Source organism: Vibrio sp. D173a (assembly GCF_030248475.1).
The window spans coordinates 1-57,671 of sequence record NZ_JAHGAH010000118.1 but is presented as its reverse complement, the minus strand read 5'-3'; the positions used below and the strand labels follow the sequence as shown (position 1 = coordinate 57,671).

47 protein-coding genes and 1 pseudogene (1 of these 48 running past the window's edge) are annotated in these 57,671 nt (G+C 44.9%); 25 read left to right on the top strand and 23 right to left on the bottom strand.

From position 1 onward, the window contains the following. The 3 genes from glgA to topA form a co-directional block, all read right to left on the bottom strand. On the bottom strand, window positions 1-641 hold the 5' end (the start) of the coding sequence (gene glgA / locus KIV40_RS13375; protein WP_285349647.1) for a glycogen synthase GlgA. 817 nt of this gene lie to the left of the window's left edge; the window shows 641 of its 1,458 coding nt (coding positions 1-641); the start codon lies at window positions 639-641; its stop codon lies beyond the left edge, outside the window. After that, a complete protein-coding gene (gene glgC, locus KIV40_RS13370; protein ID WP_005426320.1) occupies window positions 631-1,848 on the bottom strand; it encodes a glucose-1-phosphate adenylyltransferase in 1,218 nt (405 codons plus the stop codon). Before glgC ends, glgA begins: the two co-directional genes overlap by 11 nt. A 534-nt stretch (window positions 1,849-2,382) precedes the next feature. Continuing rightward, window positions 2,383-5,013 carry a type I DNA topoisomerase gene (gene topA, locus KIV40_RS13365; protein WP_012127429.1) on the bottom strand — a complete coding sequence of 877 codons (2,631 nt, stop codon included), beginning with the start codon at window positions 5,011-5,013 and terminating at the stop codon, window positions 2,383-2,385. 475 nt (window positions 5,014-5,488) lie between these two features. On the opposite strand from topA, the gene KIV40_RS13360 reads away from it, so the two are divergent. Beyond that, a complete protein-coding gene (locus KIV40_RS13360; protein WP_285349645.1) occupies window positions 5,489-5,737 on the top strand; it encodes a YciN family protein in 249 nt (82 codons plus the stop codon). A gap of 65 nt (window positions 5,738-5,802) precedes the next feature. Here KIV40_RS13360 and aroA read toward each other — a convergent pair whose 3' ends face one another. Together aroA and KIV40_RS13350 are read right to left on the bottom strand one after the other, a co-directional pair. Beyond that, window positions 5,803-7,083: a 3-phosphoshikimate 1-carboxyvinyltransferase gene (aroA, locus tag KIV40_RS13355; RefSeq protein ID WP_103413407.1), complete on the bottom strand. Its 1,281-nt coding sequence runs from the start codon at window positions 7,081-7,083 to the stop codon at window positions 5,803-5,805. Between the two features lie 160 nt (window positions 7,084-7,243). Then, on the bottom strand, window positions 7,244-7,720 hold the full coding sequence (locus tag KIV40_RS13350; protein WP_012127427.1) for a glycine zipper 2TM domain-containing protein: 477 nt from the start codon (window positions 7,718-7,720) through the stop codon (window positions 7,244-7,246). Between the two features lie 41 nt (window positions 7,721-7,761). Here KIV40_RS13350 and aat point away from each other — a divergent pair, with 41 nt between their 5' ends. The 3 genes from aat to infA all read left to right on the top strand — a co-directional run bounded on the left by aat (window position 7,762) and on the right by infA (window position 9,469). After that, complete coding sequence (gene aat, locus KIV40_RS13345) at window positions 7,762-8,472, top strand: leucyl/phenylalanyl-tRNA--protein transferase (RefSeq protein ID WP_012127426.1); 711 nt, start codon at window positions 7,762-7,764, stop codon at window positions 8,470-8,472. Beyond that, on the top strand, window positions 8,469-9,170 hold the full coding sequence (locus KIV40_RS13340) for an arginyltransferase (RefSeq protein ID WP_005532832.1): 702 nt from the start codon (window positions 8,469-8,471) through the stop codon (window positions 9,168-9,170). The genes aat and KIV40_RS13340 overlap by 4 nt, the downstream gene beginning before the upstream one ends. Before the next feature lie 80 nt (window positions 9,171-9,250). Beyond that, window positions 9,251-9,469 (top strand): translation initiation factor IF-1, encoded by a 219-nt coding sequence (infA, locus tag KIV40_RS13335; RefSeq protein WP_001040192.1) that lies wholly within the window; start codon window positions 9,251-9,253, stop codon window positions 9,467-9,469. Between the two features lie 190 nt (window positions 9,470-9,659). Here the strand turns inward: infA and clpA are convergent, their stop codons facing one another. Together clpA and clpS are read right to left on the bottom strand one after the other, a co-directional pair. After that, on the bottom strand, window positions 9,660-11,930 hold the full coding sequence (clpA, locus tag KIV40_RS13330) for an ATP-dependent Clp protease ATP-binding subunit ClpA (RefSeq protein ID WP_012127424.1): 2,271 nt from the start codon (window positions 11,928-11,930) through the stop codon (window positions 9,660-9,662). A 48-nt stretch (window positions 11,931-11,978) separates the two neighbouring features. Continuing rightward, window positions 11,979-12,299, bottom strand: coding sequence for an ATP-dependent Clp protease adapter ClpS (gene clpS, locus KIV40_RS13325; RefSeq protein WP_005427554.1), 321 nt, complete (start codon window positions 12,297-12,299; stop codon window positions 11,979-11,981). 710 nt (window positions 12,300-13,009) lie between these two features. Here clpS and cspD point away from each other — a divergent pair. Continuing rightward, window positions 13,010-13,228: a cold shock domain-containing protein CspD gene (gene cspD / locus KIV40_RS13320; protein WP_005427548.1), complete on the top strand. Its 219-nt coding sequence runs from the start codon at window positions 13,010-13,012 to the stop codon at window positions 13,226-13,228. A 146-nt stretch (window positions 13,229-13,374) separates the two neighbouring features. On the opposite strand, the gene KIV40_RS13315 is transcribed toward cspD, so the two are convergent. Then, the gene (locus KIV40_RS13315) at window positions 13,375-15,600 is read right to left on the bottom strand and encodes an NADP-dependent isocitrate dehydrogenase (RefSeq protein WP_285349638.1); all 2,226 of its coding nucleotides are present in this window, start codon (window positions 15,598-15,600) and stop codon (window positions 13,375-13,377) included. Window positions 15,601-15,971: 371 nt separating this feature from the next. On the opposite strand from KIV40_RS13315, the gene KIV40_RS13310 reads away from it, so the two are divergent. Next, window positions 15,972-16,676 carry a pseudouridine synthase gene (locus tag KIV40_RS13310; protein ID WP_045377869.1) on the top strand — a complete coding sequence of 235 codons (705 nt, stop codon included), beginning with the start codon at window positions 15,972-15,974 and terminating at the stop codon, window positions 16,674-16,676. Between the two features lie 70 nt (window positions 16,677-16,746). On the opposite strand, the gene KIV40_RS13305 is transcribed toward KIV40_RS13310, so the two are convergent. Together KIV40_RS13305 and KIV40_RS13300 are read right to left on the bottom strand one after the other, a co-directional pair. Further along, the gene (locus KIV40_RS13305) at window positions 16,747-17,412 is read right to left on the bottom strand and encodes a DUF2057 domain-containing protein (protein ID WP_285349636.1); all 666 of its coding nucleotides are present in this window, start codon (window positions 17,410-17,412) and stop codon (window positions 16,747-16,749) included. A 264-nt stretch (window positions 17,413-17,676) separates the two neighbouring features. Then, window positions 17,677-18,660, bottom strand: a complete 984-nt coding sequence (locus KIV40_RS13300; RefSeq protein ID WP_134977994.1) for a porin — start codon at window positions 18,658-18,660, stop codon at window positions 17,677-17,679. Between the two features lie 516 nt (window positions 18,661-19,176). Here KIV40_RS13300 and dinG point away from each other — a divergent pair. From dinG to xthA, 5 genes are all read left to right on the top strand, one after another. After that, window positions 19,177-21,252 carry an ATP-dependent DNA helicase DinG gene (gene dinG, locus KIV40_RS13295; RefSeq protein ID WP_081233788.1) on the top strand — a complete coding sequence of 692 codons (2,076 nt, stop codon included), beginning with the start codon at window positions 19,177-19,179 and terminating at the stop codon, window positions 21,250-21,252. 14 nt (window positions 21,253-21,266) lie between these two features. Then, window positions 21,267-22,052, top strand: coding sequence for a TSUP family transporter (locus tag KIV40_RS13290; protein ID WP_038889197.1), 786 nt, complete (start codon window positions 21,267-21,269; stop codon window positions 22,050-22,052). Further along, a complete protein-coding gene (locus KIV40_RS13285) occupies window positions 22,049-22,594 on the top strand; it encodes a primosomal replication protein (protein ID WP_285349635.1) in 546 nt (181 codons plus the stop codon). Before KIV40_RS13290 ends, KIV40_RS13285 begins: the two co-directional genes overlap by 4 nt. Beyond that, complete coding sequence (rsmS, locus tag KIV40_RS13280; protein WP_005431885.1) at window positions 22,594-22,758, top strand: pleiotropic regulatory protein RsmS; 165 nt, start codon at window positions 22,594-22,596, stop codon at window positions 22,756-22,758. Before KIV40_RS13285 ends, rsmS begins: the two co-directional genes overlap by 1 nt. Before the next feature lie 118 nt (window positions 22,759-22,876). Next, entirely contained in the window at window positions 22,877-23,683 is an 807-nt protein-coding gene (gene xthA / locus KIV40_RS13275) for an exodeoxyribonuclease III (protein WP_285349633.1), read from the top strand. A gap of 79 nt (window positions 23,684-23,762) precedes the next feature. Here xthA and KIV40_RS13270 read toward each other — a convergent pair whose 3' ends face one another. The 5 genes from KIV40_RS13270 to KIV40_RS13250 all read right to left on the bottom strand — a co-directional run bounded on the left by KIV40_RS13270 (window position 23,763) and on the right by KIV40_RS13250 (window position 28,615). Continuing rightward, window positions 23,763-24,440 carry an ABC transporter permease gene (locus KIV40_RS13270; protein WP_285349632.1) on the bottom strand — a complete coding sequence of 226 codons (678 nt, stop codon included), beginning with the start codon at window positions 24,438-24,440 and terminating at the stop codon, window positions 23,763-23,765. 3 nt (window positions 24,441-24,443) lie between these two features. Further along, entirely contained in the window at window positions 24,444-25,184 is a 741-nt protein-coding gene (locus KIV40_RS13265) for an ABC transporter permease (RefSeq protein WP_012127410.1), read from the bottom strand. An 81-nt stretch (window positions 25,185-25,265) separates the two neighbouring features. Next, window positions 25,266-26,036 carry an ABC transporter substrate-binding protein gene (locus tag KIV40_RS13260; protein WP_285349628.1) on the bottom strand — a complete coding sequence of 257 codons (771 nt, stop codon included), beginning with the start codon at window positions 26,034-26,036 and terminating at the stop codon, window positions 25,266-25,268. 80 nt (window positions 26,037-26,116) lie between these two features. Next, complete coding sequence (locus tag KIV40_RS13255) at window positions 26,117-26,887, bottom strand: ABC transporter ATP-binding protein (RefSeq protein ID WP_285349627.1); 771 nt, start codon at window positions 26,885-26,887, stop codon at window positions 26,117-26,119. Window positions 26,888-27,133: 246 nt separating this feature from the next. Continuing rightward, on the bottom strand, window positions 27,134-28,615 hold the full coding sequence (locus KIV40_RS13250) for a hypothetical protein (protein WP_285349626.1): 1,482 nt from the start codon (window positions 28,613-28,615) through the stop codon (window positions 27,134-27,136). Window positions 28,616-29,072: 457 nt separating this feature from the next. Between KIV40_RS13250 and KIV40_RS13245 the strand changes: the two genes are divergently transcribed. From KIV40_RS13245 to KIV40_RS13205, 9 genes are all read left to right on the top strand, one after another. Beyond that, window positions 29,073-30,620 (top strand): DUF3360 family protein, encoded by a 1,548-nt coding sequence (locus KIV40_RS13245; RefSeq protein WP_134977794.1) that lies wholly within the window; start codon window positions 29,073-29,075, stop codon window positions 30,618-30,620. A gap of 306 nt (window positions 30,621-30,926) precedes the next feature. Continuing rightward, entirely contained in the window at window positions 30,927-33,203 is a 2,277-nt protein-coding gene (gene pflB, locus KIV40_RS13240) for a formate C-acetyltransferase (protein ID WP_047478660.1), read from the top strand. A 152-nt stretch (window positions 33,204-33,355) separates the two neighbouring features. Continuing rightward, window positions 33,356-34,333 (top strand): lipid A deacylase LpxR family protein, encoded by a 978-nt coding sequence (locus KIV40_RS13235; protein ID WP_285349623.1) that lies wholly within the window; start codon window positions 33,356-33,358, stop codon window positions 34,331-34,333. A gap of 143 nt (window positions 34,334-34,476) precedes the next feature. Further along, window positions 34,477-35,217: a pyruvate formate lyase 1-activating protein gene (gene pflA, locus KIV40_RS13230; protein WP_005431703.1), complete on the top strand. Its 741-nt coding sequence runs from the start codon at window positions 34,477-34,479 to the stop codon at window positions 35,215-35,217. 191 nt (window positions 35,218-35,408) lie between these two features. Continuing rightward, the gene (locus KIV40_RS13225) at window positions 35,409-36,074 is read left to right on the top strand and encodes an energy-coupling factor ABC transporter permease (protein ID WP_285349621.1); all 666 of its coding nucleotides are present in this window, start codon (window positions 35,409-35,411) and stop codon (window positions 36,072-36,074) included. A 158-nt stretch (window positions 36,075-36,232) separates the two neighbouring features. Then, complete coding sequence (locus KIV40_RS13220) at window positions 36,233-36,733, top strand: YfbU family protein (protein ID WP_005534010.1); 501 nt, start codon at window positions 36,233-36,235, stop codon at window positions 36,731-36,733. A 489-nt stretch (window positions 36,734-37,222) separates the two neighbouring features. Continuing rightward, on the top strand, window positions 37,223-39,157 hold the full coding sequence (locus KIV40_RS13215; RefSeq protein WP_285349619.1) for a PrkA family serine protein kinase: 1,935 nt from the start codon (window positions 37,223-37,225) through the stop codon (window positions 39,155-39,157). 45 nt (window positions 39,158-39,202) lie between these two features. Further along, window positions 39,203-40,474: a YeaH/YhbH family protein gene (locus KIV40_RS13210; RefSeq protein ID WP_285349618.1), complete on the top strand. Its 1,272-nt coding sequence runs from the start codon at window positions 39,203-39,205 to the stop codon at window positions 40,472-40,474. Between the two features lie 11 nt (window positions 40,475-40,485). After that, window positions 40,486-42,045 carry a SpoVR family protein gene (locus tag KIV40_RS13205; RefSeq protein WP_285349616.1) on the top strand — a complete coding sequence of 520 codons (1,560 nt, stop codon included), beginning with the start codon at window positions 40,486-40,488 and terminating at the stop codon, window positions 42,043-42,045. Window positions 42,046-42,126: 81 nt separating this feature from the next. Here KIV40_RS13205 and kdsB read toward each other — a convergent pair whose 3' ends face one another. Genes kdsB through KIV40_RS13180 form a run of 5 tightly spaced genes read right to left on the bottom strand, consistent with a single transcriptional unit; the run spans window position 42,127 to window position 48,099 of the window. Further along, window positions 42,127-42,885 (bottom strand): 3-deoxy-manno-octulosonate cytidylyltransferase, encoded by a 759-nt coding sequence (gene kdsB / locus KIV40_RS13200; RefSeq protein WP_012127398.1) that lies wholly within the window; start codon window positions 42,883-42,885, stop codon window positions 42,127-42,129. Beyond that, a complete protein-coding gene (locus KIV40_RS13195; protein ID WP_023585387.1) occupies window positions 42,885-43,064 on the bottom strand; it encodes a Trm112 family protein in 180 nt (59 codons plus the stop codon). Before KIV40_RS13195 ends, kdsB begins: the two co-directional genes overlap by 1 nt. Beyond that, the gene (gene lpxK / locus KIV40_RS13190) at window positions 43,045-44,052 is read right to left on the bottom strand and encodes a tetraacyldisaccharide 4'-kinase (protein WP_285349614.1); all 1,008 of its coding nucleotides are present in this window, start codon (window positions 44,050-44,052) and stop codon (window positions 43,045-43,047) included. Before lpxK ends, KIV40_RS13195 begins: the two co-directional genes overlap by 20 nt. Window positions 44,053-44,057: 5 nt before the next feature. Next, entirely contained in the window at window positions 44,058-45,809 is a 1,752-nt protein-coding gene (msbA, locus tag KIV40_RS13185; RefSeq protein WP_285349612.1) for a lipid A ABC transporter ATP-binding protein/permease MsbA, read from the bottom strand. A 31-nt stretch (window positions 45,810-45,840) separates the two neighbouring features. Further along, complete coding sequence (locus tag KIV40_RS13180) at window positions 45,841-48,099, bottom strand: DNA internalization-related competence protein ComEC/Rec2 (protein WP_285349611.1); 2,259 nt, start codon at window positions 48,097-48,099, stop codon at window positions 45,841-45,843. 8 nt (window positions 48,100-48,107) lie between these two features. Here KIV40_RS13180 and KIV40_RS13175 point away from each other — a divergent pair, with 8 nt between their 5' ends. Continuing rightward, complete coding sequence (locus KIV40_RS13175; protein WP_005431694.1) at window positions 48,108-48,617, top strand: DUF2062 domain-containing protein; 510 nt, start codon at window positions 48,108-48,110, stop codon at window positions 48,615-48,617. Window positions 48,618-48,813: 196 nt separating this feature from the next. On the opposite strand, the gene lolE is transcribed toward KIV40_RS13175, so the two are convergent. From lolE to lolC, 3 genes are read right to left on the bottom strand one after another with little or no spacing between them, the layout of a single operon-like run. Continuing rightward, a complete protein-coding gene (gene lolE / locus KIV40_RS13170) occupies window positions 48,814-50,058 on the bottom strand; it encodes a lipoprotein-releasing ABC transporter permease subunit LolE (protein ID WP_285349610.1) in 1,245 nt (414 codons plus the stop codon). A 2-nt stretch (window positions 50,059-50,060) separates the two neighbouring features. Further along, window positions 50,061-50,768, bottom strand: coding sequence for a lipoprotein-releasing ABC transporter ATP-binding protein LolD (gene lolD / locus KIV40_RS13165; protein ID WP_285349609.1), 708 nt, complete (start codon window positions 50,766-50,768; stop codon window positions 50,061-50,063). Then, a complete protein-coding gene (gene lolC, locus KIV40_RS13160) occupies window positions 50,761-51,969 on the bottom strand; it encodes a lipoprotein-releasing ABC transporter permease subunit LolC (RefSeq protein WP_285349608.1) in 1,209 nt (402 codons plus the stop codon). Before lolC ends, lolD begins: the two co-directional genes overlap by 8 nt. A 264-nt stretch (window positions 51,970-52,233) precedes the next feature. On the opposite strand from lolC, the gene KIV40_RS13155 reads away from it, so the two are divergent. From KIV40_RS13155 to KIV40_RS13140, 4 genes and pseudogenes are all read left to right on the top strand, one after another. Next, window positions 52,234-52,803, top strand: coding sequence for a PilZ domain-containing protein (locus tag KIV40_RS13155; RefSeq protein WP_045453453.1), 570 nt, complete (start codon window positions 52,234-52,236; stop codon window positions 52,801-52,803). 25 nt (window positions 52,804-52,828) lie between these two features. Further along, on the top strand, window positions 52,829-56,290 hold the full coding sequence (gene mfd / locus KIV40_RS13150) for a transcription-repair coupling factor (protein WP_285349606.1): 3,462 nt from the start codon (window positions 52,829-52,831) through the stop codon (window positions 56,288-56,290). A gap of 7 nt (window positions 56,291-56,297) precedes the next feature. Next, a complete protein-coding gene (locus tag KIV40_RS13145; RefSeq protein ID WP_285349605.1) occupies window positions 56,298-57,065 on the top strand; it encodes a peptidoglycan binding protein CsiV in 768 nt (255 codons plus the stop codon). Window positions 57,066-57,143: 78 nt separating this feature from the next. Then, window positions 57,144-57,669, top strand: a pseudogene (locus KIV40_RS13140) (GNAT family N-acetyltransferase). Window positions 57,670-57,671: the final 2 nt, after the last annotated feature.

Sequence of the window (57,671 nt, the reverse complement as noted above, 5' to 3'; positions counted from 1 at the left end):
GCGTTCATCACCCCCGCTTTAAGCATGGTGATGTGCGTAGCGCTTACCGCTGCGTCTGGTACATTTCGGGAATGAAACTCAGGAAGACACTGAACATCGTCATAGCTAAATACCCCTTTGAATACCGCATTATGGATAGAGATAACGCTGCGAGTATTAGCAAAGAAAGCGTCGTGACCGTAACGATGTTTTAGCAAGAATGGAACTAACCCAGTATGCCAGTCATTGGCATGTACAATATCTGGTTGAAAACCAAGCTTAGGTAACATATCAAGGCAAGCAGCGCTGAAAAAAGCAAAGCGCTCGCCGTTGTCGGTATAAGCCTGGTTATTTTCCGCATACATGGAAGGACGATTGAAATACGGAGGGCAATCAATCAGGTAAACTGGATTGTCGCCGAGCGTTAGCTTTAGGACACGGTAAGCGGTATGAGGCCAACTCGTTAGCTCTGTCTCAAGAACGGTTTCCGCCTCTGATAACTGCTCAATGCCGGTATAGGCTGGTATAGAAATTCGTACATCTTGCTGAAGATTTTGAAGGGCTTCCGGCAGTGCCTTGGCTACATCAGCCAAGCCACCACTCTTGATCAGTCCTTCGACTTCAGACGCTACAAACAGAACAGACAAATTGTTAGTAGCCAACACGTGCTCCTTTTGGAATTACAACAATGCCATCATCTGACACATGGTAGTGTTTCTTATCTTCTTGTAGATTTACACCAATTTGCGTGCCCGGTGCAATATCCGCATCTTTATCTACAATCACGCGGCGAAGTACACAACCTTCTCCAACTTTCACGTCACCAAGCAAAATACATTGGCTAATGTCACACGCAGAAGCGATGTTGCTGCGGAAGCCAAGTACCGATTTTTCGATACGGGAGCCGCGCACGTAGCTACCGTTACACACTAAGCTGTCGATGATCTGAACTCGACCATTGTCAGAGTCCGTAAATGTCGCAGGTGGCAATGGTGGGTAGTAAGTGTGCAGTGGCCATTTGCGGTTGTATAGCGAGAACGCTGCGTCTTTCTCAAGCAGGTCCATATGAGCTTGCCAGTACGCGTCAATCGTACCTACATCGCGCCAGTAAACTTCTTCTTTCTCACCTGTAATGCGGTTAGTACTGAAGTCGTAAACAAACACATCACCACGTGGGAACATCTTTGGAATGATGTCTTTACCGAAGTCGTGAGAAGAAGCTTCATTGTCCGCATCTTCAATCAGCTCAGCAAACAGCGTCTGAGCTTCAAATACGTAGTTCCCCATCGAAACCAGCGCATGTTCTGGGTCGCCAGGAATAGATTTCGGGTTTGCAGGTTTCTCTTCAAAGCCGATCATACGACCTTCGTTATCGACTTCAATAACACCAAATTGAGAAGCTTCAGATAACGGCATTCTAAGCGCTGAAACCGTTAGTGACGCCTCTTTCTCTTGGTGGAAAGCCAACATCTGTTTGATGTCCATTTTATAAATATGGTCTGAACCAAAGATACAAACTTGATCCGGTTCCGCCAATTCCATAAAACGTAGGTTTTGGTAAATAGCATCCGCTGTACCTTCATACCAACGCTTACCTGTACGCATTTGCGCAGGAATTGGGTCGATAAAACGGTCGGTAATACCGTTGATGTTCCAACCCTTTTTCAAGTGGTGGAATAGAGATTGAGATTTGAATTGAGTAAGAACGTAAATGCGCATGAGATCCGCATTCACAAAGTTATTCAGAGCGAAATCAATAAGTCGGTAGCTCCCGCCAAAAGGGACCGAAGGTTTACTGCGGGATTCCGTTAAAGGTCTCAAGCGAGAGCCTTCACCGCCAGCAAGAATCATTCCCAAAACACCAGCCATTCGTTGTTCTCCATATATAGTTATAGCTTGGAACTGGTACTCGCTTGATATGAGCAGAACTCGGGGAGTCAAGCGAATAGGTTAATACATTCGCACTGACAAGTTTCTTTGAACCCTCACAGCACGAACTAAAAAAGCTATTGCACATCCTCGTACGCCAGCACCTTAGTTATTCTTTATTTTTGGCGCTAAATAACAGCATACAGTTGCATTATTTGTGTAATAAGTTATCGGACTGGAACTAAATTACAATTTAAAATATGCCATTCCGTGTCATATACAGATGTTGCTTACTCAATACGGTATCTTGATCACACATCAGAGCGCAAACGATTACATTGTGAAAACAATTTACAAACCGATTAACTACACAAGTGCAGTTTTGCGACAGGATACGATGAAACTATGACCGTTCGATGAAAACAAAATGGAGAAAACTTGAAGGAAAAAGCATTGATGAAATGAATGATTTACAAAATAGCAGATAAAAAATAAGGCAGCGAATTCGCTGCCTTATCCATTTAAACCTGATGTTTAAGCTTTTGCTTTTTTGCGCTTATCTGTGATTTCCCACTTACCGTCAACAAACAACGCAGTCCAACCACTTGGTTTGCCATTGTCTTCAGTACGCACGTAGTTTTCTTTGCTCTTACGGCTAAAGCGAACCACTGCAGGGCGACCATCTGGATCCGCTGCTGGCGCTGTCGTTAGGTACTTAAACTTCTCCGGAAGACGTTCTTCGAAGCGAGCCAGTTCAGACACCAACGGAGCACGAGTTTCACGTGATTTAGGGAAGTTGCTTGCTGCCATAAATAGGCCAGAAGCACCATCACGCAGAACAAAGTAAGCGTCCGAGTTTTCACATGGCAGTTCAGGGAAATGAACTGGGTCTTCCTTCGGTGGCGCAACTTCGCCATTCTTCAGAATCTTACGAGTGTTCTTACACGTCTCACTCGTACAGTCCATGTATTTACCGAAGCGACCGTTTTTAAGCACCATGTCAGAACCACACTTGTCACACTCAACAACTGGGCCATCGTAGCCTTTCACTTTGAACTCGCCGTGTTCAACGATGTAGCCTTCACAGTTCGGGTTGTTACCACAAACGTGCATCTTACGCTTATCGTCGATCAGGTATGCATCCATCGCTGTTTCACAGATAGGACAACGCTTCTTCGCACGCAGTGCTGCAGTTTCCACATCTTCTTCTAGAACATTGATAATGCCATCTTCGTCACCTAAGTTAATCGTTGTCTTACAACGCTCTTTAGGTGGCAATGCGTAACCAGAACAGCCAAGGAACACACCGGTAGACGCAGTACGAATACCCATTGGACGACCACAAGTTGGACACTCAATATCTGTCATCACAATGTGATTCAGTTTCATGCCGCCTTCGTTTTCGTCCTGTTCCGCTTTCTCAAGATCGCCAGTGAAGTCTGTGAAGAAGTTGTCTAGAACATCTTTCCACATCACATCGCCTTCTGCGATTTGGTCAAGCTTCTGTTCCATACGAGCCGTGAAGTCGTAGTTCATTAGGTCGTTAAAGCTGTCATCTAGGCGGTCAGTAACGATCTCGCCCATCTTTTCTGCATAGAAACGACGCTGTTCAACTTTCACGTAACCGCGATCTTGGATCGTAGAGATGATTGAAGCGTAAGTTGAAGGACGGCCAATGCCGCGCTTCTCAAGCTCTTTAACCAATGCCGCTTCTGTAAAACGTGCAGGTGGCTTAGTAAAGTGCTGTTTAGGCTCTAATGACTCTAAGTCTAGCTTTTCGCCTAGCTGAACAGCTGGAAGAATCGTATCTTCGTTTTTACCCATTGGGCGTTGTACGCGAGTCCAACCGTCAAACTTAAGGATACGGCCTTTCGCTTTTAGCGTGTATTCTGCCGCTTTCACACTGATTGTTGTTGAATCGTATTCTGCTGGCGTCATTTGACAAGCAACGAACTGATTCCAGATCAATGAGTAAAGTTTGTGTGCGTCCGCATCAACACCTTGTAGATCTTCTGATTTCACAGAAACATCGGAAGGACGAATCGCTTCGTGCGCTTCTTGTGCGCCCTCTTTGCTACCGTATGTTAGCGGTTTAGCAGGAAGATACTTGTCACCATACTCAGAGCCGATGAATCCACGAACCGCATCTACAGCTTCCGCACTCAAGTTGGTAGAGTCGGTACGCATATAGGTGATGTAACCCGCTTCATACAAACGTTGAGCGAGCATCATTGTCTTCTTAACGCCGTAGCCAAGACGAGTGCTTGCCGCTTGTTGCAGTGTTGAAGTGATGTACGGTGCAGAAGGCTTACTCTTTGTTGGGCGGTCTTCACGCTTACAAACTTCGTAGCTCGCTTTTTCCAGTACCGAAAGCGCTGCTTTGGTCTCTGCCTCGTTGACTGGCTTAAACGCAACGCCATCTTTTTGTGCAACAAGCAATTTGAATGCGGTCTTGTCTTTGGTGTGCGTATTCGCGTTGATATCCCAGAACTCTTCTGGAATGAAAGCGTTGATTTCACGCTCACGCTCAACCAATAGCTTCACCGCTACTGATTGTACGCGACCTGCTGAAAGACCACGCGCAACTTTCTTCCATAGCAATGGAGAAACCATGAAACCTACTACTCGGTCCATGAATCGACGTGCTTGCTGTGCGTTAACACCGTCCATGTTTAGCTCGCCAGGTGTCTGGAAAGCTTGTTGGATAGCATTCTTAGTGATCTCGTTAAACACTACGCGCTTGTATCGCTCTTCATCGCCACCGATGATCTCACGAAGGTGCCATGCGATTGCTTCCCCCTCGCGGTCCAAATCGGTTGCGAGGTAAACGTAATCAGCGTCTTTGGCTAATTTTTGCAGTTCGCTTACGACTTTTTCTTTGCCTGGAAGGATTTGGTAATTCGCATCCCAGTCATGATATGGGTTAATCCCCATTTTTTTGATTAGCGCTTTGCGGTCTTTTTCTTTTTTGACACGCGCTTTCTCTTCAGGGCTCATTCCTTTTGTAGAAATGGCAGCGGCTTTTTTCTCACCAGTGCTTTGACCGGCCGTAGGCAGATCACGCACGTGACCAACACTAGACTTAACAATAAAGTCTTTACCAAGATATTTATTTATCGTCTTAGCCTTGGCTGGTGACTCCACTATAACGAGCGATTTACCCATAACTGACTCTAACGTCCTTCATAATAATGCGGGTAACTGCCCCCTAAGGAAGCTACCCGCATAATGTTCTATTTCATTGCTTCTTTTTTTACTATTGTGCGAGATGAAAAGAAGATCAACTGCTTTTTTGAAATTCAGATCCGATTGGTTGACAATTCATCGCCTTTGCACTTTGATGAGGCAGGGTTCTGAAAAAGGTCTTGAGCGGCATATACTAAGCAGGCAAAGATTCCTCTCGCTAGTCGAATTCAATAAATTTTGTCTCACATCACAAAATATTTTTTCTTTCGCGATCAGAACTTAACCTTAGATTAGACCGTAAAATAGCCACTGCACGTATATACCAATAACGCCTCTATATAAATGTATACCGGTATAAAAGCGTAAACACGCAATCAGAGATTTAGGCATGCAAACCCATGACAATTGTGGGTATACTGCGCTCACTTAAGTTTCATTGAATGACGAGAGCGTTATGTCTGATAGAAAATACATTGAAGAATTCGACCTTCTTTTAATCGCAAACCAAATCATCCAAGAGCACGATGACTACATCGATGGTATGCGTGCGACGAGCGTAGAAGAAAAAGACGATGTATTGGTATTTAAAGGTGAGTACTTCCTCGATGAGAAAGGTCTACCGACCACTAATACAACAGCAGTATTCAATATGTTCAAATACCTAGCGCAACACCTTTCAAAAGAGTTCACATTGAACAAGTAAGCGCTTCAAATTCAATAAAAAAGCCAGAGTTCTCACTCTGGCTTTTCTCTTTCATACAAGACGAATTAACAGCTCAACGCTTTCAACTTATCGAAGTAATCCGGGAACGTCTTCGACGTACACTTGGGATCGTTAATCGTCACAGGCGTGTCGCTTAGCGCTACCAGCGAGAAACACATCGCCATTCGGTGATCGTCGTAGGTATCAATCGCAGCGTGCGTAAGCTGTGGTACAGGCTTCACAATGATGTAATCTTCGCCCTCTTCCACCTCTGCGCCAACTTTGCGTAGCTCAGTCGCCATAGCGGATAGACGGTCAGTCTCTTTTACACGCCAGTTGTACACGTTGCGAATCGCCGTTGTGCCTTCGGCAAACAGTGCTGTTGTCGCAATGGTCATTGCCGCATCTGGAATATGGTTGTAGTCCATATCGATGCCTTTCAGCTGGCCGACACGAGAGATAACGTAATCATCACCCCATTCGATATCTGCACCCATTTTTTCAAGCGCATCAGCGAATTGGATATCACCTTGGATACTGTTTTTACCAATACCAGTGACTTTCACTTCACCACCTTTGATGGCTGCTGCCGCCAAGAAGTAAGAAGCAGATGATGCATCACCTTCAACCAAGAAGTCACCCGGAGCGACGTACTGTTGACCCGCAGGAATCACAAATTCTTGGTAATCGTTGTTGATCACATCCACACCAAACTGTTTCATGATGTGCAGCGTGATATCAATGTATGGTTTTGAAACCAGTTCACCTTCGATGTTGATGCGAATGTCACCTTCTGCCAACGGTGCTGACATCAAAAATGCCGTCAGGAATTGGCTAGAAATCGAACCATCAATCGATACAGAGCCCGACTTAAGTCCAGTACCTACGATTTTTAGTGGTGGGTAGTTTTCATTTTCCAGATACGTTACGTCCGCGCCAGCCGCTTTTAGGGCCGTGACTAAGTGACCAATTGGGCGTTCCTTCATTCTAGGTTCGCCAGTCAGAACGTATTCACCTTCGCCTAAGCATAGGGCTGCAGCAAGTGGACGCATTGCTGTACCTGCATTGCCTAAAAAGAGCTCTACAGGTTCAGAGACAGAAAATGGGCGACCAAGACCTTCTACGACACATTCCGTTTTGTCCTCAGACAATTGGTACTGAACACCGAGTTTAGTCAGAGCGTTCAACATGTGGCGAATATCATCACTGTCGAGAAGGTTGGTCAAACGAGTCGTACCTTTTGCTAGTGCAGCAAGCAGTAACGCTCGATTGGAAACGCTTTTTGATCCAGGAAGGTTCACTTCCCCTTGAATTTTATTGATAGGTTGTAACGTTAGGCTTTCCATTAAAAGTTGATAATCCTTTGTGCCCTCACTTCAAGGTTTTTGAGAGCTAAACAATTCTTCGTGAATTCAGACTAACGAAAAAACCACCACAAAACCAGAGTAAATCCATGCTAATTTTTGAATAATTAGTCAGCTTAGGTTTTGCAGTGCAAACGTTGGCTTAATAAGCGATATCAACCCTTACACCATCATCAAAATACAGGATGCGCACCTCATCACCTCGATTAAATAACATGCTGTTATCAACATCTTGAATGACGTTGATCAGTTTGTTGCCATCAACCTTGATCAATAGTTCAACGAGTTTGTATTCAACCGTGTATTCATAATTGCTGCGATTTCTCACCACCGCCGCACCAGCCAATGCACCAACAGCCGTCGCCACTTCTTTACCCGTGCCACCACCAAATTGATTGCCGACTAAACCACCGATCGTCGCCCCTAGTAAGGTCTCCCATCCGTTGCTTTGAGATTGCTTCACCTCTTGCTGTGTAATGTATCGCACCGAATCGACTTTGCCATACACCACTTGGTTAACTGGCTTTGCTACATTTCTTTCATAGGCTGCATTGGCGAAAAATGGCAAAAACAGTATGATCCATGCCCATCGTTTTATATTAAGTTTTACTCCGCTCATAATAAGCTCCTATAGGCTCTGATGTTGGTAAAGTTTTCTTTATGGCTATCTATTTAACTGAACTTGGTGATTCACATTCTTTTCCGTCGCCATACGACGCATTGAATGACCCAAATGGCTTGCTGGCTTTTGGCGGCGATCTTAACCCTGATCGCATTCTAAACGGCTATCATCAGGGCATTTTCCCTTGGTATGGGCCGGGAGAGCCGATTCTATGGTGGAGCCCATCTCCACGAGCCGTTTTTGACCCTTTGGCATTTAAGCCTTCCAAAAGCTTGAAAAAGTTTCAACGTAAACAACAGTATAAAGTAACGCTAAACAATGCAACCGAACGCGTAATTCAATTATGCTCTTCAACTCGCTCAGCAGAAGAAACTTGGCTCAATGAAGAGATGCAGACATCATACATTGAGCTTGCGAGACGCGGACACTGCCACTCAGTAGAAGTATGGCACGATGAGAAGTTAATTGGCGGCTTGTACGGCATTAGCGTCGGCCAACTTTTTTGTGGTGAGTCGATGTTTAGCCTTAAAGACAACGCGTCGAAAATCGCATTGTGGTATCTATGCGAGCACTTGGCGTCAAACCAAGGTCAATTAATTGATTGCCAAGTAATGAATCCGCATCTGGCCTCACTTGGCGCGTTTGAGCTGGAGCGTGACGACTTTGTACAAAAACTACTATCTTTAAGAGACAGGAACATTAATTTGGGTACGTTTGAACCACAGGTTTTGCAAGGCGCAGTATCATGAGCACAGATCTCCAGCACATTCGTATCGGATTAACTAATAACCATCCATGCAGTTACCTACCTGAACGTGAAGAGCGAGTGGCTGTCGCGCTAGACGAAAACTTACATACAGAAGACAACTATCAAGTTTTGATGGCCAACGGTTTTCGACGCAGCGGCGATACTATTTATAAGCCTCATTGTCAGCACTGCAACGCATGTCAACCTATACGAATTGCGGTACCTGACTTCATCCCTTCAAAAAGCCAAAAGCGTTTGCAGAGCAAAGGAAAGGCGTTACATTGGGAGATGAAACCTGAGCTCGATCCAGATTGGTTTGACCTTTACAGCCGCTATATCTGTGAACGACACAAAGACGGCACTATGTTTCCACCAAGAGAGGATGAGTTTGCTCGGTTCGCTCAAACAACTTGGTTGACCACTGGATTTCTCCATATTTATGACGAGAGTGATCGACTTCTCGCGGTTGCCGTTACCGATATAATGGATAAATGTGCAAGTGCGTTTTATACCTTCTTCGATCCGGACTATCCTTTATCTCTCGGGACGTTAGGGGTACTTTTCCAGCTCGAATATTGCCAACGAGAGAATAAACATTGGCTATATTTGGGTTATCAGATCGATGAATGTCCAGCGATGAACTACAAAACTCGTTTTCAACGACACCAAAGGCTAGTAAATCAGCGTTGGCAAGGGTAGAATACGCCCCAAGTTTACATAATTACTGTTTAGCGGCAGAATAAGCGCGCTAATACCGCCTAATTTCTAAAGAGGATTAAATGGCTAAAGAAGACGTAATTGAGATGCAAGGCACTGTGCTTGACACTCTACCAAACACTATGTTCCGCGTTGAACTTGAAAACGGTCACGTTGTGACTGCACACATCTCTGGCAAGATGCGTAAGAACTACATCCGTATCCTTACTGGTGATAAAGTAACTGTAGAGATGACTCCATACGACCTTTCTAAAGGCCGCATCGTCTTCCGTGCTCGTTAATCTCTGATTTTCGAATACAATAAAAAACGGAGCTCAAGGCTCCGTTTTTTATTGTCTGTTTTTGCTCTCAATACTAAGCTTATTTTTGGGAGTTTCAATACACTCCACAGGCTCAGGCTTGCTCCATTCTTGCAGACACAAAAAAGCGCACGCCTAAGCGCACGCTTTTAACATAGATTTCAACAAAGAATTAGTGAAGTGCTGCTTCTTTCTCGCTTAGGTATTCAAACTTAAGCTCGTCTTTCACTAGCGTTACCTTCACTGTACCACCGTCAACCAATGAGCCGAACAGAAGTTCATTCGCCAAAGGTTTCTTAAGCTGCTCTTGGATAACACGTCCCATTGGACGCGCGCCCATCGCTTTGTCATAACCTTTGTGTGCCAACCAATGACGAGCATCCTGCGACACTTCCATTGATACGCCTCGAGCATCCAATTGAACTTGAAGCTCCACGATGAACTTATCAACCACTTGGTGGATCACCGCTTCATCTAGGCTATTGAACCAAATGATATTATCTAGACGGTTACGGAATTCTGGTGTGAACACCTTCTTGATTTCCGCCATCGCGTCATGACTATTATCTTGTTGGATAAGACCGATAGATTTCTTCTCTGTCTCTGCCACACCCGCGTTGGTTGTCATAACAAGAATGACATTTCGGAAGTCAGCTTTACGACCATTGTTATCTGTTAGCGTACCGTTATCCATCACTTGCAGTAGCAAGTTAAAGATATCTGGGTGTGCTTTCTCGATTTCATCAAGCAGAACCACTGAGTGTGGATGCTTAAGCACAGCGTCAGTCAACAGACCACCTTGGTCATAGCCCACGTAGCCAGGAGGCGCACCGATTAGGCGGCTGACTGAATGACGTTCGCCGTACTCAGACATATCGAAGCGAAGAAGTTCGATACCAAGCAACTTAGAAAGCTGAACAGTAACTTCTGTTTTACCAACCCCTGTAGGGCCCGCAAACAAGAATGAACCAACAGGTTTGTTATCCACGCCAAGACCAGCACGAGATAACTTAATGGCTTCAGACAGCGCATCAATCGCCGTATCTTGACCGAATACAAGCATCTTCATCTTATCATCCAGATTCTTCAGAATGTCTTTGTCTGAAGACGACACTGATTTCTCTGGAATACGAGCCATTTTCGCAACCATCGCTTCGATGTCTGCTACGCCGACCGTTTTCTTACGACGACTTGCTGGTGCTAGACGGCTACGTGCACCCGCCTCATCAATCACATCAATGGCTTTATCTGGTAGATGACGTTCGTTAATGTACTTCGCTGATAGCTCTACAGCAGCACGCAATGCTTTGTTGGTGTAACGCACTTCGTGGTGAGCTTCGTACTTAGGCTTAAGGCCAATCAAAATCTTCGTCGTATCATCCAAAGAAGGCTCTACTACATCGATCTTTTGGAAACGGCGAGATAGCGCGCGTTCTTTCTCAAAGATGTTGCTGTACTCTTGGTACGTCGTTGAACCGATACAACGCAACTTACCGCTACTCAGTAGAGGTTTGATCAGGTTAGCAGCGTCAACTTGACCGCCAGAAGCTGCACCCGCACCGATGATGGTATGAATTTCATCAATGAACAGAATCGCATCTTCTTCTTTCTCAAGCTGCTTCAAAACTGACTTAAAGCGTTTCTCAAAATCACCACGGTATTTAGTGCCAGCCAATAGAGAACCGATATCTAAGGAATAAATCACACTATTTTGAATCACTTCAGGCACTTGGCCTTCTACAATTCTCCACGCAAGACCTTCCGCGATAGCCGTTTTACCTACGCCAGCTTCACCCACAAGTAATGGGTTGTTCTTACGACGACGGCACAGCACTTGAATCGTGCGCTCAAGCTCTTTGTCACGACCAATCAATGGGTCGATATTACCCGCTTTCGCAACTTGGTTTAGGTTCGTTGCAAAGCTTTCCAGACGCTCTTCTGGGTTGGTTTCTTCAGGTGCTTCTGAGCCAAACGAATCAGATGAAGAGGAATCTTCACTTGAACCCGATGCTTTAGTGATGCCGTGAGAAATAAAGTTAACAATGTCCAAACGAGAGATATCGTTCTTTTTAAGTAGGTAAGCAGCGTGAGACTCTTGCTCACTGAAAATAGCAACGAGGACGTTTGCCCCAGTCACTTCACTGCGACCAGACGACTGAACATGGAAGACGGCGCGTTGAAGTACACGCTGGAAACTCAATGTCGGCTGGGTTTCGCGCGTCTCATCACTTTCCGGGATGAGCGGCGTTGTTTGGTCGATAAAAATATCGAGTTCATTTCGCAAAGCATCAAGGTCCGCTTTGCAGGCTAGAAGGGCTTCCTTAGCTGCATCATTTTCTAATAATGCAAGTAGGAGGTGTTCGACAGTCATGAACTCGTGGCGTTTATCACGTGCACGAGCGAATGCACCGTTAAGGCTTGACTCTAGTTCTTTATTTAGCATAAGTACCTCCCGAAAGAACAACTTGGGTTGCTCGAGCAAGTCTTCTTATTACGCTTGCTCCATAGTACATAGTAGCGGATGCTCATTTTCCCTTGAGTACATCGTCACTTGCGCTACTTTTGTTTCAGCAATTTCTGCACTGTATGTGCCACAAATTGCCTTTCCTTCATAGTGAATCTTGAGCATGATTTGCGTTGCTTTATCAATATCGTGTGAAAAGAATCGCTCAAGTACCTCTATGACGAAATCCATAGGTGTGTAGTCATCATTGTTGAGTACAACGTTATATAGCTTTGGTGGCTGAACTTTTGTACTTTCTCTCTCCAGAAGATCAGAGTCTGGAGTCACCCATTCAAAATTTTTACTCATGGCAATTCAAAGATATCGTATCAAAGGGTTGATGTTTTCGACCTATAAAAACAATCTACCATAAGCATACCATGCGGTGTAGTGAGATATGGCACCTAATTCGAATTTGATAGATAAAATTTGCGTCCTCATATAGAGACTAATGCACCTCCGGCAGGCGCGCAAATAAAAGATTTTTATCACTGAGGCGCGATATTTTTGCCGTTAGATTCACAAATATTCGACACACTTCATCTTCTGTCATTACCCTCTCTTATTCTGCCAAGATCACAGTTACAGGGAAAAAACACTAAATATCACGAAAACCGTACTTTTCATTCATTCAGTAGAATCTTCTAATGTAACCTTCACATCTAGTATTCATCTTCCTTATATCAGAACCTTACAGAGATTTTCACTAAACTTCGGCAAACAGCCATAAATAACTTTGCAAAGTTGTTAATCTCAAAAGTGATTTGTTTTCAAATATGTTTCTGATTGTTGTCTTTCACTATTGACTGTCGAGATTCATTGACTACAGTGGAATGTGTTGATGCATAAATCCTCATTCTGGGTTTGTTGGTTTTCTAACACCCTGATGAATATGGATATGCTCACTCGACGTGTGTTAGCAATTACCAACAAAGCAACGGCTAACAATGAGGTCAAGCTAAAGGGATAGCTTGGAGAAGTAACAACATCAGTAAAAAATGCATGAGGGATGTAAAAGCATGGCTACAGGTACAGTAAAGTGGTTTAACAATGCCAAGGGATTTGGGTTTATTTGTTCAGACGAAGAGGAAGGAGACATTTTCGCCCACTACTCAACTATCCAAATGGACGGTTATCGTACACTGAAAGCAGGCCAACAAGTCTCATACGAGATTGAAAAAGGGCCAAAAGGTTCACACGCAAGTAGCGTAGTGCCAATAGAAGGCCAAGCCAAATAAATCGAGCGCTGTCGGAAAGACAAACCATTTGCTCTCGTGAAAGCACAAATTATCTGGTTTCATGAAGAGAAAAATAAACCCGCGTAAAGCGGGTTTATTGTTTTTATAAGTCTTAACTACGCGCTACCGAAATAGCGCGTACAAGGTTATTTATTGATGATTGCGTTCAGCGTTGCGCTCGGGCGCATCAATTTAGAAGCTAGCGCATCATCCAGTGAATAGTAACCGCCTAGCTCACCTTTCACACCCTGTGCATTGTTTAGCTCGGAAACAATCGCTTCTTCTTGCTGCGCAAGCGCGGCTGCTACTGGCACAAACTCAGCCGCTAGATCAGCATCTGCCGTTTGCTCAGCGAGTGCTTTCGCCCAGTAAGACGCAAGGTAGTAGTGGCTACCACGGTTATCCAACTCACCAACTTTACGTGATGGTGACTTGTTGTTGTCTAGGAACTCACCCGTTGCTTTATCAAGTGCATCGGCAAGTACCTGTGCTTTTGCATTGCCAGCAACCGTGCTTAGGTGCTCAAGAGATGCCGCAAGTGCAAGGAACTCACCCAAAGAATCCCAACGTAAGTGGTTTTCTTTTTCTACCTGTTGAACGTGTTTAGGAGCTGAACCGCCTGCACCCGTTTCAAATAAACCACCACCATTCATTAGTGGCACAATAGATAGCATCTTCGCAGAAGTACCAAGCTCCAGAATTGGGAACAAATCAGTTAAGTAGTCACGAAGTACGTTACCTGTTACCGAAATGGTGTCTAGACCTTCTTTGATACGCTCTAGAGAGAATTTACATGCGTCGATTGGTGCCAGGATCTTGATCTCTAAACCTGAAGTGTCGTGCTCAGGGAGGTACGCATTTACTTTCTTGATAAGTTCAGCATCGTGAGCACGAGCTTCGTCTAGCCAGAATACTGCTGGAGCACCTGAAGCACGAGCACGAGTAACAGCAAGTTTCACCCAATCTTGAATTGGCGCGTCTTTCACCTGACACATACGGAAGATGTCACCTTCTTCTACCGCTTGTTCAAGAAGAACCGCACCAGAAGCATCTACAACACGCACACTGCCTGCTGCATCTAAGATGAAGGTCTTGTCGTGAGAACCGTACTCTTCAGCTTTTTGGGCCATTAGACCGACGTTTGGAACGCTACCCATTGTTGTTGGGTCAAACGCACCGTGCTCTTTACAGAAGTCGATCACCGCTTGGTAAATACCCGCGTAGCTACGATCTGGAATCATTGCTTTCGTATCTTTCTGCTTGCCGTCTGGTCCCCACATTTGGCCAGAAGCACGTAGCATTGCAGGCATAGAAGCATCAACAATGATATCGCTTGGTACGTTTAGGTTAGTAATACCGCGATCTGAATCCACCATAGCTAGTGCTGGTTGCGTTTCGTATACCGCAAGAATAGCTGCTTCGATTTCTGCTTTTTGTTCTGCAGGTAGCGCTTCAATCTTCGCATATACGTCACCGATACCGTTGTTTACATCAACGCCTAGCTCTTCAAACAGCTTACCGTATTTCGCAAATACGTCTTTGTAGTAAACCTTAACTGCGTGACCGAAGATAACTGGGTCCGATACCTTCATCATGGTTGCTTTCATATGTAGAGAGAGCAGTACATCTTGCTGTTTTGCTTCTGCAATTTCTTTCTCGAAGAACTCAACAAGCGCTTTCTTGTTCATTACTGAACAATCGATCACTTCTTTATCTTGCAGAGGGAATGCTGATTTAAGTTCTTTTACCGAACCATCAGCAGCAACAAATTCGATTTTAACGTCGGTAGCACCTGAGATAGTCGTCGATTTTTCACTACCGAAGAAATCGTTGTCAGCCATGCTTGAAACGTGAGATTGGGAGTCTGCTGACCACGCGCCCATTGAATGCGGGTTTTTCTTTGCGTAGTTCTTCACTGAAAGTGGTGCACGACGGTCTGAGTTACCTTCACGCAAAACTGGGTTAACCGCACTACCTTTGATTTTGTCGTAAGTCGCTTTGATCGCTTCTTCTTCGTAAGTGCCTGGCTCTTCTGGGTAGTTTGGTAGCTCGTAGCCTTTCGCTTGCAACTCTTTAATAGCAGCTTTTAACTGCGGGATAGATGCAGAAATGTTTGGAAGTTTGATGATGTTTGCTTCTGGCGTTTTCGCCAACTCGCCAAGTTCTGCTAGCGCGTCACCGATGCGCTGCTCTTCTTTCAAATGCTCTGGGAAGTTAGCGATGATACGACCTGCTAACGAAATATCACGAGTATCTACATTAATGCCAGACGATGCAGTAAACGATTGAATGATTGGTAGTAATGAATAGGTTGCTAACGCCGGGGCTTCATCAGTGATTGTGTAGATAATTGTAGGTTTTTCTGTAGGCATGAAATTTCCCTATTTTTTACTCAACTAAGCTGAACAACTCAGCAACTGAGTTCGTTGAATTTACGCAGTGCTTAACGTTAGTAGTGCATTCCTCCTCACCAACGCGACATGCGGTTTGCACTCTTTCTTATAGTTTGAAGCTCTATGGCTCTCTATCCATGAGTGCACTTTGTGCCAAGTTTGCTTTCATGAAGTTCTTTTGCAAAAACACCTCACTAAAAGCAACTTGGCTATATCATTAAACAAATAACACGAAATAGTCTATTATTCTGTGCGCTTTTGTTAGTTTTAGGCGCGCAAATGATAGCCGATAAGAAGAAAACATAAAACTTTCAAACACAGTTCATTTACATTTTTGCAAGGTAGTTAACATGTCATCTCGCACGGGTCATGAAAAAGGTCGCCGTAGTAACCATTCCAAACCGAGCCATTTTAAACGCTCTGGTAAGCCAAATCATTCAAATGGACAGGCTAAAAATCGACCTAGTCGCCCTACCCGTTCTTCAAAATCCGCTAAACCGCGTATTGCACCCGAAGATCGTAAGGTGGTCATTTTCAATAAGCCCTATGACACGTTAAGCCAATTTACTGATGGCGATGGCCGTAAAACGCTAGCTGATTATATTCCTGTAAAAGATGTTTATGCGGCAGGCCGATTAGACAGAGACAGCGAAGGTTTGATGGTGCTCACTAACGACGGTATTCTGCAGGCTAAGTTGACCCAACCTCAATCAAAGTCACCAAAAACCTATTGGGTGCAAGTAGACGGTGCTCCGACTGAAGAGGACTTAGAGAAACTACGTAAAGGCGTTGAATTGAAAGATGGCATGACATTACCAGCAAAAGTAGAAGTGATGCCTGAGCCAGAGATCTGGGAAAGAACTCCGCCTGTCCGCTTTCGAGCAAACATTCCGACTACTTGGTTAGCTATCACTATTATAGAAGGGAGAAACCGTCAGGTAAGACGTATGACCGCGCACATTGGCTTCCCAACACTGCGTTTAGTTCGTTACTCGATGGGTGGTATTGCTCTTGACGATTTAAAACCTGGGGAGTGGCGAGAAGTAAAGCTCTAGGCTTAAACCTCAAAAAACATAAAAGCAGGCTATCACCTGCTTTTTTAGTTTTTGTCGTTACCAATAACGATTATTGTTGAGCAACCCACTTCATGAATGCTTGACGTTCTTCGTCTGTCATTTCTAGGTAGGCAATCTTCGCTTTTGTTACGGGTGATTTTACTCTTTGCGCGCTTTTGCTGGTTGCTGTTACAGCCGTCGCTGCTTGTAGCTCAGACAGTTCGACTCTCTTACCGTTTGCAAAGAAAACGCCATTAGCTTCATTGTACACCGCTAGTTGCTCATCAAGGTTTGAATAAGGGAACGCGCCTTTCTCACCTGGCATTTTATATTGCGAGTAATCAATAGACTTCTCGTTGAAACTTACTTTCCAGTCCATTTTATCTTGCTCAAACAGCTTGTATGCCTGACGTTTTTCTCTAAAAGATGGCGCATCAATATAAAGCTCACCCGCGCCAGAACTAAAACCAAGAATGTATGGTGCAGAGTAAACTTGAGTACGTTTATCGCCACGCCCAATCGCTTTGTTTACTTTTACAACTACTTGGTTAGAGCCATCAACAAGACCAAACGGTTCACTCAAATCATCCGCGCTAACGCCATTTACAAACAGCACTTGAACGCCTTGAGCGGTGGTTAGGGTTGCTGAAGTATCAGCTCTATTTGTTGTGTCTGCGTTCGCTGTTGTACCAAACAACCCAAGTACAAATGCTACAGTCCAAGCTTTCAGTCTCATATCCTAATAACCTTAAAATTCAATTAATTACATCAAAAGAGTTAAATATCGCTTACCATTCATCACAGTTTGAGGAAATCATTGCTGAAAAGCCAACCATTTCTACATCCTTGACTGTAGATAATTGGTAAACGCATTCAAGTCTCATAAATCTTCATGTACTCACTTGGTTCATGCTTTCAGGTACCTAAGGAGATACAAGCTTTTAATATAAAAAAGGCCGCAATAAATGCGACCTTTACTATATCTACTTAAGTTCTGAGATTAGAACGTGTAGTAAACACCAGCAACAACTAGGTCAGCTTCTTTCTTAGAAACGTTTTTCTCGTCGTTTTCGCTTGCAGTGTATTCGATGAACGTTAGAACATTGCCAGTTACAGCGTAGTCAGCACCAAACGTGTAGTAAGACTGGTCGTGGTCACCTTCGTAATCAGTGAAACCAAATGAAGTGTAAACGCGTGCTTCGTTCATTTGGTAAGCAGCTACTGCAGACCATGTATCTTGGTCAGCTTTGTTTAGTTCTTCAGCAACGTAGTTAACTGCAGCAGAGAAGTTGTCCATGTTGAAACGAACAGCTGCACCCATTACTTGGTAATCAGTACCAGCAACGTCACGGTTCTCTTGATCTTGGTAAGAAGCACCAACAGTGAACATTTCGTTGATTGCGTATTGTGCAGATAGACCGAATGCAGTGTCAATTTTCTCGTTTTGATCTAGGTATGCATCAGCGATAACAGTTAGCTTGTCGAAGCTACCTTTAACTGAAACAGCGTGACCAGCACTTTCTTTTGATTTTACGAAATCATCAACGTAACCAAGACCTTCGTTGGTGTTGTCGATAGTGATTGCGTCTAGAGAGTCACCGAAGTCACCAACTTCACCTAGAGCCACACCCCAGTTGTCACCGAAGTAAGCACCGAAGTATAGGTCATCTGTACGTACGCGAGCGTGGTCAGAGCTGCTGTCTTTATCGAAGAACTCACCGTTTTCTAGCTCAAATGAGCCGAATAGAGTTACGTCTTCGTTTAGTTTGTGCTCAGAATCGATTTGAATCTTAGCCCAAAGATCAACGTCTACATCACGTTTAGTTGTAGTTGCGCCGTTTTCCTTGCCTTCTACAGTACTTACGTAAGTATCGATCTCACCTTTAAGGTTGAAAGAAGTCGTACCGTTGTCGTAGATGTTGCCTGCTGCTAGTGCAGACGTAGAGATGCCTGCTACTGCTAGAGCTACTAGAGTCTTTTTCATAATTAATCCACTGCCTTTTCTTAGTTCGGGATATCCTTGTCCGATTCCCTTTTTTTATATTTTTGAAACCGCTTGTTATCGAAACGTAACAATGATTGGTCTGCAAAATCTGGGCACTAGAGTGCAAAAGATTATTCTGCCTGTCAAATTTTCTAAATATAAATATCAAAGAACAAAAATATACTTTAAAAACAATAGTTTAAAAATTTACATTTAAATTATTCGATGAAGTTCTAAACTACAAACTTGATTTTTCTTAATTTAGTGATTCATAAATAACAAACACAAAACACCCTTAAATCGCAAAATAACATAACAAAACAGAATATCTAACTACATTAATGGCATTTTTGAAGCTTTATATTTTTTACCTAATGAAATTATTTTCATTTAGTTTGAGTTCAATATTTTTTTGTGAACAAGATCTACATTCCGTACAAAAGCATTCCATTTTGTGAACTACTGTCGAACCAGTGATGTGTGCTAATATGCGCCTCCAACGTACTTGAGGCCCGTATGCTAACCAGTAACATCCAAAAATCGATTCGAACCAGTTATCAGAACTTGCAAGCTCAACTGGATAACTTTGTTCCGAGACGAGCACAAAACTACCTCGTCGCTGAGATCGCAAAAACGCTATGCGGGCAATACCACAAATCAAATCGAATGCTGGTAGCCGAGGCAGGAACCGGTATCGGTAAGTCACTCTCCTATTTAATGGCGGCGATTCCTGTCGCGGTTTACAACAACCGCAAAGTAGTGATTTCAACTGCGACAGTGGCCTTGCAAGAGCAATTGGTGAATAAAGACCTACCTCTTTTCCGCCGAATTACGGATCGAGAGTTTTCTTTTATTCTTGCTAAAGGACGTCAACGCTATTGCTGCGCAGAAAAGCTTGCTACAGCCAGTGGTGTGGATGGTGGCCAGCTCGCAATGTTTGAGACCAAACCTAAGAAAAAAGAGATCGAACTCCTAGAGACCATGTATCGTTCTCTTGCTCAAGGTAAGTGGGATGGCGACCGTGACTCTTGGCCAAAACCAATAGATGATCGTCTATGGCAGCTTATTGTGAGTGATAAGCACAGCTGCAATAACAGCTTACCAGCCCATCGAAACTGCCCTTTTCAGAAAGCTCGCTCAGAGTTAGACAAGAATGATGTCATCATAGCGAACCATTCTTTAGTTATGGCTGATGCTGATTTAGGCGGTGGCGTGATTCTCCCTGAACCTGAAAACACGATTTATGTTTTTGACGAGGCCCATCACCTACCCCATGTTGCTCGCGACCATGCATCCGCCTCTGCGAGTTTGAAAGGTGCAGCGGCTTGGTTGGAAAAGCTTAATCAATCGACCAGTAAGTTTTCATCTCTAGCAGACGAGAAACGTGTCGCGCGTTTTCGCAATGATTTGCAGGAATCGGTGCAAGAGCTCATCCCAGCACTGAGCCAACTAACCAAACAGTTCGATCCTGCACAGTTTGAAGAAAACATTTATCGCTTTGAACATGGTGAGCTGCCAGAGTGGTTAGAAAACCAATCTAAAGACCTCAAACAACTGAGTAAAAAAGCAAACCAAAGTGTTGCGAAGATCGCCGATCTTATTGCTGAAAGAGTTAAAGATGGCGAACTTTCATCAAGGTTGGCAGAACCTGCACTCGCTGAATTGGGTTTTTACATTCAGCGCCTGGAAAACCTTGCACAGGTGTGGAATCTGATGGCAGAGCCTACCCGTGACAAAGGTGCCCCTTTGGCCCGATGGCTGGAAAAACACCCAGACCGAGAAGGTGATTACATTGTTAGTGTTTCTCCACTAGAGATTGGCTGGCAACTCGATCAACAAATCTGGAGCCGCTGTATTGGTGCAGTCCTCGTATCTGCGACAATGCGAGCTCTGAACTCGTTCAACTATTTCTGTCATCAAGTTGGTGTCGATGCAAAACCTGAGTCTGGCACTCAGTTCTTAGCATTGGCTTCTCCGTTCGACTATCAAAACCAAGCCGAGCTTTTGATTCCGGCAATGAGGTACGAGCCTCAAGCGCCGCAATTTACCGAATATCTTATTGAAATTTTGCCTAAGTATTTAGAAGACAACAAAGCAAACTTAGTATTATTCTCCTCTTATTGGCAAATGAACCAAGTGGCGGATGCGTTAAGTTCAGACTTCATAAAACGAGGCTGGGCACTACAAGTTCAAGGCGAAAGTTCACGCGCAGAAATTCTAAAAAAACATAAAAAGCTCGTAGATCAGCAGAAAACTAGCATTCTTTTCGGTACAGGAAGCTTCTCAGAAGGCCTTGATTTACCGGGTGAACTACTAGAAAACCTCATCATCACTAAGATTCCATTTGGAGTCCCTACTTCTCCGGTAGAACAGGCTCACTCGGAATACATAGAGAAGAAAGGAGGAAACCCATTTATGCAGATCACCGTTCCTGATGCGAGCAAAAAGCTGATTCAAAGTGTCGGTCGTTTACTGCGCAAAGAACGCGATTCTGGTAGAGTGACCATCCTTGATAGACGTTTAGTAACAAAACGCTACGGGCAAGCTTTAATTGACTCGCTTCCGCCGTTTAAACGCAAGATCGAATATTAGAAGAATAATTATTTATGGAAATGATTGAGCCAACCATGCTGTTGGTCTTGGCGCTAGTCGCTTTTGTTGCTGGATTTATTGATGCTGTAGCCGGTGGCGGAGGCATGCTTACTGTCCCCGCTTTGCTATCGTTAGGACTTCCGCCACATATTGCATTAGGAACCAACAAACTAGCCGCATCTTTTGCTTCTTCCACTGCCGCTTTTACTTATTATAGAAAGCGCTTGTTCAAACCACAGTGCTGGGGAAGAGCGTTTGTAGCCACCCTCATTGGCGCGACATTAGGAACGCTGTTTGTTGATGCTATTAGTACAGAATGGTTAGAGAAGGTTTTACCTCTTATTATTCTTGCGGCCGCCATGTACACCGTATTCCACAAAACACCGCAATCAACACATCAGAGCCCAACACCAGAGCCGTGCCCTATGCTAAATAAAAAACAGTATGCACAGGGGTTTACGATTGGCTTTTATGATGGTCTAGCAGGCCCTGGTACCGGTGCTTTTTGGACAGTAAGCTCGATGGCACTTTATCGATTGAACATCTTGCTTGCGTCAGGCCTAGCAAAAGCAATGAACTTCACCAGCAACTTTACTTCTCTCATCACTTTTGCTGTTTTAGGTCATATCAACTGGGTTCTAGGCTTAACCATGGGAGTCTGTTTAATGGCTGGCGCTTTTGTTGGCGCACATTCCGCTATTCGGTTTGGCTCCAAATTCATTCGCCCAGTGTTTGTCACTGTGGTCAGTGTGTTGGCGATAAAACTTGCCTATGACGCGTGGTTTGTGGGATTAACATGAACATTAAACAACTTTCTGAAAACTTAAATCAGATGTCTAATCAAGCAGCCATGCTTGATCGCCAACGCGGCGAACATCATGTTCCACTTTTTGATGAGCGCTTGTTTCATTGCCGTTCTCGTTTGCTTACGCCATGTGTTAAAGAGGCAAATGCAACACTGGATGCTATCATCAGCGAGCAAAATGAAGGAAAGCTCACAGCCCTTCGAGCTGAGTACTTAACCGAGCGTCTGGTAGCACAAATCACCGCGATTCAACGTGAAATTTCCACGACTAAGATTCGTAAAGGTGAGATCAAACACAGCAGCCACTTCCGAAAACCCATCAATGTGATGTACCAGGAATTGGCACAGCATCAAGAGTGGGCTCGCCGTTTACGCGAAATGGTATTAGAGAAGCAAAGAGCGGTCGAAATGGCACCAAGCTTTGCTAGAGCAGAGGCTCAGAAAGTCTTGCTCGCCACCGAACAACGACTAGAACGTTGCGAAGCAGCCCTGCTTAAATTAGAGAACCAAATTACTCATAGGGAAAAGAACCAGTAATGTCAGAACAGCCAAAATCTCCTCTCGACGACGCGCCAGCAGAGATCAAACTCGCGGTTGATTTAATTTACCTGCTCGAAACCAACGAGATAGATCCTGAGACTGCACTCAAAGCGCTAAAGATCGTGCAAAATGATCTGGAAAACAAACTTAAAGCACAGTAGCAACTAGCAATTTGGCCTTGTCTCACTAGTCTCCTCCCCCCTTACATGAGAACCATTTGCACCTTCCCGTTGCAATGGTAACATCATACGCAAACACGCCCCTTGAGAAGGATAAAAAATGAAAGTAATTAGCTTTAACATCAATGGACTTCGTGCGCGTCTGCATCAACTACAAGCGCTTATCGACAAGCACCAGCCAGACGTTATTGGCCTTCAGGAAATCAAAGTACACGACGAAGCTTTCCCAATCGAAGATGTCGAAGCGATGGGTTACAAAGTTTACTTTCACGGCCAGAAAGCGCACTACGGCGTGGCAATGCTATGTAAACATGAGCCAATCAGCGTTCAAAAAGGTTTTCCAACCGACAATGAAGAACATCAAAAGCGCATGATCATGGCGACGTTTGAAGATGAGAACGGAGAGAAGGTAACGGTTCTAAATGGTTACTTCCCTCAAGGTGACAACATCGCTCACGAAACCAAGTACCCATATAAACGTCAGTTCTACAAAGATTTGATGACTTATCTGAACGATCACCACTCTAACGATGAACAATTGATTGTCATGGGCGACATTAACATCAGCCCAATTGATTCAGATATCGGAATTGGCGAACCAAACCGCAAGCGTTGGTTAAAAACAGGGAAATGCTCATTCCAACCGGAAGAGCGTGAGTGGTTGAAAACCTTATTAGACTGGGGCTTCGAAGATACTTTCCGTAACCTGCACCCAGAAGTCAATGACCGTTTCTCATGGTTTGATTATCGCTCTCGCGGTTTCGATGATAATAGAGGCCTGCGTATCGACGTTATTCTGGCGACACCATCGCTGGCGAAAAAGTGTGTTGAATCAGATATCGATTATGAACTACGTGGTATTGAAAAGCCTTCTGACCACGCCCCGATCTGGTCTACTTTCCAATAGCCAAATCACTTTACAAAAAACCAAAAGAGCGCCAATCGGCGCTCTTTTTCTTTTCATTCACTATTTTGCTGGTGACGATTTAGCTTAACGGCCTTAGGTATGCCAAGAAGCGCTTCTCTGCCATTTTAAAACACCACAAAATAATGAAGGTCAATGCCATATAAAACAGCCCCGCAGTTAAGAATGACTCAAATGGTGCGTAGTATCGAGAGTTCACCAAACGAGCAGCCCCTGTCAGATCCATAATGGTAATAATACCCGCGACCGCACTGCCATGAAGCATGAAGATCGCTTCATTGGAGTAAGCTGGCAATGCACGACGCAAAGCACTTGGCAAAATAATGCGGCGATAAGTCATAAACTTACTCATACCGTATGCTTTAGCGGCTTCAACTTCACCTTTAGACAAACCATTAATTGCCCCACGAATAATTTCAGCCGTATAGGCTGATGTATTCAGTACGAAAGCCACCAGCGCACAGAACCACGCGTTTTCCCAAAGTGTATCTTTCACCGGGGAGAACTGGTCCATACCGTAATAGATAAGGTAGAGCTGCACAAGCAATGGAGTCCCACGGAAAAAGTAAATAAATGCCCATGATGGCAAACTTAATGCGTAATTCGTGCTGTTACGCGCGATAGCTAGAGGAATTGATACACATAGACCAATCACCAGCGCTAACGCAACAAGCCATACTGTCGTCCACAATCCATCAAGATAAACCGGGAAGCTTTCAATTATCAATGAAAAATCCATGGCTTACCTCGCGTGAATACTGAATTTACGTTCCACCAACTTAAGTAAACCGGTCGAAACGCTAGTAAAGAACAAAAAGATTATCGCGACTGCCATATAGAAGGTGAACGGCATCTTGGTTGTACCTGCTGCCAATGAGCTCATACGAACCATGTCTTCCAAACCGATGATGGAAACCAATGCCGTCGTTTTCAGTAGAACCAACCAGTTATTACCAAACCCAGGTAAGGCATGTCGAATCATTTGAGGTAATAAGACTCTGCGAAACGACATTAACGGGCTCATGCCATAAGCTTTTGCCGCCTCTAATTCGCCTTTGTCTACGGCCATGATCGCACCACGGAACGTCTCAGCCATGTAAGCACCAAAAATAAACCCAATGGTCAGCACGCCAGCAATAAAAGGACTGACGTCGATATAATCAGGTAAGTAAGAAGTCCACTCATGATTAGGGTCACTTGCAGTGAACCACTCGTTGAGTGTCTCATTAATCGAATAAAGACTGTTGTTTAATAGAATTTGACCACCGAAGAAAATCAGCATCATCAAAACAAGGTCTGGAATGCCACGAATAATGGTGGTGTAAAGTGTAGCTATGGCTCTCGCCCACTTGTAAGGCGCCAGTTTTGCTAACGCACCAAGCATACCGAGAATCATGGCTAAAAGTAGTGAAAGTACAGCGACTTCTATGGTTACTAAAGCCCCTTTTAAGATCGAGGCTTCATATCCTTGTAGATCCAGCATAGGTGAGTTCCTAATCCCTAAACTCAAAAGATCGACCGTTAGCTACTTCTAGGAACAAGCCAACGGTCGCTTAGTTACAGCTTACTCGCCGTAAACATCGTAGTTAAAGTATTTACCTGCGATTTCTTGGTAAACACCTTGTTCACGTAGTGACAAGATAGCCGCATCTAGCTTCTTCGTTAGGTCTTTATCTTGCTTACGAACGGCAATACCAAAGCCGTCACCGAACCATTTAGGATCCGTCAGAGAGGGACCAACAAATTCGTACGCTTTACCACCCGCTTTGTTTAATACACCTTCTTCAAGTGCTGATGCATCACCAAGTACTGCTGCGACACGACCGTTAGCAAGATCTAGGTAGGCTTCATCAAATGAACCGTAACGTACGATTTCAACTTTATCGCCGTAGTTATCTGTTAGGTATTTATCATGAGTGGTTGCACGTTGAACTGCAATTTTTTGACCGTCAAGGTTATCAAAGTCTAGGTTTGCGCCTTTCTTGGCGATGAACTTGTTTGGAATCAGTGCGTATTTTCCTGTGAAGTCGACTTTCTTCTTACGCTCTTTAGTGATCGACATTGCAGCGATAATTGCATCGTATTTGCGAGCAAGTAGAGAAGGAATAATACCATCCCAGTCTTGAGCAACGATCTGACACTTCACTTTCATCTCTTCACAAAGTGCGTTCGCCATATCAACGTCGAAGCCTTTTAAAGAGCCATCCGTTTCTGTCCAGCTGAACGGAGGGTAAGCGCCTTCAATACCAAAGCGAACGGTTTTCCATTCTTTCGCTTGGGCGACACCAGACACTGCTGTTGCAGCAAGCGTTGCTGCTAATAACCACTTTTTCATTTCCATACTCCTGTGATTGCTTTTATTTGGTTTTGATTGTCGTGCTTGATTAGGTGGCATAAGACTGCCACCCAGAAATATTAATAGATAGATGAGATAAATTGCTGTAATCGTTGCGAATCTGGGTTTGTAAATAGCTTAGCTGGATCTCCCTGCTCTTCCACTAGGCCTTGATGTAAAAACATCACATGGTTAGATACGTCACGCGCAAATGCCATTTCATGGGTAACAACCAACATGGTGCGCCCTTCATCTGCCAAATCTCGCATTACCCCCAAAACCTCACCAACCAACTCAGGGTCGAGTGCAGAGGTTGGCTCATCGAACAACATCACTTCAGGATCTACTGCAAGCGCACGAGCAATAGCGGCGCGTTGTTGCTGACCACCAGAAAGATGGCCTGGGTAGTAATCTTTGCGTTCATATAGCCCAACTTTTTTCAAAAGCAGCTCCGCGTTTTCAATCGCTTGCGCTTTCGGTACACCAAGAACATGAACCGGTGCTTCAATCACGTTTTCTAGAACGGTTAGATGTGACCAAAGGTTAAAGCCTTGAAATACCATGGCTAAACGAGAGCGAATGCGCTGTACTTGCTTTTCGTTGGCAGGAACGGACTCCCATGCTCGGTTATTTTTCATTTGGATAAGCTCACCGTTTACCCAGATTTCGCCGGCAGTTGGGGTTTCAAGAAGGTTAATGCATCTTAGGAAGGTACTCTTACCAGAACCGGAAGAGCCAATGATGGAGATAACATCTCCTTTGTGGGCGGCAAGTGAAATGCCTTTAAGAACTTCATTCTGTCCAAATGTTTTGTGCAGGTCTTTGATATCTAGCGCTGGTACGTCATTCATTGCGCCTTACTCCCTGTGTTTTAATCACTGCAATAAGGGACTCCGCCCTCTTTGAATTGAAACAAACTATCACCACCCACTGCAAGTTGCAACAAATTATTAACCTAAACAATTCGAATAGATAGATACAACAATCAGATTAATATGCAATATTTAGCTTTATATTCTTTTTTTGTTGAATAATTGACATAAAAAAGCCCCTCACGAGAGGGGCTAGTTAAGATACAAAAGTGTTAACAATGTAAGCTATCTTACTAAATGTAAAGAACGTAGCTGAGAGGCCTCCGATTTAGCCTCATCTCTAGTGACCTCATCAATGATTAGCCCGTGAGCATCTTTGTCCACACCTGAAAGAGCTGTGGCATGGAATGTATCCATAACATACTGAGCATTTAAAACATTTTTATCACTGGTGAACCAGAAATCTTGCTTAAGCTCATAAGCAGTTAAATCACCTGCGCTAATGCGCTCAATATTAGGCACAACTACAGTATCTTTTGGTAATGAGTAAATTACATGTAATTTTGTATCCACAGCATCGCGACTTGGTCTTAAAGCAACTCGTTGAATGCCTTTAACAGAATCATTGATAGATATGTTATTTGAAAGCTCTATAGATAGCGTCCCATTAGCGTTATTTGCCAAAGTAGGTTTTGCTGTCGATAATGTTGAAACATTGAACAAATCAGATTCATCTAACGTTAACTGCCACGAGCTATCAATTGGTACATTAAGCGTCGCGTTCCAACCAGAGCTTTCATTTATCACTTGAGCTTCCGAAGTTGCAAACCATACTTCATGCGTACTCAAACTTTCAGGATGGTAAAAAACATTTTTTGAGCTATCTATTTTTGCGAGCGTTTTGAGTTGTTCTCTGTAAGACACGCCAATCTCAACACTACCGAAACTTAATGTTGAGTTTCGACGGATCGGCTCGTCTTCACCAGTGTAACGCATCTCTATCTCGCCGCTTTTCCAATCTTCAAAACCATATTGGAATAAAGAAGCCGGAGTACTATTACGGTATTGAGCGATCATAGTCACGTCAGAGTCCAGAGCTTGGAAGTCTGTTTGACTATTGGTTTGTGGGTTGTTTGATGTTTCAGTCTCAATGCTAGAAATAAAGTAATAAGGCAAAACAGCGGCATCATCGTCCAAAATATCTTCAGAATTGATGTATTTCAGGGAATTTCTATCTTCCACCTTAGGGCTAGCCCCCGTTAAACAGCTATCTGTCGGCAAAGGAGAAACAGCCGTTAAAATGATATCCTTCAATACTTTCTTATTTTGAAGCAAAAACTTCTGTGAATAAGATGTAGCGTAGGTATCAAAGCCTACACGCTCGGTAATTGTAACGTACCCTCCTACAGGTACATCTTCAAAGTAGAAATTGACCTTACCGTTACTGACAAACTTTCTTGATTCTTCGTCTAAAATACCTTTGTCATCGGAGAAAATGATGGATAGTTGACTATCTAACGCATTTTTTATCGGATATGCGACAAGTAAAGAAGAATTCACGTCGGTAGTATTGCCATTTTCGACCTCTTCATATTTACGAGAAAATACTTTACAGCTTGTTTGAATGCTTTGTTCTTGCGCTTTAACAAATGTAAAGCTCAATTGTGTTTTGCTGGCGCCACCACCGCCACCGCCACCGCCACCACCGCAACCGACCATTAATCCCGAAATAATTGCCACTAGCGGCAGTACTTTAAGCTGTTTCATGTCTTCTTCCTAAACTGAGCGGCAATGATTAGCCAAAAAATCGTCTCTGCTCGGTATTAAGCAAGAATGAAGCCAGCTTTTTGTTCCATCTATGAATGGCATCAATAAGTTCAATTGAGCATTATTTCTGCAAAACAAAGTCTAATTTTATGCAACTTGTGTAATCGAATTACACACTAAATCACCAGCCTGTTCGCATGCCAGACACTTTCTGTAGTTTTCTTTCACATCTATTCTTAAAGTGATCTAAATCAATCACCCCAAAGGGCTATCTTGTTAGACTCCGCGTCAATGATGAGGAATTTTTTGTGCCTCAACACAACGAGTTATTAGCTATGCTTAGGCACGTAGTATTCGTGTGACAAATCTAATAATAGCTAGCATAGGAAGTGCCGCAAGAAGCGGAAAACACACAATTCAATTTAGAATTCATAACTTTTAAATATATGAGGAATCTATGTCAGACGCAGTGAATAAAGCGCACTCTGATTCGGATATTGAGACTAAAAGCTACCGCGAGCTTCACCGTCCATCATCTGAGTTCGCAAGCCGTTCAGACTACCTAGACCACGAACTACAAATAATGAAGCCACGTCGTTTTGGCTTAAACTTGCCAGGTCGTGACTTCCGCTTTGAGCTTGAAGACCTTGTTCCAGCACTTGCTGGTACTATCGGTATTATCGCGATGTACTCTGCGGTAATGATGTCTTGGGCTGAAGGTCTTACTGCAGCATGGGACCACGTAAACTTAGGCAAAGATTTTGCAATCGAAGTTGCACGTGTAGAAATGCTTATCCCTGCACTCCTTTTCTGTGTACTTGCTTCTGGTTTTATTAACCCTAAAGCCAACCTTGCAGGTAACCACGGTCCAATGATCCCTCTTATTGGTACCATCGCTCTTGCTGGTGCTCACCCTCTTGCATTGGCAATTCTAATCGGTGTATTTGGTCTTCTACTTAGTGCCTTGAAAGGTGGCTCCAAGCTAGTAAACCTCACCTCAGAAGGTACAGCCGGCGGCTTGCTTATTTTCTTGGGCTTAACGGGTACTATGAGCCAAATCACTTCGATTCAAGAATGGGCGGTTGGTCTACAATCTTCTACTGTTGAAGCGGGCAGCATGGGTTATGTTGGTCTGATCGTACTAGCAGTGACTATCGCGCTGTACGCATTTCTTGCAAAAGTGAACAAGCGTTGGCTAGCAATCCCAGTGTGTGCTTTCACTGGCCTTGCAATCGCTTTAGTACTAGGCGCAGGTTTCGATATTAAATTCGTTACTGAAACAGGTCTTCCTAACCTAAACCCAGTTTACTGGTGGGGCAGCACTGAAGAAGGTTGGATGCTAGGTCTTCCTAATATGGAACACTTCATCGCATCACTACCGTTTGCAATCCTTGCTGTAGCGATGTGGTCTCCTGACTTCCTAGGTCACCGTATATTCCAAGAACTTAACTACCCTAAAAAGACTGAAAAAGTACTGATGGACGTTGATGACACAATGACAATGTGTTCTATCCGTCAAATGGTAGGTACGGCAGTAGGTGGTGGTAACATCACTTCATCTTGGGGTACTTACATGATCCCAGCAGCGATCGCGAAACGCCCTATTCCTGGCGGTGCTATCCTTCTTGGTCTTCTAGTAATGATCATCGCAATCCTTGGTTTCCCAATGGATATCGCGGTATGGCCACCAGTAATGCGTGTTGCTCTTCTTGTAGGTGTATCTCTACCTCTACTTGAAGCAGGTATGCAAATGGTGAAAGACTCAAAAGATTCTCAAGCAGCAGGTATCTGTATCTTTGGTTCAGCAGTTGTTAATCCAGTTCTTGCTTGGGCACTGACGATGCTTCTAGACAACAACGGTCTAATTGGTGATAAAGGGCGCGCAGCTCGCCTGTCATTTGTAGACAAGATTGTGATCCCTGTAGGTGTACTTGTTATCTGTTTGGTCGCTATGCTTGCAGTAGGTATGCTCGAAGGACAATATGGCATTAAAGCTTGGCTATAATGACATTCGTTTAAAAATTGTGTGGGTAGCGCTTGTCGCTACCCAATTTTTATCGAGATTTTTTAGTATTTATTGATTTAGTTTAAGGTTTGCAGAATTTTTTTAGTGTAGCCTTGAATTGTGGTTGGGAAGAACCCACATTGTTAGTAGTGACAATATTTATAGTTTTATGACCCACATTTTCTTGTTTAAGACTATACATATTGTTATTCATTAAGAGTGTACTGTTCTCCATCTAACAGTGGAGATAGCTGGCTCAACGGCGAACCAGTACGTATTTTTTTCTACTACAAAGGTAGGTATGTCATGGCAGAGCAATTTGCTAAAGCTTGGGAAGGTTTTGCTGCAGGCGACTGGCAAAACGAAGTAAACGTTCGTGATTTCATTCAGAAGAACTACACTCCGTACGAAGGCGACGAATCTTTCCTAGTTTCTGAAGGTACTGAAGCGACTAACAAGCTTTGGGCTAAGGTAATGGAAGGTATCAAACAAGAGAACGCGACTCACGCTCCTGTTGATTTCGATACTTCAGTTATCTCTACCATCACTGCTCACGATGCAGGCTACATCGAAAAAGACCTAGAAACTATCGTAGGTCTACAAACTGAAGCTCCTCTTAAGCGTGCAATCATCCCTAACGGTGGTATCCGTATGGTTGAAGGTTCTTGCAAAGCTTACGATCGCGAGCTTGATCCACAAGTTAAGAAAATCTTCACAGAATACCGTAAAACGCACAACGCTGGCGTATTCGATATCTACACTCCAGATATCCTAGCATGTCGTAAATCAGGCGTTCTAACTGGTCTTCCAGATGCTTACGGCCGTGGTCGTATCATCGGTGACTACCGTCGTGTTGCTCTATACGGTATCGACCGTCTAATGAAAGACAAGCTAGCTCAATTCAAGTCTCTACAAGAGCGTTTTGAGAACGGTGAAGATCTACAAATGACTATGCAGCTTCGCGAAGAGATCGCTGAGCAGCACCGTGCACTTGGCCAAATGAAAGTTATGGCTGAGAAATACGGCTGTGACATCTCTCGTCCAGCTGAAACTGCACAAGAAGCAATCCAATGGACTTACTTCGGTTACCTAGCAGCTGTTAAATCTCAAAACGGCGCAGCTATGTCTCTAGGTCGTACTTCTACTTTCCTAGATATCTACATCGAGCGTGATATCGCTGAAGGTAAGATCACTGAAGTTGACGCACAGGAAATGATCGACCACTTCGTAATGAAACTACGTATGGTTCGTTTCCTACGTACTCCTGAGTACGATGACCTATTCTCTGGCGACCCAATCTGGGCAACAGAGTCTATGGGTGGTATGGGTCTTGACGGTCGTACGCTAGTTACGCGTTCAAACTTCCGTTTCCTAAACTCTCTATACACAATGGGTCCTTCTCCAGAGCCAAACATCACTGTTCTTTGGTCTGAGCAGCTACCTGAAGGCTTCAAGAAGTTCTGTGCGAAAGTATCTATCGATACTTCATCAATCCAGTACGAGAACGATGACCTAATGCGTCCAGACTTCGAGTCTGATGACTACGCAATCGCATGTTGTGTATCTCCAATGATCATTGGTAAACACATGCAGTTCTTCGGCGCTCGCGCTAACCTAGCTAAGACTCTTCTATACGTTATCAACGGCGGTGTGGATGAGAAACTGAAGATCCAAGTTGGTCCTCAAATGCCTAAGATCACTGACGAAGTTCTAGACTTCGACGATGTATGGGGCAAACTAGACCACTTCATGGATTGGCTAGCTAAGCAATACGTGACTGCACTTAACAGCATCCACTTCATGCACGACAAGTACAGCTACGAAGCTGCACTAATGGCTCTACATGACCGTGACGTTCGTCGTACTATGGCTTGTGGTATCGCTGGTCTATCTGTTGCAGCTGACTCACTATCTGCAATCAAATACGCGAAAGTTAAACCAGTTCGTGACGAAGATGGCGTAGCAATCGACTTCGAAATCGAAGGCGACTACCCTAAATTCGGTAACAACGATGCTCGCGTAGATGACATCGCTTGTGAACTTGTTGAAGTATTCATGAACAAGATTCGTCAGCTTAAGACTTACCGTGACGCAATCCCTACTCAGTCTATCCTAACTATCACTTCAAACGTGGTATACGGTAAGAAGACTGGTAACACGCCTGACGGTCGTCGCGCAGGTGCTCCTTTCGCACCAGGTGCTAACCCAATGCACGGCCGTGACGAAAAAGGTGCTGTAGCGTCTCTAACGTCTGTAGGTAAACTACCGTTTGCTCACGCTAAAGATGGTATCTCTTACACGTTCTCTATCGTACCTAACGCTCTAGGTAAAGATGAAGGTTCACAACGCGCTAACCTAGCTGGTCTAATGGATGGTTACTTCCACCACGAGTCTGGCATTGAAGGCGGTCAACACCTTAACGTGAACGTACTTAACCGCGAAACTCTAGAAGACGCTGTTAAGCACCCAGAGAAATACCCTCAGCTAACAATCCGTGTATCTGGTTACGCTGTACGCTTCAACTCTCTAACTGCAGAGCAACAAGCTGACGTAATCGCACGTACATTCACTGAGTCTCTATAAGATCAGCTGAATTAACACCCTGAGTGATAGAATAAAGGCCGATGCTGTAAAGCATCGGCCTTTTTTTGTTTCTTGAACTAAAGTTGTGACATTACGAAAGATTTTGTCTGTGATCTTCCGTATGATGCGCAAAAAGCTTGCAAACATAATATATGAAACTTAGTAAATTAATCGTCCTTGCTCTGCTGTCTCCAGCAGCTATTGCATCCACCAAGTCCACAGTCTCTTTCACTTTAGATAACGATGGTACCTTCGGCGTTGACCAAGATTACACCAACGGTATTTTCCTTTCTTACGCGACAGAAAAACTGCGTGAAGACGCAGAGTGGAATTGGCTCACACTTAATGACAACAGCCAAAGTAACGTAGACAAGATTGAAATCGTACTTGGTCACAAGATGTACACGCCAAGTGACATTGAAGCCGACTACCCGCTTGTTAACGATCGTCCTTACGCAGGCTACCTTCATACCGAAATCAACTATATCTCACTGACTGCAGATCAAGCCGTTCGCTATAACTTCACTATCGGTGCAACAGGTGAAAGCTCGTTGTCAGAAAAAGCACAGGAAATCGTGCACGGTATTACTGGCTCAACCGACCCGCAAGGTTGGGAATACCAGATTGATGATGAAATCGCATTCAGCGTAGGTTACCGCGCATTCAATAAGTTGATGCGCAGCGAAGGTGAAAGCACACAGTGGGAAATCACCAATGTAAACGACATTAATGCGGGTAACTTCCGTAGTGATGTTTCACAAGGTGTAATGTTCCGTTGGGGTACAAACCTAGCAAACAGCATCGGTGCGGCAAACATCAGTGTTGAAAGCCCATTCCACGCAAGTATGCTGGCTAAAAGCACCTCTAGCTGGTTCTTGTTTACCGGATTCGAAGGTCGTTACCGCTTTAATGACATCACCATCGAAGGCGATCGCTCTGGTATTCCTGAGCCATCAGATCAATACGATGTTACGCTACAAAACTGGCAAGCGAGTGCCGTCGCAGGTGCCACTTGGTACAACCAAAACTACGGCGCGAGTTTAACCTTTACCGTCAAAACACCAGACTATAAAGAAGCTCAAACCGACGTTTACGGTACTGGTTCCCTCTCTTTATTTGCCTTCTTCTAAAGAAAACCCTTACACGGCGTGTGAGTTTTCATTCGCCGTTTTCTTTGCTCATTATCTCGCCAACGAAAGTCCTGTTAGACTGTTTTAACCCTTCAATTTGTAATAAAATAACGGTCAGAATTTATTAAAAATGAGAGCAAAAGATGTCAACAACTGGTCGTATTCACTCGTTTGAGTCATGTGGTACCGTAGACGGACCTGGTATTCGTTTTATCGTCTTCTTGCAAGGTTGCTTAATGCGCTGTAAGTATTGCCATAACCGCGATACATGGGACACGCATGATGGCAAAGAAGTGACGGTTGAAGAGATTATTGCAGAAGCAAAAACCTACCGTCACTTCATGAATGCATCAGGTGGTGGCATTACGTGTTCTGGTGGCGAAGCAATGCTTCAGCCGGAATTTGTACGTGACTTCTTCCGCGCTGCTCAAGCTGAAGGCATTCATACCTGCCTAGATACTAACGGTTACATCCGTAAACACACTGATGTTATCGACGAAGTATTGGATGCGACAGACCTTGTCATGCTTGACCTTAAACACATGAAAGACGAGATCCACCAAGAGTTCATCGGTGTGTCTAACCGTCGTGTTTTAGACTTTGCTCGTTACCTACATAAGATTGGTCAAAAGACTTGGATTCGTTATGTTGTAGTCCCTGGCTACACTGACGAGCCAGAAGCAGCGCACATGCTGGGTGAGTTCATCAAAGATATGGACAACATCGAAAAGGTAGAGCTTCTGCCATACCACAAACTTGGTGCACACAAATGGGAAGCACTTGGTGTTGAATATCCGCTTGATGGCGTCAACCCACCATCAAAAGAAACAATGGATGAAATCCAGTCAATTCTTTCCCAATACCACTCAAATGTGAAATACTAAGCGCATTAGGTTATTGAATAGATTTAAAATACCAGCAGCTTGCTGGTATTTTTTTACCTATACTTTGGTGTATGTGTCGTACAAACTAGTCGAACAAACTGATCGGCCTTGTGCCCTATCCAACTCATACTAGACGTATTAGGAATACTAAGTAGTAAGTAAAGCTTACAGGAATAGCGTTGGAATAACACATGGATTGGTTTAATTTCGTTTCGGTCATCATTGTTTGCTGGGTCGCGGTCGTTTATTGCCTTCCCGATTGGAGAAAAGTGGTTTGGCCTAAAATGGAGCAAGAAAAGCCATTCCAACATTTGGTCTTCGCAACACTCTTCTTACTAAGCATTCTGTGGTCTGCCCAGGCCGGTGTGAAAGAAGGGTTACAAATTCACTTTCTTGCGTTGACTACACTAACCATGATGTACGGTTGGCGAATAGCGTTTCTTCTCTGTATCCCTGCCATGATCGTCAATCACTTGATCCACGGCGTACCGCTGTTAATGTTACCAAGCGCATTGGTGCTTTCTGCTCTGGTTCCAATTCTTATCAGCTATCTTATCTTTTTGCTAAGTTATCAGTATCTTCCGCGCAATATCTTCGTTTTCATTTTTGTAGCGGGATTCTTCAATGGTGCGCTCACTGGTAGCCTCCATTTACTCGTTAACTCTTTTTACCACCTCTCTATCGATCGTTACGACTGGCAAACCATCCAACACAATTACTTTGTTTTTGTCCCATTGCTTGCCTTCCCTGAAGGACTTCTCAACGGAATGTCACTGGCTGTGTTGACGGTTTTCAAACCAGAATGGCTACGAGTCTTCTCAGACCGAGATTATATATACAACCATTACCATAAATAAGCTGTCATCGCCCGTTAACACAGCGTTTTTAAACTGGCTAAATTCAATAATTCTTGCCATTTTTCATATTAAATATGTGTTGAGATCATGTTTCACCTTCGTCCGAAACGTTAACCTAAGCACATTAAAAATGTATTAGATTATTTAGTGAGGTCATCATGGAAATGTCAAACGCTCAACGTTTGATCCTATCAAACCAGTACAACCTAATGTCTCAACTTGACCCTAGCAATGCGGCAAAATACAAGCGCCTACAAACCATTGTAGAACGTGGTTACGAGCTGCAAATGCGCGAGTTGAACAAAGATTTTGGCTGCATCACTGAAACGGAATGTCGTGAAATCATCGACATTATGGAGATGTACCATGCAATGCAAGAATCAAACAAAATGCTGGATGATGAAGAGCGCGGCAAAGTGGACCAACGTCGTCTTCAGTTCCTTGGCTTTGATATCGCAACGGAAGCGCAGCAAGTGCATTACGTACGCTTCCTAGTGGATTCAGAAGGTCTATACCCTCAATTTGATAAAGCGGACCATCACTTCAATAGCCAAATGCCAATGCTAGACAAATACCGTCGCATGCTAAAAACTTGGCGCAACTGCCCTCGTCAATACCACTTGTGTGCAAACGAACTGGCGCAAATCTTTAGTGCATAATCCAGCAAGTATCTGAAAAGGAGAGCAAAGACTCTCCTTTTTCTATTCCCTTGCCACAATTCAGCCTCATTCGTTTAGCACGCTTAAGTCTTTCATTCTCTGTAACTTACACACAAATCACTAATCTCAGTGATCCAAAGCCACATTTCTGATTTCTATCGCTCCTATTCACAGCTCAAATTGTTAATTCTCTAAACAGTGATTCAAATGTCACTTTTGCAATAAATTCATAATTGTTAAGCAAAATTGGAAATCCCCGACTAGGCTTAAATTGAGAAAGGGAGTGATTGAAAGGAACTTATCCATCGTTCTTCGTTGCAGTGAAAAAGTGTCCATAAAGCAAAGCCTTTGGTCTTGTCTAGCTTGCCTTCAGTACAAACCAAACGTGATAACAGGACGTATAACTTCATACAACGAAGGGCATATCAAGGATGGGTAAGCCTGCGTCAACGTTCGTCGGTAGACTGACTAGTTAAAGGGGAAAGCGACATGAGTATTTTCGACCACTATCAATCAAAATATGAAGCTGCAAAAGATGAAGAGATGTCGTTACAGGATTTCTTAGCCCTGTGTAAAGACGACAAAAGCGCCTACGCTAATGCTGCAGAACGCCTACTTATGGCTATCGGAGAGCCAGAAGTCATTGATACTGCTCAAGATCCAAGACTGAGCCGTTTATTCTCAAACCGCGTCATTTCGCGTTATGAAACCTTCAAAGATTTCTATGGCATGGAAGATGCAATCGAGCAAATTGTTTCTTACCTCAAGCACGCTGCACAAGGCTTGGAAGAACGTAAACAAATTCTATACCTACTCGGCCCTGTTGGTGGTGGTAAGTCATCACTTGCCGAAAAGCTTAAAGCCTTAATGGAAAAAATGCCCGTTTATGTGCTTAGCGCAAACGGCGAACGAAGCCCAGTTAACGATCACCCGTTCTGTTTGTTTAATCCAACAGAGGATGGGGAGATTCTTAAGAAAGAGTATGGCATCGAGCATCGTTACCTACGTTCTATCATGTCACCATGGGCGGCAAAACGTCTTCATGAATTTGGCGGTGATATCACCAAATTTAAAGTACTGAAAGTTCGCCCTTCTATCCTTGATCAGGTAGCTATTGCGAAAACCGAGCCAGGTGATGAAAACAACCAGGATATTTCGTCCCTAGTTGGTAAGGTTGATATTCGTCAGTTAGAACATTACTCACAAGATGACCCAGATGCCTACAGCTACTCTGGCGCGCTATGTAAAGCGAACCAAGGCTTGATGGAGTTCGTTGAGATGTTCAAAGCACCAATCAAGGTATTACACCCACTATTGACGGCAACTCAAGAAGGCAACTTCAACGGGACAGAGGGTCTATCAGCAATTCCATTCGACGGTATGATTCTGGCGCACTCAAATGAATCTGAGTGGCAAACCTTCCGTAATAATAAGAACAATGAAGCGTTCTTGGACCGTGTATACATCGTGAAAGTTCCTTACTGTCTACGAGTGTCGGAAGAAGTGAAGATCTACCAGAAACTGCTTGAAAACAGTGAGCTATCTAAAGCACCTTGCTCACCAAGTACACTCGAAACTCTGGCTCAATTCAGTATTCTTTCGCGACTTAAAGAGCCTGAAAACTCGTCCATTTTTTCGAAGATGCGCGTGTATGACGGTGAAACACTGAAAGACACCGATCCGAAAGCGAAGAGCTACCAAGAGTATAGAGATTACGCTGGAGTTGATGAAGGTATGAATGGCCTATCAACCCGTTTCGCATTCAAGATCTTGTCCCGCGTATTCAACTTCGACCAAACGGAAGTGGCTGCAAACCCAGTGCACTTGTTCTACGTTATTGAACAACAAGTAGAACGCGAGCAGTTCCCTGCCGAGATGGCTGAGAAGTACCTTGAATTCTTGAAAGGCTATCTTGTGCCTCGTTATGTTGAGTTCATTGGTAAAGAAGTTCAGACCGCGTATCTTGAGTCCTACTCTGAATACGGTCAAAACATCTTCGACCGCTACGTCACATACGCAGACTTCTGGATTCAAGACCAAGAGTATCGTGATCCAGAAACAGGCCAACTGTTCGACCGCGCTTCTCTCAACGCTGAGCTAGAGAAGATCGAGAAAACAGCAGGCATCTCTAACCCGAAAGATTTCCGAAACGAAATCGTCAATTTTGTGCTTCGTGCGAAAGCCAATAACAATGGTCAAAACCCAGTTTGGACCAGCTACGAAAAACTGCGCACGGTAATCGAGAAGAAAATGTTCTCCAATACCGAAGAACTGCTTCCTGTTATCTCTTTCAATGCGAAAACCTCTTCTGAAGACCAGAAGAAACACGACGACTTTGTCGCTCGCATGATGGAAAAAGGCTATACCGAGAAACAGGTTCGCCTACTTTCTGAGTGGTACCTACGAGTACGTAAGTCATCCTAACCAGTTTGAGTTAGGTCGCTTGTGAAACATGAAGAGGGCTATTTCATGGCGCAATTTATAGACCGAAGGCTCAATGGCAAAAACAAGAGCGCTGTTAATCGACAGCGCTTCTTGAAGCGCCACAAAGAGCAGATTAAAGAGTCGGTAGCTGATGCAGTGAATCGACGCTCGATCACGAACACGGAAACGGGCGAAGACGTCGCAATACCGCACAAAGATATTAACGAACCTATGTTTCACCAAGGTAAAGGGGGCGTACGCGACCGTGTGCATCCTGGCAACGATCAATTTATCACTGGTGACAAAATCGAACGACCTAAAGGCGGTGGCCAAGGAGGCGGTGCTGGTGAAGGCAATGCTAGCCCTGATGGTGAGGGACAAGACGAGTTCGTTTTCCAAATTTCAAAAGACGAATATCTCGACATCTTATTTGAAGATTTAGAGTTACCAAATCTTGAGAAAAACCAAATTGCTAAAATCACAGAATGGAAAACCCACCGCGCGGGTTACCAAACCGCGGGTATGCCATCCAATATTGCCGTTGTTCGCTCGCTACAACAATCTCTAGCGCGACGCACGGCAATGACGGCAGGTAAAAAGCGTCTTCTTAATGAACTGGAAGTTGAGCTCACTCGCATCAAAAACATCGAGCCAGCTCAACAGCTTGAAGAGAATCGTCTGAAGACGGAAATTGAGGATCTACGCAAGAAAATCGAAAGCGTGCCCTTTATTGATACCTTCGACTTACGTTTCAAGAACTACGAGAAGCGCCCGGTGCCATCGAGCCAAGCGGTCATGTTCTGTCTAATGGATGTGTCTGGTTCTATGGACCAAGCAACCAAAGACATTGCAAAACGCTTCTATGTACTGCTTTATCTGTTCTTGACGCGTACCTACGAAAACGTTGAAGTGGTCTTCATTCGTCACCATACCCAAGCGAAAGAAGTCGATGAGCACGAGTTCTTCTATTCGCAAGAAACGGGTGGCACGATTGTTTCGAGCGCACTCAAACTGATGAATGAGATCGTTCAAGACCGCTACCCTGTGGGCCAGTGGAACATCTACGCAGCTCAAGCATCCGATGGCGATAACTGGGCTGACGATTCACCTCGCTGTCGTGACCTACTCGTCAATAAGTTACTGCCAAATTGTCAGTACTATTCATACATCGAGATCACTAAACGTTCCCATCAAACGCTGTGGCATGAGTATGAAAAGCTTTCCGAAGCCTTTCCAAACTTCGCCATGAAAAACATCCGCTCTGTGGAGGATATCTTCCCAGTCTTCCGTGAACTATTCCAAAAAGAAAATACGTAAGGGGGCTAGCGATGAATACCGCAACGACAAACCTTTCGGGGGAAGCCTCGAAAAAACGCAGAGAGAATATGCTGCCAGATGGTCCGGACTGGACGTTTGAACTGCTGGAGCGTTACCACAAAGAAATCAAGCGTGTGGCGGAGCATTATCGTCTCGACACCTATCCTAATCAAATCGAGGTCATCACCTCAGAGCAAATGATGGATGCTTACTCAAGCATCGGTATGCCCATCAACTACAACCACTGGTCGTTTGGTAAAAAGTTCATCCAAACGGAGCAGAACTATAAGCACGGCCAAATGGGGTTGGCTTACGAAATCGTGATCAACTCTAACCCATGTATCGCTTACCTGATGGAAGAGAACACCATCGCCATGCAAGCACTAGTTATTGCTCACGCTTGTTATGGGCACAACTCGTTCTTCAAAGGTAATTACCTGTTCCAAACTTGGACCGACGCCAGTTCGATCATTGATTACCTACTGTTCGCGAAGAACTACATTGCGGAATGTGAAGAGCGTTATGGCGTACATGAAGTTGAACAACTACTCGACTCTTGCCATGCCCTAATGAACTTCGGTGTGGACCGTTACAAGCGACCTGAGAAGATTTCCATCAATGAAGAGAAAGCTCGTCAGGAAGAGCGTGAAGCTTATCTGCAATCGCAAGTGAACGAACTATGGCGAACCGTTCCACAATCGAAAACCAAAGAAGAAGACATCAAAGTGCGCTTCCCGAGCGAACCACAAGAGAACCTGCTCTACTTCTTTGAAAAACACGCGCCACTGCTTGACCCTTGGCAGCGCGAGATTGTGCGTATCGTGCGTAAGGTAAGCCAATACTTCTATCCACAAAAGCAAACTCAAGTCATGAACGAAGGCTGGGCAACCTTCTGGCACTACACCATCCTTAATCACCTTTATGATGAAGGTTTAGTGTCTGAGAAGTTCATCCTCGAGTTTCTGCACAGTCACACTAGTGTGGTTGCACAGCCACCGTATAACAGTCCTTACTTTAGCGGCATTAACCCGTATGCGCTTGGATTCGCGATGTTCCGTGATATCAAACGTATCTGTGAAGAACCAACAGACGAGGACAAAGAGTGGTTCCCTGAGCTTGCAGGCACCGACTGGCTGGAAGCGGTTCACTTTGCCATGCATAACTTCAAAGACGAGAGCTTTATTAGCCAATACTTGTCACCGAAGCTCATGCGTGATTTCAAGTTGTTTGCCATCAATGACGATGATCGTAAAAACTTCATCGAAGTTGCCGCCATTCATGATGAGATGGGGTACCGATGCATTCGTGAAACGCTGGCTGCGCAATATAACTTGGCGAACTTAGAGCCAAATATTCAGGTGTTTAACGTGGATGTCCGCGGTGACCGCTCGTTAACACTTCAATACGTCCCTCATAACCGCATTCCTTTGGATAACAGTTATGAAGAGGTACTTAAGCATGTGTATCGCTTGTGGGGCTTCGATGTGATTTTAGAAGAAGTGAAAGACACTGGACACAGAGAGATTCTCTCAACCTGTCCGAAACGCAACCAGTACGACACCAATATCTAACCGATACAGCTTCCAATCTATCGTAGATACAAAAAGGCTCCTCAATGAGGAGCCTTTCTAATTTGGAAATCAATACCAAGCTTATTGTGCTTGCTTAGCGACAATGGCTCGTACTGATTCTAAATCTTCTGGTGTATCTACACCTGCTGCTGGTGCTTCTTTTGCCACTTCAACATGAATCTTTTCACCGTACCAAAGCACGCGAAGCTGCTCCAGACACTCGATTTGCTCAAGTGCGCTTGGCTGCCAATTCACGTAAGTATTAATGAAACCCGCGCGGTAAGCGTAGATACCGATGTGAAGCATCAATGGATTCGCGATGGTTTTGTCTTGCTTAGCAAAGTTGTCACGATCCCAAGGGATCGTTGCGCGACTAAAGTACATGGCATAACCACGCTCGTCCGCAACCACTTTCACCGCATTCGGGTTGAAGACTTCCTCTTCCGATTCAATCTCAACCGCAAGCGTTGCCATTGGTGCATCGCAACCTGCTAGGTTGTCAGCCACTTGGCGAATAATCGATGGCGGAATCAATGGTTCATCACCCTGAACGTTAACCACAATGTGGTCTGCAGGGATAGCCATTTTTTCTACCACTTCCGCTAGTCGCTCAGTGCCAGATTCGTGGTTTGGCGAGGTCATACAAACCTTGCCACCAAACTGCTCTGCCGCCGCCGATACGCGCTTATCGTCAGTTGCGATAATCACGTCTTCTGCGCCCGCTTGTAAGGCTTGTTCATACACCCATTGGATCATTGGTTTACCACCAATGTCTGCCAACGGCTTACCCGGTAAGCGGCTTGACGCGTAACGTGCAGGAATGACAACCGTAAAAGACATTAGCGTCCCTCGTCCATGCTCATGATTCGTGCTTCTGGCTCAAGCAGAACAGGAATACCCTCTTTGATTGGGTAAGCAAGGCGATCCAGTTTGCAGATCAACTCTTGATTATCTTTATCGTACGTCAGCTTACCTTTGCACACAGGGCAAGCTACAATCTCAAGCAGACGGTGATCCATAAGTCGCTTTAACCTCTTTTATTCGATTTAAAATTCGCTCTGCGTCGTTTGATTCAAACTGAGCAGAAACAGGTAGATACCACCAATTGTCTTGCGCATAACTGTCGCATTTGACGGCATCCTTTTCTGTCATAATCACATTCGCTCCTTGTTGAGCCAATGCTTGTAATTCTTGCTGATCAAAGTCTTGATGATCGGCAAAGCCTTTCGTCACTTTGATATCCGCATTCATTGCGTTAAGTGTATTAAAAAATCGTGGTGGATGCCCAATCCCCGCAAACGCAACGAGATCACGTAATTCACTGACCTCGACTTGTTGTTTTGTCTTCAGGTTTATCGCCTTCGATGGCGCTAAAGACATTGGCATTTCGCCTTGCTGAGCTTGACCGCCATTGGTGATGATAAAGTCGACTTCAGCGAGACGCTCTACCCCTTCACGAAGAGGACCAAGTGGAATAAGGCTTTCATTGCCAAAGCGGCGATTACCATCAACGATAACGAACTCAATATCTCGCTCTAGAGCGTAATGCTGGAGGCCATCGTCAGTAATAATGATATCAACGCCAGTTTCAAGCAATGCTTTCACCGCATTGGCTCGAAGCGGGTCTACAGCGACAGGTGCACCAGTACGACGATAAATCAGCTTCGGCTCGTCACCACAGTGTTTCGCTGGTGTATTGTCATCCAAAACAAGCGGATACTGCGGCGCTTTCGCCCCATAGCCACGAGACACAACGCCTGGTTTGTAACCAAGCTGCTGTAATTGCTCCACCAGCCAAACAACAACTGGTGTTTTACCATTGCCTCCAGCCGTAATGTTACCCACCACGACTACAGGCACTGGCGCTTTGTAAGCTTGTTTTTTACCTGATTGATATTGTTGACGCTTAGATTTACTGATCGCACCAAACAACAAACTCAGTGGCCACAAAAGCGGCCACAGCAGATATTTGAGAGGATGGTTTTCGAACCAGATTTTTTCAACCACAGTTCTTAGGCACCAAACTGGATTCGATGAAGTTGAGCGTATGCGCCATCTTTCTTGGCAATAAGCTCCGCGTGGTTACCACGTTCAACGATAGAGCCTTCATCTACCACTAGAATTTCATCTGCATTCTCGATAGTCGACAGTCGGTGTGCAATCACCAATACCGTCTTGTCTTTTTGCAGTTCATCCAGCGCCGATTGAATAGCACGTTCAGATTCCGTATCCAGAGCTGATGTCGCTTCATCAAGAACCAAAACAGGGGCATCACGCAGAAGTGCACGGGCAATGGCTACGCGTTGACGTTGGCCGCCAGATAGACTCGCGCCATTCTCACCAATCATCGTATCAAGGCCGTCTTCCATCTTGCTGACGAACTCAGTGACGTGAGCAAGTTTAGCGGCACGTTCGATGTCTTCACGTGTGTATTGATCTTCTGTCGCGTAAGCAATGTTGTTTGCAATCGTGTCATTAAACAAATGTACGTTTTGCGATACCAATGCAAACTGCTCGCGCAGGTTCTTAAGCTCGTAGTCACGAATATCGTGGCCATCAAGTGTAATTGAACCACCGCTGACGTCGTAAAAACGGTTGAATAAGTTCGCGATGGTACTCTTACCCGAACCTGAACGACCAACAAGAGCAACCGTCTTGCCTTTTGGAATATCAAAGCTCACGTTCTCAAGTGCCGGTTTCTCTGCACCTTCGTAGGTAAAGCTGACTTCTTTTACTGCAACGTCGCCATTTGCGCGATCTACAGTGAACTTACCTTCGTTCTTCTCTGGCTCTAGGTCTACCAGGGCAAACAAGGTTTGGCTCGCTGCCATACCACGTTGGAACTGTGAGGTTACGCTTGTCAGCGCTTTAAGCGGACGCATCAAACCAAACATTGCTGAGAACACAACGGTAAATGTACCCGGCGTTAACTGTTCTTTGATTGAGTCGATACTTGCTAGGTACAGAACTACAACAATCGCAATAGACGCGATCATTTGAATGATTGGGTTTGCTGCAGCTTGAGCTGTCACCAACTTCATGCTTTGTTGACGCATTTGGTTGCTGACTTTTTCGAAACGCTTGCCTTCGATATCTTGACCACCGTAGCTTAGTACGACTTTGTGACCTTTTAACATTTGCTCAGCAGAAGCCGTCACATGCCCCATCATGGTCTGCATGTTCTTCGAAATCTTACGGAATCGCTTAGAAACGATACCAATGCCCCAAGCCACAACTGGTGCAACAGCAAATAGTACCAGAGAAAGCTGCCAGCTGTTGTAGAACATCAGCACAAGAAGACCGATTATGCTCGCACCTTCACGCACAATGCTGACTAACGCTTGGCTGGTTGCTGCAGAGACCTGTTCCGAATCATAAGTAATACGAGACAGTAAATTACCTGTTTTTTCTTTATCAAAGTAAGAAACTGGCATATGCATGAAGTGATTAAACACCATGCGACGAATTTGCAACACCACGTTGCCGGATACCCAGCTCAAGCAGTAAGTCGAGACAAATCCGCTCACACCACGAATGAACATCATGGCGAAAACAATCAATGGAAGCGTGCGTAGAAAATCCGATTCCGCACTACCAAAACCTTCATCAAGAAGTGGTTTTAGCAAAGAAATCATATAGGTATCTGAAAGTGCATTAATCACTAATGCAATGACGGCAACGATAATGCCTGACTTATAAAGGCGAATAAATTGCCATAGACGCTTAAACGTCTGCCAGGTCGTTTCATCAGTATTTATCGACATAGAAGTGCTTTATTTTCTTACATTAAGACTCTTATTCTACTCCCTTACGCAGCATCTGCCTATACCAAGGCTCAAATGTCTCACTACGTTTAGTTTCAAAGTACCAATTGTCTCGCTCAATAAACACCGATACCTGCCCATGATTTCCCGTATCCAGCCAGTGGGCATTTGCTGCCTGATAAGCCGATAAAACATTTTCAGCAGGCATGCCCCACTGATTACTTTTTGCTAACGAGGCTATCGCCAAGGTTGGAGAGACAGTTTGAACAAATTTTGGATTCGAAGAACTCTTGCTACCATGATGAGGAACCAACATAACATCACTCTCTAGCTTGTTGGGTTCACGCATAAGTATCCACTCACTGACGGCTTCAATATCGCCAGTCAAAAGCAATTTAAAATCCGATTCCTTATCCACAACTCGAACAACACACGAATGAGGATTATAAGCACGGTTTACCTGCTTAGGTGGCCATAGGACTTCAAAATAAAGCGCCTGCCAATACCAGCGTTCACCCGCAATACAAGATTGGTAGTTAGCGTAGTTTTGACTGCTGAATTTCTGCGCTGGCGAAAAGTGCTGCTCTATATACTGCCTACCTCCTGCATGATCCGAATCAGCATGACTGATAATGAACATATCAATGGTGCCAAAACCTCTGCGATGTAATATAGGAGAGATAGCTTGCTGAGCGATGCTCCCTGAGTTCCAAGCTTTGCCTGTGTCGTAAAGCGTCACCTTTCCATGCTTCTCAATTAATACCGCAAGGCCGTGCCCTACATCTAACACGTCCACTCGCCAAGAATTCGTTGTACGCTCATAAAATAGGGCGACACCCGTTACTAGAATGACTAACGTAACGAACGAGCCCCGATTCAAAAAACGTCTCAATAATCCACAGATGGCAACTGCGAGTATCGTTAAGGTCAAAGGCAAACTTACAAAATGCCAACTCCCGACCGCAAACTGTAATGACCATGTCAGTGACAACAACACCCAATCCACCAGTTGCCAAAGCATACCAGCCAACTGAAAAGAAATTGGGGTTACAATCAGCGCTAGGAACATCAAAGGAACGACCAAAAAACCAAACCAAGGAATGAAAACTAGGTTATAAGCGATGGATACCAAACTTGTTCCAGAGAAAAACGCACCGCTGATTGGCACGATAAGCAAAGTAAGCACTAACTGTATTTTTAGTAGTGAACTCAGCTTCGTTTGCCAATTGCCGCGTCGCTGTTGAACCACATTCACGGCTAAAAGCACAGCAACCACGGACAGATAAGACAACCAGAAGCTCATCGTGAATGAAGCAAAAGGTTCGATGAAAAGCTGTATCGAGACTGCGAGCAATAACACTCGCCAAGGGCTCCAATGAACCAACGCCGCTTTAAGTACGAGATAAATGACACAAACCGAGAAAGCACGGGCTGTAGGTAAAGAAAAATCGGCCAACCACGCATAAACGAGCGCTGCCAATAAACCGACAGCGGAAGGAAGGTGAACAAATTTGGGGAATAGAAGCCGAATAACAAAGCCCAAACTCATGCCAAACGCAAACGCCATTCCAATATGCAAACCAGAGATTGAGACCAAATGCAGCAGCCCGCTATCTCGCAGAGACTGCCAATCCTGTTTAGCAAGCAGGGAGCGGTCGCTAAACGCTAATGCACTGATTAAAGGGAAATGGTCAAGTTCAGCAATATGAGTATCAACGGCCGTAATGATTTGCTGTCGAAATGAAGAGTGTGTACGAATCAACCATTTCGCGTCATCAGGTGTGACAGCTCTAGCGGTAATACCCTTACCTATCGCTTGCTTTTCCGCATCAAACCCCGCCTCATTCTTCAAACCCAGAATCGGTTTGATCGTCACCTGAGTAGTGAACTCACTGTTAACGGGCAGTGGGAAAGCGGTTATCAATCGGATTTTCGGTTTAAGAAAAGGTAACAGGTTTTGAGAATTCACCTGATTGATCTGCGCAATTCCTTCATATCCGTGACTTATTTGCGTAAAAGGGCTGTCAACTTTGCCATTTATGGTAATATTCACCCCTGCTCGAAACAGGGCTTGTCTTTGATGCTCCATAACATTGCCGTGGATAATGACAACCATAAAGCCCCAAATTACGCCTATGCTCAATAAGCCACGACGTAATTTGATAATCGAGCCAGTGGCAATTATTCCCAGCAGCAACCATCGCCAATCAGGCATCGTCGGCCACCACGCAGACGATATAACGCTCGCTACAAATAACGCCAAGGTCAAACTTTTTTCTAAGAGAGTCATGTCGTCCTATGCCTAGAAAGCTGATAAAACGCTTCATGCCAGATCATGAAATGATCAAACGCCAAAAAGCACTGAAGGTCTTCGGCAACGTTTTATACAACCCAAACTTGTGGTGTTTAAATCGTCGCTCTGCATCAGGTGCTTTTGCTGTTGGTCTGTTTATGGCGTTTGTTCCGCTTCCGAGCCAGATGATCATGGCGGCGGGTCTCGCCATCATGCTTGGTGTTAACTTGCCTCTATCTGTTGCCCTTGTCTGGATCAGTAACCCAATCACCATGCCGGTGCTGTTCTACTTCGCATACAAACTTGGCGCATTGGTCATGCATGTACCACCACAACCGTTCCACTTTGAGTTGTCGTGGGAATTCATCATGCAGCAAATGAACACCATTGGGCCTCCATTTCTACTAGGCTGCGCAATCTGTGGCGTGGTATCAGCCATCATCGGCTATTTTGGTATACGTGGACTATGGCGTTACTCAGTGGTCAGAAGCTGGCAAAAACGTAAGATACGATAAGTACTTCTTCTTCAATTGGCAGGTTGCAGAACATCGAATGGAGAACAGTTAACGTTCGAAATGAAAGGCGATGTAACTCAAGTATGAAAGCTATCGAGCCACCGCAGAGATAGTTCGATTACAGATAAAAGAAAGGACCGAGATTCGGTCCTTTTTTGTGTCAGTGAGTTACCAGCACTTCGCTAAGTTCTATCCACTACTTTGAACTCAATACCGCCGCTGGGTTAAGCTTCGCTGCACGAGATGCGGGATACCAAGTAGCTAGCAAGCTCAGAACAATCGCTGTAATGGAAACTAAAGCGACATCAGGCCAGTGTAACTGCGATGGCAAGAAGTCGACAAAGTAGATATCCCCCGAAAGAAATTGGTGACCAATCAAAGCTTCTAGCCCTTTGATGATTGGAGTGAGATTTAACGCAACAAGAACACCAACCACACTGCCAGCAAGACTGCCAAATACACCCGAGAACACGCCTTGCCACACAAAGATACGCTTAATCAAACCATCCTTTGCGCCCATAGTACGAAGAATCGCAATCTCGGCAGCACGATCTTTCACCGCCATCATCAGTGTCGACACAATGTTGAAACACGCGACACCTATGACCAAAACCATCACCAAGTACATAATGGTACGAACTAACTGTATATCACGATACAAGAAGCCAAACTGTTGTTGCCAGCTTTTCAGGTAAACATACACATCAATCAGGCTACCCACTTCACGCATAATGGAAGGCGCGTTAAGTACATCATCGGTCTTAAGCGAAATACCCGTGACACCATCACCTAAGCGCGCATAAGCCTGAGCATCTTTCAGCGGCACCAAAGCCAATGAGTGATCGATTTGACCATTGAGTGTTAGGAATCCAGCCACCTTCACGCGAACTCGTTTCGGCGCTTGAACCTTATTGGTACTTCCGGTTTGCGGAATCATCAATGTAATGTAGTCACCCACATCGACGTTAAGTTCATTCGCTACACCACGCCCCAAAATGACTTGCTGTTGGCCCGCATAGAAGTTCTGCCATGCTTTTGGATCAATGAACTCCGACATGCTCGACACCGCTTGTTCAAAAGCAGGATCCACACCACGCACTTCAATCGCCTTAAGCTTACTGCCCTTTTCTGCCAATCCCGTAAATCGAACATAAGGCGCCGTAGCGACGACGTGTTCATGACTCAAGGCTTGGTTCATGGTTTTGGTGTAGTTATGCAGCGGTCCATTCACCCCTTCTAACTCACCGTGCGGAATCACAGAAAGTACTCGCGATTGCAGCTCACGCTCAAAGCCGTTCATAGCGGATAGACCTATAATGATCACCGCAACACCAACCGCAATACCAATAGTGGAAGAGAGAGAAATGAACGACACCATCTTGTTACGCTTTTTCGCGCGACTAAAACGGCCACCGATCATCAATGCTAAAGATGAAAACAAAATTAGCCCTCCGCTGCCGCTGTTTGAGTCGTAAAGCGATCCACCAGCAAACCATCTTGCATGTGCATTTGACGATCCATTTTCGCAGCTAACTCGTTATCGTGGGTCACCACCAAGAAAGCGATGTTTGACTCCTGGTTTAGCTCTCGCATTAAGTCGTAAATCGCCAATGCCGTGTTGTGGTCTAGGTTACCTGTAGGCTCATCAGCCAAAACCAAGTCAGGCTTATTAACCAAAGCACGCGCAATCGCAACACGTTGGCGTTCACCACCAGATAGCTCCGAAGGACGGTGGTCCATGCGGTGTTCTAGGCCAACTTTCTCAAGTAGAGCTTTTGCTTCCTCTTTCGCATCCGCTACTTTTGCGCCACCAATCAACAATGGCATCGCAACGTTTTCAACTGCGGTAAAGTCAGCCAATAGGTGATGGAACTGATAGACAAAACCAAGGTGTTTGTTTCGTAGTGCCGCTTGCTTGTTTGAACTTAACGCAGACAAGTTCTGCCCTAGAAATTCCACTTCACCTTGAGATGCATCATCTAAAGCACCAAGGATGTGAAGCAGCGTACTCTTACCTGAGCCAGATGAGCCAACAATAGAAACCAATTCCCCTTTGTCGATATCAAAACTCACGCCTTTCAACACTTCCGTATCTAACGAGCCTTCTCGGTAGACTTTACGAATATCACGACATTCTAATAGCTTATTCATAGCGAAGTGCCTCAGCAGGTTTAACAGAAGATGCTCGGTAAGACGGGTAAACAGTTGCAGCTAGACTCAGAGCAATCGCCAGCACTACCACTAATAAAATTTGGAATGAATCAATCACGATTGGCAAGTGACCACCAAAGCTAAACAAGGCAACGCCTGCCGCTTCCAGAATGGCATTGAGATTGAGCGATAGAGCAACGCCGACTGCGCCACCAACAATCGCACCAATCACACCACTACTCGCGCCCTGCACCATGAAAATCGCCATCACTTGAGATTGCTTCATGCCTTGAGTTTTGAGAATCGCGACTTCCGATTGCTTCTCCATCACCACCATGATCAACGCAGAAATAATATTAAATGCTGCTACGCCAACAATCAGACCCAGCATCAAGCCCATCATGTTCTTTTCCATTTTTACTGCTTGGAAAAGCTCACCACGCTGCTCACGCCAGTCACTCCATTGCCAACCTTCCGGCATTGGCTTATCTGCAAATTCCGTTACCATGAATGGGTCAGAGAAGAACACACGCCAACCGGATACCGTATCTTTCGGTAAACGCATCAATTTAGAAGCGTCAGTCATGTTGACGATCATAAGCTGACCATCCACATCTGAGCCGGTATTAAAGATACCCGCCACAGTGAAGTTACGTTGACTTGGGATTCGACCTAATGGGGTAAATTGCGTCGCATTGGTCACCATTAAGCGGACTTTATCACCCATCGACACTTTAAGAGAGCGCGCCAAGCTGTGACCAAGGAAAACCTTATATTCACCCGCTTGTAGCGAAGATAAGCGACCTGCGATCAAGTGATTAGAAATAGGGTCACCAAGTTTAGGCTCGATACCAATCAAGTAACCAGCGTTTAACTGCGCGGAACTTTGAATCACCGCTTCACCACGCACAATCGGCTCTGGCTCAGCAATGGTCGACATGTTTTGGATAAATTGGGGCGCAGTCTCGCTAACGGGCGTTTTACCATCGTGCTGAGAAATCACCGCATGAGGAAGTACGCCTAAAATGCGCTCTTTAAGCTGAGCCTCAAAGCCATTCATCACAGACAGCACTGTCACCAAGGCCATCACACCAATCGTGATACCTGCGGTCGACATATAAGAAACGAATCGACTGAATCTATCCCCGGAGCGTCCCCGAAGATACCTCAAGCCAATAAACAAAGAGATAGGATGATACATATAGGACAAACCAACTGGTTTTCTAATAATGGAGCCAAAACTTAGCTAATTAATACTGGTTATCTTACCTTACTCTTACTATGAAGAAGACAAGATAATCGCTAAATTTGTCAACGACATGCAATAAGTCCCCATTTACTGCAAAAAGTTCAGCCATAAAAACAGCTAAACTTGATAACTTACCCTGATTAGCGATAATCACTCCCCTATTCTACTCATTTCTCAATGAAATGAGAGCGCTCGATGGCAGAAAAGGACCGAATTATGACAGAGCAAGAATACTTCACCGTGCACCACAATCTGACGATTAACGTCGAAACGTTAGGGACGGACTTTGCTCTACCAGATGAGGCCACTTTTGTATCTGAAATTCCAGCACCGTTCATCGTCGCAAGTGAGTTCAGTCACTTAGATATGTTAGCGGATAACGCTAGACTGGAACTGCAAAATAAAGAGTTGAAACACGTCATCAGCTTGCTGGATACCCAAAACTCAAAACTCAATTTACTGCTGAGTTTTATGCTGTCTCAGCAAGATGATATCGCACTGCGTTTTCAAACCACGCAATTCGGTGCAAGCCAACTGAGCTATCGCAGCGCTTCTACCGTAGAAAAAGACCAACTGGTTCGAGTGAAACTCTTCTTAGATCATCCTGCCGCAGCGATTTACTGCTACGCTCAGGTTGTAGAGTGCGAACAATCAGAGCAAGGTTATGTGGTTACACTCAAGTACAAACTGCTTCGAGAAGCTGACCAAGATTTATTAATCAAAGCCGCGCTATACCAACAGCAAAAATTACTCCGTCAGCGCTCACTAGAGCGAGAAAACAAATAACCCTCATGCTCCTAAAATAACTATCATGACAAAAGCAACAATTCTTTCCGTCACGAATCCATCTGAGCGTGGCGACAAAAAACAACTTGGCAACCTACCTGGTGCAGCATTGGCAATGGCAATCGCTGAACTAGCCAAACAGCATTCAAGTCACTCTTTGCTTGTTGTGCCAGATCCACAAATCGCACTCAAGCTGCAAGCGGAAATTGAACAGTTTACCGATCAGCCAGTCAGCCTATTTCCAGATTGGGAAACACTGCCTTACGACAACTTTTCTCCGCACCAAGAGATCATCTCAGACCGTATTGCACGCTTATACCAACTGCCGACTCAAAGTAATGGCGTAACGATTGTGCCAGTAAGTACGGTGTTGCAGCGTCAGTCTCCGCGTGATTTCTTATTGCAACACACTTTGATGGTGAAAACGGGCGACCAATTCCCACTAGATAAGCTTCGTGTGCAGCTAGAGAACTCAGGCTACCGTCACGTTGATCAAGTGTTTGGTCCGGGTGAATACGCGAGCCGAGGGTCGATCCTTGACCTGTTCCCAATGGGCAGCTCAGATCCATACCGCATTGATTTCTTCGATGACGAGATCGACACCATCCGTACCTTCGATCCAGAAAACCAGCGTTCGATCGAAGACATTCAGCAAATCCAATTGCTACCAGCGCATGAGTTCCCGACAACCAAAGCGGCAATTGAAGATTTCCGTACTCGCTGGCGTTCTCAATTTGAAGCTCGCCGCGAGCCTGAGTCGATTTACATGCAAGTCACTAAAGGTACTTGGCCAGCAGGTATCGAGTACTGGCAACCACTGTTCTTCGACCATACCGAAACGCTGTTTGACTACCTGCCAGAAGACTCTCAGCTGATCACATACGGTGATATTGAAGCCGCAGTGGATACGTTCTTGAATGACGTAGATTACCGCTACGATCAAAAGAAAATCGATCCGATGCGTCCGTTGTTAGCGCCACATGAATTGTGGTTGAAAAAAGACGAACTATTTACTCACTTCAAACAACTGCCACAGGCGCAGTTGAACTTAGAGAAAATCGTTAAGCGTGCTGGTCGCCAGAATCTCGCAGTTCAATCTCTAGCCGAGCTTGGTGTTCAACAGCAGAACAAAGAGCCGTTAGCGCGTTTACGTCAATTCAGTGAACAATTCACGGGTAAAATCATTTTCTCTGTGGAATCGGAAGGCCGCCGCGAAGCGCTAACAGAGCTGCTGCAAGGCATAAAAGTGCGTCCTGTCGTGCATGGTTCACTCTACCAAGCACTGGATTCTGACGATCGTTTCAGTTTGATCTTAGGTGCAGCAGAACATGGCTTTATTCACGAGGACCTGAACTTCGCCCTGATCTGTGAAAGCGATCTGCTGGGCGATCGTGTGATTCAACGTCGCCGCAAAGACAAGAAAGCGGTAAACAGTGACACCGTTATTCGTCACCTAGCCGAACTTAAGCCGGGTCAGCCTGTTGTGCACATCGATCACGGTATTGGCCGCTACATTGGCCTACAGACTCTTGAAGCGGGCGGCATGAAGACGGAATACGTAACCCTTGAGTATCAAAATGACGCCAAGCTTTACGTTCCCGTCTCTTCATTAAACCTAATCAGCCGCTACTCTGGTGGTGCTGAAGAGAGCGCGCCGCTGCATAAACTGGGTGGTGAAGCATGGGCGAAGGCTCGTCGTAAAGCCGCTGAGAAAGTACGCGACGTCGCGGCAGAGCTACTTGATGTTTACGCTAAGCGTGAATTGAAACCGGGCTACAAGTTTGAGCTGGACCGTGGTCAATACGCCACATTTAAAGCCACCTTCCCGTTTGAAGAAACCGATGATCAGTCAACTGCCATTAATGCGGTTCTATCCGATATGTGCCAAGCAAAAGCCATGGACCGCCTCGTATGTGGTGATGTGGGCTTTGGTAAAACAGAAGTGGCGATGCGCGCTGCGTTTGTTGCCACAGACAATAGTAAGCAGGTCGCGGTATTGGTGCCAACCACCCTACTTGCTCAGCAGCACTTTGAAAACTTCCGTGACCGCTTTGCCAACTTACCAATTCGCGTAGAAGTACTTTCACGTTTTAAATCGGCAAAAGAGCAAAAAGTCATTCTTCAAGACGTCGCCGATGGCAAAGTGGATATTGTCGTAGGTACTCATAAACTACTTTCAAGTGACATCAAATTCAAAGATCTTGGCTTATTGATTGTCGATGAAGAACACCGCTTCGGTGTACGCCAAAAAGAAAAAGTGAAAGCGATGCGTGCTGATGTCGACATCCTAACGCTGACCGCAACCCCTATTCCTCGTACATTGAATATGGCAATGAGTGGCATGCGCGACTTGTCGATCATCGCAACTCCGCCAGCACGCCGTTTGGCAATCAAAACATTTGTGCGTCAACGTGAAGACTCCGTTGTTCGTGAAGCAGCACTGCGTGAAATCATGCGTGGTGGTCAGGTTTACTTCCTGCACAACCAAGTCGAAACCATCGAGAAAACAGCCGAAGATCTGCAAAAGCTCATCCCAGAAGCGCGTGTGACCGTTGCCCACGGCCAGATGCGTGAGCGCGAGCTAGAACGCATCATGAATGACTTCTATCATCAGCGTTTTAACCTTTTGGTGTGTACCACCATCATAGAAACAGGTATCGACGTTCCGACCGCCAACACCATTATCATGGATCGAGCTGATAACCTCGGTCTTGCACAGCTACACCAATTACGTGGCCGCGTTGGTCGTTCACACCATCAAGCTTACGCTTACTTACTGACGCCACATCCAAAAGCCATCACCAAAGATGCGATTAAGCGTCTTGATGCGATCGCTTCGCTGGAAGATCTCGGTGCAGGTTTCACACTGGCCACGCACGATCTTGAGATTCGTGGTGCGGGTGAGCTATTAGGTGACGAACAAAGTGGTCAAATTCAATCTGTTGGCTTTACACTGTATATGGAGATGCTTGAACAAGCGGTTGAAGCATTGAAAGAAGGTAAAGAGCCATCATTGGATGATCTGCTTCGCGAACAAACTGAAATTGAAATGCGTATCCCAGCGCTATTGCCGGATGACTACATTCCAGATGTGAACACACGTCTATCGATGTACAAACGCATTGCAAGCGTGACAGATAACGAAGGTTTGTCTGAACTGAAAGTGGAACTGATTGACCGATTTGGTGTTTTACCAGATGCAACCAAGAACCTCCTATCTGTCTCAGAGTTGAAAATTGGGGCAGGAAGTCTCAAAGCGAAGAAAATTGAGGCGCATGATAAGGGCGGATTCATTGAGTTTTACCCTGATGCTGACATTAATCCAGCGTATTTGGTTAAACTCCTGCAATCACAGCCGCAAAAATTTGCAATGGAAGGTCCAACTAAGTTCAAGTTTAGCGTACCATTGACGGACCGACGTAAACGCATCCAGTTTGTTCAAGACTTACTGAATGATTTTAAAAAGAATTTATTACCAACGAGCTAATAGTCGAATGAGAATACTGATCCCATTATTGCTTCTTTGTGTCTCAATGCCATCTTGGGCTGCGCGTCAATTTGATATTGAAGTAATTATTTTCAAGCGAGCAGTCAACGCTGAAAGTACCAGTGAATCATGGCCAAACGAACTGCCAACTATTGAAATGAGTAACGTCGGCAGCCTACAAAGCGATTCTTACCGCCAGTCAAAAGGCGTCACGCTTCTACCACGTTCTTCTTACCGATTGAACGCGCAAGAAGCTGCGCTGAACAACCACGCAGGCTTTAAAGTGCTAAAACACGTGGCATGGCGTCAAGGTGACCGTGGTAAAGCCAGTGCACCAATCTTCCGTATGGTTGGTGGCCGAGACTTCTCTGGCTCTTACAATGCAGATGGCAGCCCTGTCGGCAGCAGCACATCACTATCAACCGATGGCTACAGTGAAGAGAGCGTGAATGACCCACTGTACGAACTAGACGGTAAGTTACAAATCTATGTTCAGCACTACTTGTTTGCTGAAACAACCATCGATATTCGTGAACCAAGCGTGCGTGAAGTCCACCTAGCGTCACAGCCTTCAGAACAGCTATCTGATGAATTTGGTGAAGTCGATGGCAACGTACAAGTTGGCAACTTAGCGGAAGTCACCCCAACCGTGACCGAAGAGAAGTTTTTGAAGAGCTTCCGAATGGATCAAAAGCGTCGTATGCGCAGTGGCGAAACCCACTACCTAGACAACCCATTGATGGGTATGATCATTCAAGTTCGTCGAGTTCGATAAGAGCCACCTCAACATAAAAGCGCAGCACTGGCTGCGCTTTGTTTTATCTAGAGTCTCACATGGAAGTTGTATCAATTCATGAGTCCAGATTTTGAAATCATCACCCCTCGTTTAGCGCTGCGACTGATTCCTTCAGAACACGCTCACACCTTGCAGCGACTCCTAGTCGAATCCCCCTTCTCTGCATCAATGGCTAGATTGGTGCGATGAAGACGTTACGTTAAAAGATGCTCAAGATTTCTTGTTGGCAACTCGCTTAAATTGGGTCAAAACCGAGGCGTTTGGTTTTGGCGTTTACGAGCGTGAGAGCAACAGTCTCGTAGGCATGGCGGCGGTTAATGAGCTTTACCATACCTTCAATATGGCAAGCATTGGTTATTGGGTTGCCGATCGCTATCAGCGCAAAGGTTATGCACAAGAATCGATTCGCTCACTGGCAGAGTTCTGCTTTGCCAAACTCAATTTAACTCGCGTGGAAATTGTCTGCGATCCAGATAACACCGCCAGTCAGGCATTAATTGAATTCGTTGGCGCACAAAAAGAAGCCATTGCCAGAAACCGTTTTATCTTCCATGGCAAGCCAAAGGATGTAAGCGCTCCATAAAA

Bases quoted from the DNA above. Each gene is read 5' to 3' on its own strand.
- lolC (WP_285349608.1), bottom strand. From the start codon at position 51,969: ATGTATCATCCTATCTCTTTGTTTATTGGCTTGAGGTATCTTCGGGGA.
- pflA (WP_005431703.1), top strand. From the start codon at position 34,477: ATGTCAACAACTGGTCGTATTCACTCGTTTGAGTCATGTGGTACCGTA.
- KIV40_RS13175 (WP_005431694.1), top strand. From the start codon at position 48,108: ATGCCTAGAAAGCTGATAAAACGCTTCATGCCAGATCATGAAATGATC.
- KIV40_RS13225 (WP_285349621.1), top strand. From the start codon at position 35,409: ATGGATTGGTTTAATTTCGTTTCGGTCATCATTGTTTGCTGGGTCGCG.
- aroA (WP_103413407.1), bottom strand. From the start codon at position 7,083: ATGGAAAGCCTAACGTTACAACCTATCAATAAAATTCAAGGGGAAGTG.
- KIV40_RS13255 (WP_285349627.1), bottom strand. From the start codon at position 26,887: ATGAATGACGTACCAGCGCTAGATATCAAAGACCTGCACAAAACATTT.
- KIV40_RS13340 (WP_005532832.1), top strand. From the start codon at position 8,469: ATGAGCACAGATCTCCAGCACATTCGTATCGGATTAACTAATAACCAT.
- clpA (WP_012127424.1), bottom strand. From the start codon at position 11,930: ATGCTAAATAAAGAACTAGAGTCAAGCCTTAACGGTGCATTCGCTCGT.
- KIV40_RS13300 (WP_134977994.1), bottom strand. From the start codon at position 18,660: ATGAAAAAGACTCTAGTAGCTCTAGCAGTAGCAGGCATCTCTACGTCT.
- KIV40_RS13195 (WP_023585387.1), bottom strand. From the start codon at position 43,064: ATGGATCACCGTCTGCTTGAGATTGTAGCTTGCCCTGTGTGCAAAGGT.
- KIV40_RS13260 (WP_285349628.1), bottom strand. From the start codon at position 26,036: ATGAAAAAGTGGTTATTAGCAGCAACGCTTGCTGCAACAGCAGTGTCT.
- KIV40_RS13205 (WP_285349616.1), top strand. From the start codon at position 40,486: ATGAATACCGCAACGACAAACCTTTCGGGGGAAGCCTCGAAAAAACGC.
- kdsB (WP_012127398.1), bottom strand. From the start codon at position 42,885: ATGTCTTTTACGGTTGTCATTCCTGCACGTTACGCGTCAAGCCGCTTA.
- KIV40_RS13265 (WP_012127410.1), bottom strand. From the start codon at position 25,184: ATGCTGGATCTACAAGGATATGAAGCCTCGATCTTAAAAGGGGCTTTA.
- KIV40_RS13350 (WP_012127427.1), bottom strand. From the start codon at position 7,720: ATGAGCGGAGTAAAACTTAATATAAAACGATGGGCATGGATCATACTG.
- KIV40_RS13215 (WP_285349619.1), top strand. From the start codon at position 37,223: ATGAGTATTTTCGACCACTATCAATCAAAATATGAAGCTGCAAAAGAT.
- glgC (WP_005426320.1), bottom strand. From the start codon at position 1,848: ATGGCTGGTGTTTTGGGAATGATTCTTGCTGGCGGTGAAGGCTCTCGC.
- KIV40_RS13290 (WP_038889197.1), top strand. From the start codon at position 21,267: ATGGAAATGATTGAGCCAACCATGCTGTTGGTCTTGGCGCTAGTCGCT.
- KIV40_RS13220 (WP_005534010.1), top strand. From the start codon at position 36,233: ATGGAAATGTCAAACGCTCAACGTTTGATCCTATCAAACCAGTACAAC.
- KIV40_RS13210 (WP_285349618.1), top strand. From the start codon at position 39,203: ATGGCGCAATTTATAGACCGAAGGCTCAATGGCAAAAACAAGAGCGCT.
- KIV40_RS13250 (WP_285349626.1), bottom strand. From the start codon at position 28,615: ATGAAACAGCTTAAAGTACTGCCGCTAGTGGCAATTATTTCGGGATTA.
- mfd (WP_285349606.1), top strand. From the start codon at position 52,829: ATGACAAAAGCAACAATTCTTTCCGTCACGAATCCATCTGAGCGTGGC.
- clpS (WP_005427554.1), bottom strand. From the start codon at position 12,299: ATGAGTAAAAATTTTGAATGGGTGACTCCAGACTCTGATCTTCTGGAG.
- KIV40_RS13305 (WP_285349636.1), bottom strand. From the start codon at position 17,412: ATGAGACTGAAAGCTTGGACTGTAGCATTTGTACTTGGGTTGTTTGGT.
- KIV40_RS13315 (WP_285349638.1), bottom strand. From the start codon at position 15,600: ATGCCTACAGAAAAACCTACAATTATCTACACAATCACTGATGAAGCC.
- lolD (WP_285349609.1), bottom strand. From the start codon at position 50,768: ATGAATAAGCTATTAGAATGTCGTGATATTCGTAAAGTCTACCGAGAA.
- KIV40_RS13180 (WP_285349611.1), bottom strand. From the start codon at position 48,099: ATGACTCTCTTAGAAAAAAGTTTGACCTTGGCGTTATTTGTAGCGAGC.
- cspD (WP_005427548.1), top strand. From the start codon at position 13,010: ATGGCTACAGGTACAGTAAAGTGGTTTAACAATGCCAAGGGATTTGGG.
- topA (WP_012127429.1), bottom strand. From the start codon at position 5,013: ATGGGTAAATCGCTCGTTATAGTGGAGTCACCAGCCAAGGCTAAGACG.
- KIV40_RS13285 (WP_285349635.1), top strand. From the start codon at position 22,049: ATGAACATTAAACAACTTTCTGAAAACTTAAATCAGATGTCTAATCAA.
- KIV40_RS13245 (WP_134977794.1), top strand. From the start codon at position 29,073: ATGTCAGACGCAGTGAATAAAGCGCACTCTGATTCGGATATTGAGACT.
- pflB (WP_047478660.1), top strand. From the start codon at position 30,927: ATGGCAGAGCAATTTGCTAAAGCTTGGGAAGGTTTTGCTGCAGGCGAC.
- KIV40_RS13235 (WP_285349623.1), top strand. From the start codon at position 33,356: ATGAAACTTAGTAAATTAATCGTCCTTGCTCTGCTGTCTCCAGCAGCT.
- aat (WP_012127426.1), top strand. From the start codon at position 7,762: ATGGCTATCTATTTAACTGAACTTGGTGATTCACATTCTTTTCCGTCG.
- rsmS (WP_005431885.1), top strand. From the start codon at position 22,594: ATGTCAGAACAGCCAAAATCTCCTCTCGACGACGCGCCAGCAGAGATC.
- KIV40_RS13360 (WP_285349645.1), top strand. From the start codon at position 5,489: ATGTCTGATAGAAAATACATTGAAGAATTCGACCTTCTTTTAATCGCA.
- msbA (WP_285349612.1), bottom strand. From the start codon at position 45,809: ATGTCGATAAATACTGATGAAACGACCTGGCAGACGTTTAAGCGTCTA.
- KIV40_RS13310 (WP_045377869.1), top strand. From the start codon at position 15,972: ATGTCATCTCGCACGGGTCATGAAAAAGGTCGCCGTAGTAACCATTCC.
- KIV40_RS13155 (WP_045453453.1), top strand. From the start codon at position 52,234: ATGACAGAGCAAGAATACTTCACCGTGCACCACAATCTGACGATTAAC.
- xthA (WP_285349633.1), top strand. From the start codon at position 22,877: ATGAAAGTAATTAGCTTTAACATCAATGGACTTCGTGCGCGTCTGCAT.
- dinG (WP_081233788.1), top strand. From the start codon at position 19,177: ATGCTAACCAGTAACATCCAAAAATCGATTCGAACCAGTTATCAGAAC.
- KIV40_RS13270 (WP_285349632.1), bottom strand. From the start codon at position 24,440: ATGGATTTTTCATTGATAATTGAAAGCTTCCCGGTTTATCTTGATGGA.
- KIV40_RS13145 (WP_285349605.1), top strand. From the start codon at position 56,298: ATGAGAATACTGATCCCATTATTGCTTCTTTGTGTCTCAATGCCATCT.
- infA (WP_001040192.1), top strand. From the start codon at position 9,251: ATGGCTAAAGAAGACGTAATTGAGATGCAAGGCACTGTGCTTGACACT.